Annotated in this window: 44 protein-coding genes and 1 tRNA gene (1 of these 45 running past the window's edge); 35 read left to right on the top strand and 10 right to left on the bottom strand. The window is 29.5% G+C overall.

Translation table 11 applies throughout. From position 1 onward, the window contains the following. From JK634_RS00765 to JK634_RS20360, 7 genes are all read left to right on the top strand, one after another. On the top strand, positions 1–2,251 hold the 3' end of the coding sequence (locus JK634_RS00765; protein ID WP_202765726.1) for a S8 family peptidase. Its footprint begins 3,050 nt before the window's first position; 2,251 of the gene's 5,301 nt are visible here — the last part of the coding sequence; the start codon falls outside the window, past its left edge; its stop codon occupies positions 2,249–2,251. Positions 2,252–2,362: 111 nt separating this feature from the next. Then, complete coding sequence (locus JK634_RS00760; protein WP_202765725.1) at positions 2,363–4,177, top strand: S8 family serine peptidase; 1,815 nt, start codon at positions 2,363–2,365, stop codon at positions 4,175–4,177. Positions 4,178–4,223: 46 nt separating this feature from the next. Further along, a complete protein-coding gene (locus tag JK634_RS00755; RefSeq protein WP_338031201.1) occupies positions 4,224–11,528 on the top strand; it encodes a S8 family serine peptidase in 7,305 nt (2,434 codons plus the stop codon). Between the two features lie 953 nt (positions 11,529–12,481). Continuing rightward, positions 12,482–13,969 (top strand): putative bifunctional diguanylate cyclase/phosphodiesterase, encoded by a 1,488-nt coding sequence (locus JK634_RS00750; protein WP_202765723.1) that lies wholly within the window; start codon positions 12,482–12,484, stop codon positions 13,967–13,969. 137 nt (positions 13,970–14,106) lie between these two features. After that, entirely contained in the window at positions 14,107–15,648 is a 1,542-nt protein-coding gene (locus JK634_RS00745; protein WP_202765722.1) for a hypothetical protein, read from the top strand. Positions 15,649–15,905: 257 nt separating this feature from the next. Continuing rightward, positions 15,906–17,900 carry a PAS domain-containing sensor histidine kinase gene (locus JK634_RS00740; RefSeq protein ID WP_202765721.1) on the top strand — a complete coding sequence of 665 codons (1,995 nt, stop codon included), beginning with the start codon at positions 15,906–15,908 and terminating at the stop codon, positions 17,898–17,900. Positions 17,901–17,951: 51 nt separating this feature from the next. After that, positions 17,952–19,340, top strand: a complete 1,389-nt coding sequence (locus JK634_RS20360; protein WP_243425530.1) for a sensor histidine kinase — start codon at positions 17,952–17,954, stop codon at positions 19,338–19,340. A gap of 71 nt (positions 19,341–19,411) precedes the next feature. Here the strand turns inward: JK634_RS20360 and JK634_RS00730 are convergent, their stop codons facing one another. Beyond that, positions 19,412–19,579: a hypothetical protein gene (locus JK634_RS00730; protein ID WP_202765720.1), complete on the bottom strand. Its 168-nt coding sequence runs from the start codon at positions 19,577–19,579 to the stop codon at positions 19,412–19,414. A gap of 15 nt (positions 19,580–19,594) precedes the next feature. Further along, complete coding sequence (locus JK634_RS00725) at positions 19,595–19,753, bottom strand: hypothetical protein (RefSeq protein ID WP_202765719.1); 159 nt, start codon at positions 19,751–19,753, stop codon at positions 19,595–19,597. A 255-nt stretch (positions 19,754–20,008) separates the two neighbouring features. On the opposite strand from JK634_RS00725, the gene JK634_RS00720 reads away from it, so the two are divergent. The 3 genes from JK634_RS00720 to JK634_RS00710 all read left to right on the top strand — a co-directional run bounded on the left by JK634_RS00720 (position 20,009) and on the right by JK634_RS00710 (position 22,705). Then, positions 20,009–21,196 carry an anaerobic nitric oxide reductase flavorubredoxin gene (locus JK634_RS00720; RefSeq protein ID WP_202765718.1) on the top strand — a complete coding sequence of 396 codons (1,188 nt, stop codon included), beginning with the start codon at positions 20,009–20,011 and terminating at the stop codon, positions 21,194–21,196. A 94-nt stretch (positions 21,197–21,290) separates the two neighbouring features. After that, positions 21,291–21,479 carry a ferredoxin gene (locus JK634_RS00715; protein WP_202765717.1) on the top strand — a complete coding sequence of 63 codons (189 nt, stop codon included), beginning with the start codon at positions 21,291–21,293 and terminating at the stop codon, positions 21,477–21,479. 224 nt (positions 21,480–21,703) lie between these two features. Next, a complete protein-coding gene (locus JK634_RS00710) occupies positions 21,704–22,705 on the top strand; it encodes an acyltransferase family protein (protein WP_202765716.1) in 1,002 nt (333 codons plus the stop codon). A gap of 197 nt (positions 22,706–22,902) precedes the next feature. Here the strand turns inward: JK634_RS00710 and JK634_RS00705 are convergent, their stop codons facing one another. Further along, positions 22,903–24,222, bottom strand: coding sequence for an aspartate kinase (locus JK634_RS00705; protein WP_202765715.1), 1,320 nt, complete (start codon positions 24,220–24,222; stop codon positions 22,903–22,905). A gap of 425 nt (positions 24,223–24,647) precedes the next feature. Here JK634_RS00705 and JK634_RS00700 point away from each other — a divergent pair, with 425 nt between their 5' ends. From JK634_RS00700 to JK634_RS00690, 3 genes are all read left to right on the top strand, one after another. Then, positions 24,648–25,220: a hypothetical protein gene (locus tag JK634_RS00700; protein ID WP_202765714.1), complete on the top strand. Its 573-nt coding sequence runs from the start codon at positions 24,648–24,650 to the stop codon at positions 25,218–25,220. Between the two features lie 128 nt (positions 25,221–25,348). Beyond that, on the top strand, positions 25,349–25,726 hold the full coding sequence (locus tag JK634_RS00695; RefSeq protein ID WP_202765713.1) for a GntR family transcriptional regulator: 378 nt from the start codon (positions 25,349–25,351) through the stop codon (positions 25,724–25,726). Between the two features lie 20 nt (positions 25,727–25,746). Then, complete coding sequence (locus JK634_RS00690; protein ID WP_202765712.1) at positions 25,747–26,877, top strand: DUF1648 domain-containing protein; 1,131 nt, start codon at positions 25,747–25,749, stop codon at positions 26,875–26,877. 34 nt (positions 26,878–26,911) lie between these two features. Here JK634_RS00690 and JK634_RS00685 read toward each other — a convergent pair whose 3' ends face one another. After that, entirely contained in the window at positions 26,912–27,433 is a 522-nt protein-coding gene (locus JK634_RS00685; protein ID WP_202765711.1) for a hypothetical protein, read from the bottom strand. A 105-nt stretch (positions 27,434–27,538) separates the two neighbouring features. Between JK634_RS00685 and JK634_RS00680 the strand changes: the two genes are divergently transcribed. From JK634_RS00680 to JK634_RS00665, 4 genes are all read left to right on the top strand, one after another. Further along, complete coding sequence (locus tag JK634_RS00680) at positions 27,539–28,861, top strand: aspartate aminotransferase family protein (protein ID WP_202765710.1); 1,323 nt, start codon at positions 27,539–27,541, stop codon at positions 28,859–28,861. Between the two features lie 292 nt (positions 28,862–29,153). After that, a complete protein-coding gene (locus JK634_RS00675; RefSeq protein WP_202765709.1) occupies positions 29,154–30,833 on the top strand; it encodes a methyl-accepting chemotaxis protein in 1,680 nt (559 codons plus the stop codon). Positions 30,834–30,920: 87 nt separating this feature from the next. Continuing rightward, positions 30,921–32,096: an extracellular solute-binding protein gene (locus JK634_RS00670; RefSeq protein WP_202765708.1), complete on the top strand. Its 1,176-nt coding sequence runs from the start codon at positions 30,921–30,923 to the stop codon at positions 32,094–32,096. A gap of 116 nt (positions 32,097–32,212) precedes the next feature. After that, positions 32,213–32,371 carry a DUF1540 domain-containing protein gene (locus JK634_RS00665; RefSeq protein ID WP_202765707.1) on the top strand — a complete coding sequence of 53 codons (159 nt, stop codon included), beginning with the start codon at positions 32,213–32,215 and terminating at the stop codon, positions 32,369–32,371. A 49-nt stretch (positions 32,372–32,420) separates the two neighbouring features. Here JK634_RS00665 and JK634_RS00660 read toward each other — a convergent pair whose 3' ends face one another. Next, the gene (locus JK634_RS00660; protein ID WP_202765706.1) at positions 32,421–33,446 is read right to left on the bottom strand and encodes a threonine aldolase family protein; all 1,026 of its coding nucleotides are present in this window, start codon (positions 33,444–33,446) and stop codon (positions 32,421–32,423) included. A gap of 228 nt (positions 33,447–33,674) precedes the next feature. On the opposite strand from JK634_RS00660, the gene JK634_RS00655 reads away from it, so the two are divergent. The 4 genes from JK634_RS00655 (at position 33,675) to JK634_RS00640 (ending at position 37,999) form a co-directional block, all read left to right on the top strand. Then, a complete protein-coding gene (locus JK634_RS00655) occupies positions 33,675–34,223 on the top strand; it encodes an RNA polymerase sigma factor (protein ID WP_202765789.1) in 549 nt (182 codons plus the stop codon). Next, positions 34,216–35,589: a DUF4179 domain-containing protein gene (locus tag JK634_RS00650; RefSeq protein WP_202765705.1), complete on the top strand. Its 1,374-nt coding sequence runs from the start codon at positions 34,216–34,218 to the stop codon at positions 35,587–35,589. The genes JK634_RS00655 and JK634_RS00650 overlap by 8 nt, the downstream gene beginning before the upstream one ends. A 165-nt stretch (positions 35,590–35,754) precedes the next feature. Continuing rightward, a complete protein-coding gene (locus JK634_RS00645) occupies positions 35,755–37,011 on the top strand; it encodes a 4Fe-4S dicluster domain-containing protein (RefSeq protein ID WP_202765704.1) in 1,257 nt (418 codons plus the stop codon). Between the two features lie 10 nt (positions 37,012–37,021). Further along, positions 37,022–37,999 (top strand): EFR1 family ferrodoxin, encoded by a 978-nt coding sequence (locus JK634_RS00640; RefSeq protein ID WP_202765703.1) that lies wholly within the window; start codon positions 37,022–37,024, stop codon positions 37,997–37,999. Between the two features lie 38 nt (positions 38,000–38,037). On the opposite strand, the gene JK634_RS00635 is transcribed toward JK634_RS00640, so the two are convergent. Next, the gene (locus JK634_RS00635; RefSeq protein WP_202765702.1) at positions 38,038–39,264 is read right to left on the bottom strand and encodes an aminopeptidase; all 1,227 of its coding nucleotides are present in this window, start codon (positions 39,262–39,264) and stop codon (positions 38,038–38,040) included. Between the two features lie 147 nt (positions 39,265–39,411). On the opposite strand from JK634_RS00635, the gene polA reads away from it, so the two are divergent. The 10 genes from polA to JK634_RS00585 all read left to right on the top strand — a co-directional run bounded on the left by polA (position 39,412) and on the right by JK634_RS00585 (position 50,958). Next, entirely contained in the window at positions 39,412–42,018 is a 2,607-nt protein-coding gene (gene polA / locus JK634_RS00630) for a DNA polymerase I (protein WP_202765701.1), read from the top strand. An 11-nt stretch (positions 42,019–42,029) separates the two neighbouring features. Next, positions 42,030–42,629, top strand: coding sequence for a dephospho-CoA kinase (coaE, locus tag JK634_RS00625; protein WP_202765700.1), 600 nt, complete (start codon positions 42,030–42,032; stop codon positions 42,627–42,629). Between the two features lie 17 nt (positions 42,630–42,646). Next, on the top strand, positions 42,647–43,192 hold the full coding sequence (locus tag JK634_RS00620) for a lytic transglycosylase domain-containing protein (protein WP_202765699.1): 546 nt from the start codon (positions 42,647–42,649) through the stop codon (positions 43,190–43,192). Between the two features lie 143 nt (positions 43,193–43,335). Next, entirely contained in the window at positions 43,336–45,459 is a 2,124-nt protein-coding gene (locus JK634_RS00615) for a family 2 glycosyl transferase (protein ID WP_202765698.1), read from the top strand. After that, positions 45,460–46,728 carry a response regulator gene (locus JK634_RS00610; protein ID WP_202765697.1) on the top strand — a complete coding sequence of 423 codons (1,269 nt, stop codon included), beginning with the start codon at positions 45,460–45,462 and terminating at the stop codon, positions 46,726–46,728. A gap of 1 nt (position 46,729) precedes the next feature. Then, entirely contained in the window at positions 46,730–47,878 is a 1,149-nt protein-coding gene (locus JK634_RS00605) for a HEAT repeat domain-containing protein (RefSeq protein WP_202765696.1), read from the top strand. A 7-nt stretch (positions 47,879–47,885) separates the two neighbouring features. Beyond that, positions 47,886–49,292: a glycosyltransferase family 2 protein gene (locus tag JK634_RS00600; protein WP_202765695.1), complete on the top strand. Its 1,407-nt coding sequence runs from the start codon at positions 47,886–47,888 to the stop codon at positions 49,290–49,292. A gap of 13 nt (positions 49,293–49,305) precedes the next feature. Next, entirely contained in the window at positions 49,306–50,436 is a 1,131-nt protein-coding gene (locus JK634_RS00595; RefSeq protein WP_202765694.1) for a glycosyl hydrolase family 8, read from the top strand. Positions 50,437–50,493: 57 nt separating this feature from the next. Beyond that, a tRNA-Leu gene (locus JK634_RS00590) sits at positions 50,494–50,579 on the top strand. A gap of 172 nt (positions 50,580–50,751) precedes the next feature. Next, on the top strand, positions 50,752–50,958 hold the full coding sequence (locus tag JK634_RS00585; RefSeq protein ID WP_202765693.1) for an alpha/beta-type small acid-soluble spore protein: 207 nt from the start codon (positions 50,752–50,754) through the stop codon (positions 50,956–50,958). A gap of 61 nt (positions 50,959–51,019) precedes the next feature. Here JK634_RS00585 and JK634_RS00580 read toward each other — a convergent pair whose 3' ends face one another. Beyond that, a complete protein-coding gene (locus JK634_RS00580) occupies positions 51,020–51,574 on the bottom strand; it encodes a manganese efflux pump (protein ID WP_202765692.1) in 555 nt (184 codons plus the stop codon). A gap of 192 nt (positions 51,575–51,766) precedes the next feature. Here JK634_RS00580 and JK634_RS00575 point away from each other — a divergent pair, with 192 nt between their 5' ends. Continuing rightward, on the top strand, positions 51,767–52,204 hold the full coding sequence (locus JK634_RS00575; RefSeq protein ID WP_202765691.1) for an SRPBCC family protein: 438 nt from the start codon (positions 51,767–51,769) through the stop codon (positions 52,202–52,204). Between the two features lie 90 nt (positions 52,205–52,294). Here JK634_RS00575 and JK634_RS00570 read toward each other — a convergent pair whose 3' ends face one another. The 3 genes from JK634_RS00570 to JK634_RS00560 form a co-directional block, all read right to left on the bottom strand. After that, positions 52,295–52,495, bottom strand: coding sequence for a hypothetical protein (locus tag JK634_RS00570; RefSeq protein WP_202765690.1), 201 nt, complete (start codon positions 52,493–52,495; stop codon positions 52,295–52,297). A 137-nt stretch (positions 52,496–52,632) separates the two neighbouring features. Then, complete coding sequence (locus JK634_RS00565; protein WP_202765689.1) at positions 52,633–53,046, bottom strand: hypothetical protein; 414 nt, start codon at positions 53,044–53,046, stop codon at positions 52,633–52,635. Between the two features lie 162 nt (positions 53,047–53,208). Beyond that, a complete protein-coding gene (locus JK634_RS00560; RefSeq protein ID WP_202765688.1) occupies positions 53,209–54,450 on the bottom strand; it encodes a clostripain-related cysteine peptidase in 1,242 nt (413 codons plus the stop codon). A 130-nt stretch (positions 54,451–54,580) separates the two neighbouring features. Between JK634_RS00560 and JK634_RS00555 the strand changes: the two genes are divergently transcribed. From JK634_RS00555 to JK634_RS00545, 3 genes are all read left to right on the top strand, one after another. Beyond that, positions 54,581–55,264: a YjgB family protein gene (locus tag JK634_RS00555; RefSeq protein ID WP_202765687.1), complete on the top strand. Its 684-nt coding sequence runs from the start codon at positions 54,581–54,583 to the stop codon at positions 55,262–55,264. A gap of 103 nt (positions 55,265–55,367) precedes the next feature. Then, entirely contained in the window at positions 55,368–55,706 is a 339-nt protein-coding gene (locus JK634_RS00550; protein WP_202765686.1) for an ArsC/Spx/MgsR family protein, read from the top strand. 110 nt (positions 55,707–55,816) lie between these two features. Next, positions 55,817–57,529 carry a methyl-accepting chemotaxis protein gene (locus JK634_RS00545; protein ID WP_202765685.1) on the top strand — a complete coding sequence of 571 codons (1,713 nt, stop codon included), beginning with the start codon at positions 55,817–55,819 and terminating at the stop codon, positions 57,527–57,529. Positions 57,530–57,671: the final 142 nt, after the last annotated feature.

Here is a 57,671-nt window from a genome sequence, read left to right as displayed (position 1 = left end):
TACAAGATTTATTAAACCAAGCCCGTATACAACGTTAACAATACCTTCTACATCTGAGCAAGCCATAAGTGTAGCCTATTATAACCAAAACAATAATTCAGTGGTAGTTGATTCTGGAAGAGGTTATACAAGAAATATTATGATTAAACCAGATATTGCAGCAGGCGGAATTAGGCAATTAACAACAACGGCCACCGGAAGAGTAGAATATGTATCTGGTTCTAGTGTTGCAGCGGCAGTAGTAGCAGCTTGTGTAGCATTAATATTTCAATGGGGAATTATAGATGAGAATGACACATCCATGTATGCATCAAAGGTAAAAACTTATCTACTTAGAGGAACAAAAAAAAGACCTGGAGATGATTATCCTAATCCTAATTGGGGTTATGGAATGTTAAATATAAATGGAACTTTTGAAAATATTCGAAGTATAAGAGATGATTTGAAAAGAGAATTGCCTCCAAAGAAGACAAAAAAGACTAACTATTTCGTGAATCCTAATAATAGAGGAATATTGATTGAATATAAAGGAAATATTGTTGAAGCAATAAGTAAATATCCTAATACAGACGTGTATATAATAGATGAAAAGCGAGCAGCAATTACAGTTCCAATAGATCAAATAGATAAAGTGATAAAAGAAACAAAGGAAATAGTATATGCAGATTCTTTAGCTGCATATACTCTCTCAGAAATATCTCCTAAAGATTCAGCAAATACAAATGTATTCCATAAAAATTTATATTTCAATTTAAATGGTAAAGGAGTAATTATTGGAATAGTTGACACTGGAATTGACTATCTAAATGATGAATTTATTAATGAAGACGGCACCTCTAAAATACTAGCCCTTTGGGACCAAACAATAAATTCTGATGAACCATCTGATTTAATTTTAGGAGTAGAGTATACACGAGAAGATATAAATAAAGCAATACAAGCTAAGAAAAATGGACAAGATCCATATTTAATTGTTCCTTCAAAGGATGATATAGGACATGGAACTAATATGGCAGGAATTGTGTCAGCTAAAGGGATAAATCCTACGCTTAAAGGGGTAGCGCCAGAGAGTGAATTATTAATAGTGAAGGTAAGACCTATTCCTGATGAAGGAAGAAGCAGTTATGGTATATATGGCAATGTACCAGCATATAGAAGTGTTGCTGTATTTATGGCCATAAGATACTTGTATAATTACGCTAAGAAAAATGATAAGCCTATAGTGATTTTTGTTCCATTGGGTACTAATAATGGTGCCCATGATGGAGAATCTTACATTGAAAGATATGTACAAGAAATATCTAAATATGCTGGGGTTGTGGTTGTATTTCCAACTGGTAATCAAGGAAATAGCTCCACACATGTATCGGGAAAAATTAAAAACACTGGAGATATTTCAACTTTTCAATTAAAAATAGATAAGAATCAAAAAAATATTAGATTTGAGATATGGGTTGTTAAACCAGATAAAGTTTCTTTAAGTATAACGTCACCTACGGGAGAAGTAATAAAAAAAATAGTCCCTAAAATTAAAGAAAAGGTTAATATTAATTTTATATATGAGAGAACCTCAATGGCTATTGATTATATAATTCCAGAAGAGATAACTGGAAATGAGAAGATTATAATATTTGCAAAGAATATTGTTGAAGGAATATGGCAATTTACATTGACAGGGGACTTAATTACTGTAGGTATATATGATGCTTGGTTATTGCAAAAAGAACTAAATGCACCAGGAACTGTGTTTCTTGATCCAGATTTTAACACAACATTAACGGTGCCAGGAACTTCAGATAAAAGTATCACAGTAGGGTACTATAATCAAAATAATAATACAATTGTTCCATCGTCTGGTAAGGGATATACAAGGAAAAATACAATTAAGCCAGATATAGTAGCAGGAGGAATCAATCAGGCTACAACAGGAATTGGAGGAATTACACAAGTGGTTTCAGGTTCAAGTGTTGCAGCAGCTATTACAGCAGGTTGTTGTGCATTGTTATTTCAATGGGGGATTGTGAATAAAAATGATACAACTATGTATGCAATAAAGATAAAGACATATTTAATAAGAGGTGCAAGCAAGAGAGAAGGAGATATTTATCCAAATCCTAATTGGGGATATGGAATGCTTGATTTAAAAGGAATATTTGATAACGTAAGGTCATTAGAAATGAGAAATATTAAAAAAAGAGATAATGAGTACTATATAGGAAATCTATTTATCAGAATACCTATGAAGTTTTGAATAAAAGATAGTTAAGAGAAAATACGATAAGTGATGAGATAAATAATCAAAATAATTGTATTTAGGTAAAGAATATTTGAATATCCTATAATAATATTGTGAGTATAAGAGGTGTTTAATATAGAACGTAGAGAGAAGATAATTAAACCAGGGAGTTTTGATGAGAAATTTCCTTGGCAGGAAGCATCATCTTTTGTAGTTGAATACCAAGGAGATATAGAAAATAGGGTTAAAGGTATCCCAAATGCAAGAGTAATTATTATGGATGACAGAAGGGCAATATTATTTTCATCAGGAGATATAAACGAAGTTATAAATAAACTTTCAGGAGTGATAGTAAGTGTAAGTTTAAATGCACTTTATACTCTTTGTGATATATCTCCATTAAACGCATCACAAGCAGACTTATTTCATACTAGTCCCTATCTACAGTTAGATGGGACAGGAGTTATAATAGGTATTATAGATACTGGAATTGATTATTTAAATGAAGAATTTATGAATGAGGATGGTACCACTCGAATAATAGGAATTTTTGATGAAATCGTTGGGGCAGAGTATACAAGTGATGAAATAAATGGAGCTATCAATGCAAAAAGACAAGGGAAAGACCCTTATGGAATAGTTCCAAGTAGAGATCTTATAGGTCATGGAACCAGCATAGCCGGAATTGCAGCAGCAAGAGGAAAGAATCCCAATGTAATAGGTGTTGCTCCAAAAGCAATGATAGCTATGGTAACTCTTGCACAGGCGAACAAAAGTTTAAGAGAAGAGCAAGGAGTATATGGAAATGCTCCAGCATACTCAAGTGTAGGATTATTTCTAGGAATAAAATATCTAAATGATCTATCGGTGCAACTTAATAGACCAATAGTAATACTAATACCTTTAGGGGCAAACATAGGTCCAAGAAATGGATTAACTACAACTGAAAGGTATTTAGACGAATTATCTTCAAGAAAAGGAGTTACATTTGTAGTACCAACTGGAAACCAAGGAATTGGTGATAATCATACTTCAGGTGTAATAGGAAGCACTGGAGAAAGTGCTAATATTGAACTTAAAATTGATCCAAACCAAAAAGATATAAGATTTGAAATTTGGGGATCTAAACCAGACAAGTTATCACTTTCAATAGTTTCTCCGTCAGGAGAAGTAATCGATAGAATTCCACCAGCATCAAATAAAGTAACTGAAATTTCATTTTTATATGAAGGAACAAAAATGTCAATCTTATACTTACTTCCAGAAACTCAAACTGGAGATGAGAGAATTCTTATCAATGCAAAAGACATAAAAGAAGGAATTTGGATAATTAAGCTCACAGGAGATTTAGTTGTAGTAGGAAGATACGATTCATATTTGAATTCGAAAGAGTTACTGGCGCCAGAAACAAAATTCTTGAAACCAGATCCATTTATAACACTAACCACACCCTCTTCTTCAAGAGCTGCAATTTCAGTGGCATACTATGACCAAAATGATAATTCTAATGTGGCGGAATCGGGAAAAGGATATACTAGAGATAATAGAATAAAGCCAGAAATTGCAGCAGGAGGAATTAATGCATTAGCTACTGCTGTAGGTGGAGGCACTAGGGTAATTAGTGGATCTAGTGTAGCATCAGCTGTAGTTGCAGGATGTGCTGCTCTTATAACTCAGTGGGGACAAGTTGAAGGAAACGATCCAGCTATGTATTCTACAAAAATTAAAACTTATTTAATTCGTGGAGCAGGTAAGCGAGAAGGAGATACATATCCAAATCAAGACTGGGGATATGGAACTACAGATATGAAAGGTGTTTTTGATAATATTAGAAGTTTGGTTAATGAAAATAGAGGCTTAATAAAAGAAGGTAATGCGTATGTGGAATTTTATAAAGGAAATTTATTTGTTCGTATACCAAATAGTAGTATTCAAAACTAAAAATTTAGAATAATTATAGGTATATAGAGATTATTCGGGGTGTTGTATTATAGATAGTAATAAGCTTGATACTAAAATTAACCTATTAAATAAATTACCAGATCAACTTATATATAAGATTGCATCATTAGCAGAGAATGAAAAGATAAACAAAGGAAATATAGAGGTAGTAGTTTTATATGGTAATAACATAAGGGAATTTTCCGAATCAGTTAATAAGATAGGTGGTACCTTAGAGGATTTGGGTTTTGGATTTGGAATTGTAACGATTAAGGCTTCAGATATTCGTAGAATATCTGAACTTCAAGGAGCTCAGTACATTGAATTACCAAAGGTACTATTTACTTCAGATTTTAATAGTAATAAAGCAGCATGTGTTACAGATGCATGGAGTCAATATGGACTTTCAGGTCAAGGAGTTTTAGTAGGATTTATTGATACAGGAATTGATTATACTCATCCGGCATTTAAAGATGAAGCAGGAAATACTAGAATTGAATTTATATATGATTTAGGAGAAGATAGAAAAGTATATACTAAGGCGCAAATTGATGAGGCATTAAAATCTCCAGATCCCTTATCTATAGTTAATGTAACAGATCCTCTTGAACATGGAACACACGTAGCAGGGATTGCTTGTGCAGGAGGAAGACTTCCAAGACAAAATTGGGGTGTAGCATATAAAAGTTCAATAGCTATGGTAAAGACAACAAGAGGTGGAAATTTAAACTATGCACTAAGCACTCAGATAATGAGAGGAATAAAGTTTTTAATTGATAGAGCGAGTGAATTAAATAGACCACTTGTAATAAACATAAGCCTAAGCAGTAATGATGGAGCACATAATGGAACAAGCCTTTTAGAGCAATATATAGAAACAATATGTAGACTTGAGAGGGTTGCAATGGTTATAGCAGCAGGAAATGAAGGAGATGCTGCTCACCATGTAGGAGGAGAATTAAGTGAAGTAAATAATATTTCATTAAGTGTTTCTGGATTAGAGCCAGCACTAACATTACAGTTATATAAGCCATTATTAACTGATTTATCAATAGAAATAGCAAATCCATTAGGGCAGAGAACTGGCCAAATAAGCTTAAATGAAGGATATAAAGATTTAACTATTGGAGTAGATAGATGTATTATTTATAATACAGGGCCAAAACCATTCGACATAAATGGAGAAATAACAATAAGTTTTTTACCTAATGCAGAAGTATTACCGGGTGGAAACTGGACAATAATTTTAAGAGTGTTAAACAAAAGTTTTGGAATTTTTGATATGTGGCTTCCTATAACTGAAGCAATAAATCCTAGTACTAAATTTTTAAATCCTGATGTGTATAATACCTTAGGGATTCCAGCTACAGTACAAAGTGCTATATCAGTTGGAAGCTATAACTATTTAACAAATGCATTTTCCTCATTTTCAGGAAGAGGGAAAAGATTCAGAATTTCTTTTGATAAGCCAGATATAGTTGCTCCTGGTGAGGGAATAAGATCCACAGTGCCTGGAGGAAATTTTGATCTTAAATCAGGGACGTCAATGGCATCTCCACACGTTGCGGGGATATGTGCACTTCTTTTGGAGTGGGGAATAGTACAAGGAAAAGATCCGTTTTTATATGGAGATAGAATAAAGTACTATCTTTGCAAAGGAGCAAGGAGAGAGCGTACAGAAATTACTTATCCAGATCCAAGTTGGGGATATGGAACAGTTTGTCTTTATAATTCATTAGAGCTTTTAAAGGTAGCTAATGTAAGAATTAATAGTTCAGAAGATGACAATAATGAATTTAATAAAGAAATTCGTCAAAACATAAATATAAATCTACCTAAGAACATAGTACAAGTTCCTCAGGAAAATCAAACCCCTAGTATTCAACAAAGCATACCTCAAGTTCAAGTGCCACAAGCAGGACAAAGTTTACCGCCTAAAACTCAAATATCTAAATCACAACAAAATGCACCTCAAAATCAAGTGTCTAGCAATCAACCAAATGTTCCACAAAATATAGCTCCAATTCTACAAAAGATACCTTCAAAAGCAATACAACCAGTAAATCCTAATTCCAATGATTTTGATTTTAATTATGTACAATATACTGGAGATATAGCAAGTGCAGTAAGTAAAATACCTGATGCAAGAGTTGCTGTTATAGATAGATATAGGGCTATAATAGTCTCCTATGGAAAAAGTGTTAATGAAATATTGGATCAATTGGGTGATATCATAGTTTATAGAAGTCCGGGAGGCATGTTTTCGTTAATGGAAATCTCCCCAAGTGAAGCAGCGGGAGTAGGAAGATTTAGTAGTAATGAATTCTTATCACTTGACGGAGAGGGAGTAGTCGTAGGAATTGTTGATACTGGAATTGATTATTTGAATCAGGAATTTATGAATAAGGATGGTAGTACAAGAATTATTTCTATTTTTGATCAGACAAGTAATAGTGGTAGAAGGGTAGAGAATCAACCAGTTGGAAGTGAATTTACAAGAGATCAGATAAATATGGCCATCAATGAGAAAAGGGCAGGTAGAGACCCATATTCTATAGTTCCGTCCAGAGATGAAGTTGGTCATGGAACAAATATGGCAGGAATTATAGGTGCAAGAGGGATTAGCCCTCAAATAGATGTAATAGCGCCGAAGTGCGATTTTGCTATTGTTAAACTAATTAATATTAGTGAAAGGATAAGAAGAAGATATTGTGTTTATGGAAGTGAACCAACATATCATACGGCATCCTTACTTTTAGCTATAAATTATTTGGTTAGTTTAAGTGAAAGGTTAGGAAGACCAATGGTCATTTACGTACCATTAGGTACCAATATGACAGGCCATAATGGACTTGCACCAGTTGAAAGATATATTGATGAGGTATCTAGAATAAGAGGAGTAATTGTAGTCGCACCTACTGGAAATGAAGGGGAAGGAGATACTCATACTTATGGATTAATAGCAAATAAAGGGGATACTAGTAGTATAGAACTTAATATAGATGCAAAACAAAAGGATATTAGATTTGATATTTGGATACCTAAACCAGATATATACTCCTTGTCAATTATATCTCCTTCTGGTGAAATTGTTGACAGAATACCTCCTAAACTCAATGAATCAACTCAAATTAATTTTATATATGAACAGACTAGAATGTTTGTGCAATATTTTATTCCAGAAGTTATTAGTGGAGATCAGCAAGTAACAATAGTTGCTAGAAATATAAGAGAAGGTATTTGGATTTTTAGACTTACTGGTGAAAATGTATCTATTGGCAAATATGATTCTTGGCTACCTCAAAGAAAAATTATAGCACCTGAAACAAGATTTATTAGGCCGAATCCATATATGACCTTAACAAGTCCATCAACCTCGAGAGAAGCAATTTCAGTAGCTTATTATAACCAAAATTTTGATTCTATAGAGGAAAAGTCAGGTCGAGGATATCCAACTAGTGGAGAAATAAAACCTGATTTAGCTGCAGGAGGAATAAATGCAGTTACAACGTCAGTGGGTGGTGGTTTAGCGACAGTAAGTGGATCAAGTGTAGCTGGAGCTGTAGTTGCAGGGTGTGTAGCACTATTGTTACAGTGGGGGATTTTGAAAGGTAATGATCCCGAGATGTATTCAACCAAGATCAGAACATATTTAACAAGGGGTACTTCAAAAAGAGAAGGAGATATTTATCCAAATCAAGAGTGGGGATATGGCACTATAAATATGAAGTCTGTTTTTGATAATATAAGGGGGTTGGAAGCTAGAGATACAAGGGAAAGTAATGAGGCTAAAAAAATTAATTATCTTACGCTTCCCCAAAATAGAAATTTTGTAATAGAGTATCAAGGAGATATTGTAAATGCATTAAAAAAGTTTCCTAATACAGGTATATATTTAATTGATGATAAAAGAGCAATTGTTTCTGTTCCAGCAGGGCATATTGATGAGGTTGCTAGAGGGACTCCAGAAATAATATATGTTGATACAGGTGGGATGTACACACTATGTGATATATTCCCGGCTGATGCATCTCAAGCTACACAATTTTACAATAATGTATACTTGCCGTTAAATGGATCAGGAGTGATTATAGGTATTATAGACACTGGAATAGATTATTTAAATCCAGAATTTATAAACGAAAATGGTACTTCAAAAGTGCTAGAAATTTGGGACCAGACAATAGATGGTACTACTGAATCACCAGAGGTAGCCCTTGGAACCATATATAGGAATGAAGATATCAATAGAGCAATACAAACACGAAATAACGGGGGAGATCCCTACTCGATTGTACCTTCTAAAGACACCGTAGGACATGGCACAAGTATGGCAAGTATAATTTCAGCAAGAGGAGTAAATCCAGATTTAAGAGGAATAGCCCCCAATAGTAGCTTGTTGGTTGTAAAAATACGTGAAGCTACTCAGGCAGTGAGAGATGATTTTGGGGTTTATGGAAATGTTATAGGATTTAGAAGTACAACTATTTTTTTGGCATTAAGACATATGTATGAATTTTCTTATAAAATTAATAAGCCCATTGTAATTTTTCTTCCATTAGGGAGTAATAATGGAGCTCATAATGGTGAATCAACAATAGAACGGTATATTGATGAAATATCAACATTTAATGGAATAACAGTTGTAGTTCCAACTGGAAATCAAGGGAATAGTAATACGCATACTTCTGGGACAATAAAAAAAACTGGTGATGTTGGAATTATAGAACTTAGAATAGGAAAAGAACAGAATAATATATATCTTGAAATATGGATATCAAAGCCTGATAAGGTGGCACTTTCTATAACTTCTCCTTCAGGAGAAGTTATAAGAAGAATACCGCCTAAGTTAAATGAAATCTTACAAGTTAATTTTGTGTTTGAAGAAACTAAAATGAGTATAGAATACTTAATTCCGGAGGAAGTAACTGGTGAGGAAAAGATAATTATCATCGCAAATAATATGAAAGAAGGTATATGGCGTTTTAGGCTAATAGGAGATTTGATTTTAATAGGAAAATATGATGCGTGGATACTTCCCAAGGAATTCCTTGCACCAGATACAAGATTCCTTAGTCCAGATCCCAATATTACATTAACAATTCCATCAACAGCAACCGCTGCTATAGGTGTAGGATTTTATAATCAAAACAATAACTCAATTGTGGTTGATTCAGGAAGAGGTTATACAAGAAGTGGGGAAATTCAGCCATGTATTGCAGCAGGAGGAATAAATCAAATAACAACAGCAGTTGGAGGTGGAATTAGATATGTTACTGGTTCAAGTGTGGCTGGTGCAGTAGTTGCAGGGTGTTGTGCGTTGTTATTTGAATGGGGGATAATTCATGGAAATGACCCAACAATGTATTCATCTAAAATAAAAACTTATTTAGTAAGGGGAACTGATAAACGACCAGGAGATATATACCCAAATCCAGAGTGGGGATATGGAATGGTTAATCTAAAAGGGGTTTTTGATAATATTAGAGGAATATTTAAAATAAATACTAGAGAAACACCAGCTCCTAAAAAGATTAATTATTTTATACAAGAAGGCAATGAAAATAGAATAGTTGAATATAAAGGCGATATTGTATCAGCAATCTCTAAATATCCTGGGACAGGGGTATTTGTTTTGGACTTTAAACGGGCAGTTATATCCTTGCCATATAATAAAGCTGATGAGATTATTAGGAATACACCTGAAATAGTATATGCTGATGTTGGATCACTTTACACTCTGTGTGATATATCAGCTATAGATGCATCTGCTGCACCAACTTTTCATAATAGCCCATATCTTCAACTTGATGGATCTGGTGTAATTATTGGAATAATCAGCAGTGGGATAGATTATTTAAATGAAGAATTTATAAATGAGGATGGAACATCTAGAATTGTAGATTTATGGGATCAGACAATACAAAGTGATATACCAAATCCAAATCTTATAGCAGGAACCGAATATACAAATGAAGAGATTAATAAGGCTATTCAAGCAAAGAGAAATGGACAGGATCCATATACAATAGTTCCATCAAAGGATACTATAGGGAATGGCACAAATATGGCTGGAATAATTGCAGCAAAAGGAGTAAATCCAGATCTTACAGGAGTGGCTCCATTAAGTAGTCTAGCTATTATAAAGCTAAATCCTGTTACTAAGGCAGGAAGAGAAGCATTTGGAGTTTATGGAGATACTATCGCATATAGAACTTCCGCAGTTTTTCCAGCTATTAGGTATCTATACCAACTATCTAGTAAACTTAAAAAACCCATAGTAATATATGCTCCATTATGTACAAATGTTGGAGCTCATAATGGAGAATCAACTACGGAAAGGTATATAAATGAAATTTCTAAATATAATGGGGTAGTAGTTGTGACTCCAGTAGGAAATCAGGGGAATAGTAGTACTCATACTTCTGGTATAATACAAAATACTGGGGATACATCTTTAATTGAATTAAGAGCAGGGCCTAACCAAAAAAATATTCGCTTTGAAATATGGATATCTAGACCAGATAAGGTTTCACTTTCAATAACATCTCCAACTGGAGAGATCATTCAAAGAATTGTGCCTAAAATTAAAGAAAAGACAGAGATTAATTTTATATATGAAAGAACTAAGATGACGGTAGAATATTCTATACCTGAAGAAATTACAGGAGATGAGAGAATTACTATTTCTGCAACTAATTTAAAAGAGGGTATATGGCAATTTAAGCTTATTGGAGATTTAATAGTGGTAGGAAAATATAATTCGTGGTTATTACAGAGAGAATTACTTGCACCTAATACTAGTTTTTTAAATCCCAAGACTAGTATAACTCTAACGAGCCCTTCCACAGCTGAGGAGACTATTTCAGTTGGATATTATAATCAAAATAATAGAAGTATAGTAGCTGATTCAGGCAAGGGATATACAACAGCCAATGTTATTAAACCAGAAATTGTAGCAGGAGGAATTAATCAGATTACAACGGCGGTAGGTGGAGGGACAAAGACAGTATCAGGGTCCTGTGTAGCAGGGGCTATTATAGCTGGCTGTTCTGCACTTATTTTGCAGTGGGGAATAATTGAAAAAAATGACCCATCTATGTATGCATCTAAAGTTAAGACTTATTTAATTAGAGGAACAGATAAACGCCCAGGAGATGTATATCCTAATCCTAATTGGGGATACGGAATGGTAAACCTAAGAAAAAGTTTTGATAACATTAGGGCATTAGAAGGTATGATGGCAATTCCAGTTATGTCATCAGTCTATATGGGAAAGCAAAAGATATTTAAGGAAGAAGTTGAATATAATTTAGGAAATTTATTTGTAAGAATACCCAAAATGGTTTAATAAAAAAGAAGTCTTTTATAAAAAGACTTCTTTTTATACTATTATAGCTTATCTTTATATCTTTTTAAGTTGATTTTATATTCTTTAAATAGACAGAAAGTTGCGTATGAAATAGCAGATATCATCCCAATAGCTAGAGAAAGTACCAATAGTTGCATCTTTTTCACCTACCTTTATTTTCTAACAAAAATGTATGAATAAAAAAATACTAAAAAATAAGTTTTTTAGTATTGAAGCATCATGTGATTAGTATTTTTATAAATTTGGATAATTAATATTATATTAAAAAATTCTAATTGTGTTACAGGAAACAAATAAGATTAAACTAGCACTATTATAAATAATTTATTATACATATATAATCTTTCGACTATATACAAATAAGTCACTACTCATAATAATGGTTCATTCTACCATATAAGATATTTACACAACCCTATATAACCTCACGGCTATATAACATCATTTCAACACCATATATGATATTCGCTAAACCCTATATGATAAGTTGGAATATTATTATAATAAGAAGTTTTAGTTTCCGACTATAATAACACTTTTCCTAACCATATAGAATTCACGCAATTATAAATAATAATTTATAATTACACTAAACTTAAATAATTATAAATATATTTAAGTCTTGGCTTAATCTTTATTTGTTCCTTGATATTAAGTTATCCAAAAACATAATAAATATTCTGGAAAATAAATACATATTGACAGGCTAAAAATGATAACTTTAATGAAATATCATATACAAATTAATATATATAAGTAATTATGGAAGAAGTATGTAGAAAATGCAAATTATATGTAGTTTTATGTTGTAAAATAAAAACTTATGTGGTAAAATTTATCTCGTAAAACAATAATTTTTACAAATGAATTTGTTTTTTTCATACAATAAAGTGAGAAAGTAACAATAATATTTAGTTATAGGATGGCATGTTATGAATTTATCAACTGATTTATTTAAAGGTTATTTTATTTTTTTGCATTTTTTAGTACTAGTTGTATTTCTAATACTTTTAGGTGTAATAAAAAGAGATAAAAAATCTGGAGTTAAAGTAGAGGATACCAAGAACGAATTAATAGCAACTAAAAAAGAATTAAAAAAACAATATGATGAACTACTAGAAAGAGATGAGAAAATAAAATATTTAGCTAATCATGATAGCTTAACGAAGCTTTGTAATAAATCCTATTTAATAAAAAGGTTATATGAAATAGTAGATTTTGAGAATAAAAACAGAAAATTTGCATTATTATTTTTAGATATTGGAGATTTCAAAAATACTAATGACATTCTAGGTCATCATTATGGAGATCAATTACTTATTTTAATAGCGAAGCAATTGCGTAAAGTAATAGATGATAAATGTAGTATTTATAGATGGGGTGGAGATGATTTTATAGTTCTATTTGATAATTATAAAGAAAAAACTGAGGTAATAGTCTTAGCTGATTCCATAATAAACAATATAAATGATGAATTTAAAATTGAAGAGAAGAAAGTATATGTATCTCTAAATATAGGAATAGCCATATACCCATATGATGGGACTGATATAAATAATATTATTAAAAATTCAGAAGTTGCTATGTACGAGGCTAAAAAGCTTGGAAAAAATAAATATCGTTTTTATGATAAAATGCTTTTCGAAAAAATATACCGAAAGGATATTCTAGAAAAACATTTAAGAAATTCAATTAAAAATAATGAATTATCAATAAAGTATCAACCACAATATAATGTTGAAACTAAAAAGATAATTGGTTATGAAGCTTTGCTTAGATGGAATAGTAAAGAACTAGGTGAAATTTCTCCAGCCGAATTTATTAGTGTAGCAGAGGATTCTGGGCTAATAATATCATTAGGAGAATGGATTCTAAGAGAGGCGTGTATACAAAATAGTAAATGGATAGAAAAAGGAATTAAAAACATTATTGCAATAAATATATCACCAATACAGTTTGAACAAAGTGACTTTATTGAAATTGTTAGTAATGTTTTGGAAGAAAATAACTTGGAACCTGAACAATTAGAATTAGAGATTACAGAAACTGCATTAATTAAGTCCTTAGATAGAAGTATAAAAACCCTAGAGAAACTAAAAAAGTTAGGGGTAAAGGTTTCATTGGATGATTTTGGGACAGGATATTCATCCTTAAATTACTTGAAAAACCTTCCTATAGATAACTTGAAAATAGACAAAAGCTTTATAAATGATATCGCGGTTTCTGATAATAGCAAACATATATTAACAGGTATAATTCAATTAGCCCATACGCTGAACTTAAAAGTAATAGCAGAGGGTATTGAAACAAATGAGCAATACGAGATTTTAAAGAAAATTAATTGTGATATAGCTCAAGGATTTCTTTTTAGTAAGCCAATATCGAATAATGAGATTGAAAAAATATTAATGATTAGTTAGCTAATAAATAAAACACCAACTATGCTTAGTTGGTGTTTTTGTTTATACAGATATTGTATAATATTCATATAGATGGATTTGTATAAATATTGTATAGGGTTTTAAGTTCAACTAATAACTTATTAGGGGGAGTAATTATGAAGAAAGTAGCATTATTCCTAGGTGCAGGAGCTGAATGCTCATATGGTCTGCCTTCTGGTGGAAAATTTGCATTGGATATTTTTAGAATGAACACATCAAAGGATAAAGATAGCTTAAAGAATCAACTAAAAAATGTAGATAAGCAATCACCTTATTCAAGTTGGCTACCTGATGATTTTGAGAACAAAAAGTTAACAGCCTTTACCAAAGGTCAATACGATTCAATAGTAAAAGGAAGCTTGGAAAATAAAAGAGGACTTATAATAAATTACTTAAGACACTTTGATGAAAATGTTAATGTTATAGTAGAAGGATTGTATAAAGAGGGATTAGATATTGATAAGATTTTTGAAGAAGTACTTGGTGTTGAGATAGGTAAGTTTAACTATGGGCAAGAAATAAAGTTAAATCATATGCTGGGCGCAGATATGAACGAAATCTTTAGAACTAATTATTTTTCAGCCTTTTTAAGACTTATACAAATTGATAATGTTAGTAAAGAATTTAATAAAAATATAAAAAATATAACAAGAACAATTTTAGAATTACTAATAGGTTCATTGGGAGAGGAACTTATACATAGGCTAAATGATGGAGTTTTTGAAAAAAGCCCTGATACAATTGATTTGTTTGATGACTTAGGGGCAGTATTCTCATTAGATTACAGTAATACTGGAATGAGAGGCTTAGAATTATTAATAGAAAATGAAGAGAAGAATATATTTGAGATAACAAATAATGAGGAAGTTATCTTACAGTTTGGAATGTTGATTTTAGAAGATATTTTTTCTAGGGCGTTGGATTATCAAACACTGATTGATAGTAATTGGAGATATATATATAATCCTAAAACTGATTGGGGTAAATTCAGTAAGATAATAATATTTCTTTATACAGTTAGAAGATATATAAATTTTCAAGCAGATAAAAATAAAGAGAAAATTGCTCAAGGAAATGGATATTATCATGACATTTTAAAGCTTGAGGATGATTATGAATTGGTTGCGGTTGGTACTACCAATTATAATTCTTTTATAGAAGATATAATTGGAAAAGAAGTTTTTTACCTTAATGGTTCAGTAAAGGATTACTATGATCCTTATCTTAACAAAATAGTTACTGAGAAAGAAAATGAAATGAAAAAACATGTAATTGTACCGTTTCTTTTTACACAAAGTGGAATAAAGCCATTAACCTCAGTAAAAATGTCCGCTAGATACGTAAATTTATTTAATAGACTTATGGAGGCAGATATTATTTGTATAGTCGGATTTGGCTTTAATTCAGACGATGGACATATTAATGGGATGTTCAGAGAATTAATAGAAGATTATAATAAAACAATAGTGATATTACATTATACAGAAGAGAACAATAACAGCATAAGAAATATAAAGAAAGAATATCAAAAAAAGTTAAGACTAGATTCTATAAAAGGTCTAAATATTATTCTAGTTGATAGAAATAGAAATGATGTAATAAGAAATAATATCTGGTATAGATCATTAGAAAATGAAGAAGCGATTGATTTAGAGTAATAATTGGCTTTTGCGAAATGAAAGATGTCTTAAGTTTTGAAAAAGTTATAAATAATTATATTGAAGATAACAATAAAACTGCAGTAAACTAATCGTTTGAAAGAACTAAAATAATCATAAAATTATATTTAGTTCTTTTTTTGTTACAAGTAATTATTAATAAAAATTTAATATAAGAGGAGGATTTTGTAAATATTAGTTGAAATTATAAAATGAGGTAACAAAAATAATCAAACATTTATGAAGGTGGTATATACATGGATTTTGAAGATATGAGTAAGTACTTGAATTCAAATTTAATATTAGAAAATATGTTTAGAAACTCAAATGAAATTATGTTACTTATTTGTCCTTCAACAGGTGAAATTCTTAAAGCAAATGAAGTGGCATTAAGAAGATATGGATATACCAGTGAACAAATTGCTAACTTTTCAATTTATGACATAAGTAAAAAGATTAAGAAAAATGGTGAAGATCAAATACTAAGATTATTAGAAGAAGGAAAGCTTTTTAAAGATATCCATTGCTGTAAGAATGGTGACGAATTTCAAGTTGAAGTCTTCTCTGTAAATATTGGGAGTGAGGAGAATAATATAGTATTAAGTATAATTAAGGAAATAAGTAATGAAAAAAAGAAAGAAGAAAATATAAGAAATGAGTATATAACAAGGGATGCATTAAATAGAAGTATATTTAATGAGATTCAAATAGGTATATTTGTTACTAATCATAATTTGATAGAGGCCCTAAATAAAAAAGCATCAGAATTATTAGGCGAAGTAGATATAAATAACGTTATGAAGAGAAAAATTAGCGAATTTATATCCTTGGATTATCGAGATGAATTTATCAGAAGAGTGGAAAATTTTGAAGTAGATAAGAAACCTTGTTTTTTTGAAACCAATATATTAAGTGAAGGAAATAAAGGAATACAAGTTGAATGCTCCATTAATTCTCTAGGAGAAGATAAAAAAATAGTTGTATTTAAGGATATAACTATAAGAAAAAATATTGAGCAAAAATTAAATGAGAGTGAAAAAAAATATGAAACATTATTAAAAACCTTACCTGACTATATTGGAGTTCACTGTGATGGTAAAATCATATTCGCAAATGAAAACTTAGCAAAATTAAGTGGATTTAAGAGTCCAAAGGATATGATAGGAAGTGAGTTTAAAAAGATAATTGACTCCAAATGGTATGATACTATTGATGCTAGGTTGAAGGATTTAATAACTTATAATAATGTTCTTTCACCTCAAATATATTCTTATTACTATAATGAAGCTGAAATTTTTTTAGAGGTGAATTCAAGAAAGATAATATATGATAATGAAGAATGCGTTATTTCAGTATTAAGAGATGTGACTGATAAGATTAAATTAGAAGAATTAAAGTTAAAGATGCTTGAGGAAAAACTATTACTTGAGAAAACTTTGGAATATGACAAGATAAAAACAGACTTTTTATCAAATATATCACATGAATTAAGGACACCTTTAAATATAATTCTAAGTTCTGTACAGGTTTTAGGGATGTATACTGATGATGAAGGAAAAATAAATATAGCCAAGATAAAAAATTATTTGAAATTGATGAAACAAAATTGCTACAGATTATTAAGATTAGTAAATAATTTTTTAGATATAACAAAAATAGATGCAGGATTCTATAAATTAAATAGAAAAAATAGCGATATTATAAATATAGTGGAAGAAATTTCATCTTCTGTAGTAGAGTACCTTAAAGGTAAGAATATAGAATTAATTTTTGATACTGAAGTCGAAGAAAAAATCATTAGTTGTGATGAGGAGAAAATTGAAAGAATAATCTTAAATTTGCTTTCTAATGCTATAAAATTCACTGAAGCTGATGGTTGTATTAAGGTAAATATATACGATAGAATTTCAGAAATAATTATATCTATAAAGGATACTGGTTGTGGTATACCAGAAGATAAGCTTCAAACTATATTTGATAGGTTTACACAAGTAGAAAGTTCTCTAGCAAGGAAAAAAGAAGGGAGTGGTATTGGATTAAACCTTGTAAAGAGTCTTGTAGAAATGCATGGTGGCACTATTGAAGTAAAAAGTAAGCTCACCAAAGGTACAGAATTCTTAGTTCATTTACCTGTATTAATAGATGGAGGTTTTCATCAAGTTAATGTAGTGAATACTAAAGATTATGAATTTAAGAAAGAAAAAAATATAGAAAAAATGAATATTGAGTTTTCTGATATTTACTCTCTTTAAGACATGGTTGGATTTATTCTGAATGGGTTTTAATATGAAAGAAGGGTTATTATGAGATGTTCTGATGTAAAAGCTAGCATACATGAAAAACCAATTACATTGACTATTACTTCAAATAAAAGACCAGAGATATCTGACTCAATTATGAGCAAATGGCAAGAAATAGTTGATATTATGGCCATAACACTCAACATACCTATAGCACTTATTAAGCATATTAAAGATGAAAAGGTGGAAGTATTTATTACCAATAAAAATGGCGGAAATCCTTATGAAAAAGGAGATGGTAATAGGTTTCTATCAGAGCTTTATTGCAAAACTATTGTTAAGAATAAACAAAGGTTTATAACTCAAGATTTGGAATTTGAGGAATTTAATTTTGAGGTTCCAATCAAGTGGCCAGATGGTGAAATATTCGGAATAATTTGCGCCATTGGAAATAAAGATAGTTTTACAAATGAAAATAATTATAAGCTTATTAAGATACTTAGTGAAAGGTTAGAAGTTGATTTAGAAGTATTAGTGGCAAAAGAAACTCTTCAAAAAGAAATGCAAGAAAGAAGAAATATTGAGGAGGATTTGATAAATCTAAAGAATACCATAGAGGAAAATAATAAGCTAATTTGTGAGAATATGGAATACGAAAATATTAGAAAAGAGTTTTTTTCAAATATTTCACATGAGTTAAGGACTCCTATTAACGTTATTTTATCTGCAATTCAGCTTATTGAAGTAACAAATATACCTGGCAAATCTCAAAACAAATTTGTTGGGAAATATTTAGACACAATGAAAAGGAACTGTTATAGGCTTATGAGAACATTTAATAATATAATTGAAGTTACTAAGGTCGATACAGATTATTATGATATAAATTTTCAAAACATAGATATTGTAGACATAGTAAGAGAGGTCACTGAAGAAGTTGAGGAATATATTAAAGATATAGAGGTTAAAGTGATTTTTAACTCTAAATTAAAAGAAAAGATTATTGCCGCAGATCCAGAAAAAATTGAAAATATTATATTAAATATTCTTTCAAATGCTGTTAAATTCACTAAGTCTGGGGGAGGAGGAAAGATAATAGTTAATGTATTTGAGAAAGAAGAATCTATATTCATTTCAATAGAGGATACAGGTATAGGTATACCAGAAGATAAGCTGGATATGATTTTTGAGAAATTTACGCAGGTAAATAAGTCGTTGACGAGAAATCATGAAGGCAGTGGAATGGGTTTAGCACTTGTTAAATCTTTAGTTGATAAACACAATGGAAGAATTACAGTGAAAAGCAGCTTGGGAGTTGGTAGCGAATTTATTATTGAATTGCCTATTAGAAATATTTCTGATGAAGTAGCAGTTGAAGCTATAAATTACAATACATACAGTAATTTATATGAAAAGATTAAAATAGAATTCTCAGATATATATGGAATATAAGAATGTACAATTAGTATAACATGGTAAAGGATTACTAATAAGATATTTAGTAATCCTTTACCATGTTATATTTATAGCTTAGGAGCTTTATTTTCTGGATAATATTTTTTGAAAGCATCATTATAATCTTCAGGTGTATCAAAATACTGAACTTCACTTACATAAGGTCCTCTTTCACCCATAGCTATTTCTTTTTTAGTTACTTTGTTTAAATCTTTAGATTTTTTAGCTTCACTCATTTAATTCACCACCTTTTACTCAAAGCCCCTTTTTTGAGCTTCAATTGCACTTTCATTTAAAGCAGGTTTTTCTAAAGTAGTGTTTTCACGATTTTTGGACCATTGATCTTGAGTTTTTGAACCATTTCTTAAAAATTCTTTTTTCTCAAAAGTTCTTCTATTATCGTTTTTCATATAAGTACCTCCTTTAATATAGAGCACAAGGACAAAATTTTCATTTAAATATGTATATGCAATTTAATAAATTTAAAGCTCTATAGTTAGTATTTACAATTTAATTCATTATAATTTAGTAGTTTTTTGTTAAAAACTCCTTATTTTCTAAAGTAGGGAAATTAAAGTTATAAATTGATTTGAATCACAGAAAACAAATTTAAAAAATTATATTATAAACTCATAGAAAATAAAATCTCGATTGGAGGAATATAAATGAGTTTTAAGTTAAATGAAAAAGTTACTTGGGTTGGAAAGATTGATTGGGAGCTTAAAAAATTCCATGGTGAAGAATATTCTACACATAAGGGTTCTTCATATAATTCTTATTTAATAAAGGATGAAAAAACAGTACTAATAGATACAGTTTGGAGTCCATTTTCTAAGGAATTTGTTGCAAACTTAAAGAAAGAAGTAGATTTAAAGAAAATAGATTATATAATAGCAAATCACTCAGAGCCAGATCATAGTGGCGGATTACTAGATTTAATGGAGGAGATTCCAGATACTCCAATTTATTGTACAAAAAATGGAGCTAAAATATTGAAGGGGCATTATCACAAGGATTGGAATTTTGTAACTGTTAAAACTGGAGATACATTAGATATTGGAGAAAACAAATTAATATTTATTGAAGCTAAAATGTTACACTGGCCTGACAGTATGTTTACATACATGACTGGCGACAATATATTGTTTAGTAATGATGCATTTGGACAACATTATGCTTCAGAATATATGTACAATGATACTGTAGACCAATTTGAACTATATCAAGAAGCAATTAAATATTATGCTAATATATTAACACCTTTTAGTAAATTTGTAGTTAAGAAGGTTGATGAAATATTAGGATTTAATTTACCTGTAGATATGATATGTCCAAGTCATGGAATAATATGGAGAGATAAACCACTTCAAATTGTAGAAAAATATGTTGAATGGGCAAAAGATTACTCTGAAAATCAAATTACATTAGTTTATGATACAATGTGGGGTGGAACTTCAAAGATGGCAGAGGCTATAGTAGAAGGAATAAAGAGTGTAAATACAAATGTTACAATAAAACAATTAAATTCATCAAAGCTAGATAAGAACGATATAATTACAGAAGTATTTAAGTCAAAAATCGTTTTAGTAGGATCATCCACAATTAATAAGGGTATTTTATCATCAACTGCTTCAATATTAGAAATGATAAAAGGATTAGAATTTAAAGGTAAAAAAGCAGCTGGCTTTGGAAGCTATGGATGGAGTGGTGAATCGGTTAAGATAATAACAGAGGAGTTAACAAAAGCTGGCTTTGAAATGATAAATGATGGTATAAAGGAACTTTGGAATCCTGATGATGAAGCTATGGATAGATGTAAAGAATTTGGAAAAATGATAGCTGAAAAAATATAGATAACTTTCATTAACATGGTAACTAAAGTTACGTATTTTATATAAATATTTTGGTAAAATTTGCTCATAAACTTATATAAAGGAGATGATTAGAATGAAAGCCTGTGTAGATAAAGATACATGTATAGGATGCGGATTGTGTGCTGCCATAAGTCCGGAAGTATTTGATATGGATGATGATGGAAAGGCAAAAGCAATCGAAAATGAACTAGGAGAAGATTTGTTAGCAAGCGCAAATGAGGCTTGTGAACAATGTCCGGTATCTGCCATAACAGTAGAATAGAGAAGAAGCTTAGCATTTATATTTAATATATGCTTAATAAGATTTAATTAATAGGAAACTATTATCGTGAGGGATTGCGATAATAGTTTTTTTGTTGAAATTATTTTTTCTCATATAAGTGTCAGAAAACAGAAAATAGTTTTCGTAAATATGGTATAGAAGGATTTGTATTTTAAAAAATAAATAAAATATTAAAGTGATTTTTTAAGGAGAGTGGCTGTATCATGGAAACAAATAATAAGAGTTACTATGGAATGATTGATGTTTTACGATTGCTATTTGCTGTTGCAGTTGTATCAATTCACACAATGGCTTTTCACTCAATAAATGAAAATTTATGGATTGCAACGAGCATGGGAATTAGTAGACTTGCAGTACCATTTTTTTTTATGGTTTCAGGTTATTTTTTATTTGACCGAATTCAATTAAAAAAAGAGCCTAAAGCAACATTGAAAAGATTACTAATTCTTTATCTTTCTTGGGTAACTATAGAGATTATAGCATTATTTCCGATAGTCTTAAGTAGTTTAGGAGCACCTCCTATAATTCTAATTGAGAGATTATTACTAGTTGGAATAACAGGAAGCCTCTGGTATATATCCTCATTAATCATTACTATTTTTATAATATCACCATTACTAAAAAAAGATAAAATATTTATTTTACTTTTGATTGGATTTGTATTATATCTATTTGGGACAACCGGTGATACTTATTATGGATTATTTCAAGCAACATTGATAAATCCATTGATTAAAGGGTACACATCAATATTTATGATGCCACAAATAGGCGTTACAGAATCAATTCTTTTTGTATCTTTAGGTGCAATTATTAATAAATATAAACTGAATAAAAAGATAAAAAAAGCAGGATTGCTAAGTATAATTTCAATTATACTTTTATTGGTTGAAGCATTTATATTAAATAAAACTGGTGTTGCTAAAGATGCTAATATGTATCTGTCAGCAATAATTGCAGCACCTTTAATATTAATTTGGGCAATTAATTACAGTAAGAATATTTCAACTAAAATTTCTAAAGCTTGTAGAGAGTACAGTATAGGAATCTATTGTTCACATCAAATTATAATGATATGGCTTTCAGTGCTTGCTCCAATATTATTTGCAAATACAATGATTAGATTTATTTGTTCTTTATTAATCTCCGCAGCACTAATTACAGTTTTAAGAAAGACTAGAGTTAAAAAAATACTTTTAAAGTAAGTTAATAGGTGATGTTATAAAAGGATTAACAAATCTTACAGTATAAATATTTCAAATGAACCAAATGTAAAAATTACAAAGAGGCTGAATATAAATAATTTTAGTATATAAACAAGAGAGCAGAAATCGGTGATTTCTGCTCTTCATTTCTTTCAATTTTAGAAACTTAGATCTATAAGCGTTGAACTTTTTGTTAATTACTTTTCAAATGCAGCATATATAGCATTTACGGCCTTTTCAAAATCTGAAGTAGCAACGCCTACTAATATATTCATCTCACTTGATCCTTGGTCAATCATTCTTACGTTTATATTTGCTTTTGCAAGAGCTGAGAATAATACTGCAGCTACTCCAGTAGCCTTGGCCATTCCGCGCCCAACTGTAGCTATAACAGCCATATTTGGATAAACATCAATAGAATCAGGTGAACATTGTCTCTTAATTTCTTCAACTACTTTGTCCTTTTTATTCTTTAACTGAGAATCAGCAATTACTAAAGAAACAGTATCTATCCCTGAAGGCATATTTTCATAGGAAATTCCGTAAGACTCAAGAATTGATAAAATTCTTCTTGTAAAACCAAGCTCAGAATTCATAAGAGCTTTTTCTATAGCAATTACAGTAAAGTCTTTTCTTCCAGCAACTCCAGTAATTTTTCCATGATTTTTTACATCTTGTATATCATCAACTATTAATGTACCAGGATCCTCAGGTCTATTTGTATTTTTTATATTTATATATATTCCAGCCTCTCTAACTGGGAAAATAGCTTCTTCATGTAAAACAGAAGCACCCATGTAAGAAAGCTCTCTTAGTTCTTTATAAGTAATCTTTTCTATTGCCTTAGGATTATCTACTATTCTAGGATCAGCCATTAGAAATCCTGAGACATCAGTCCAGTTTTCGTATAAACTAGCGTTAATGCTGGCAGCGATAATTGAGCCAGTTACATCTGACCCACCTCTAGAAAATGCAACAATTTCACCTTCTTCATTAGCTCCGTAAAATCCAGGAATTACTGCATTTTTAACCTTGGATAATCTTTCTTCAACCTTAATTTTTGTTTTTTCTTGATCATAAGTGCCACCTTCGTTAAATACAATTATTTCAGCAGCATCAATAAACTCATATTCTAAATATTTAGCCAAAATAAGTCCATTTAAATATTCTCCTCTACTGGCAGCATAATCAGCTGAAGCACCATTCTTAATATCTTCTTTAATTTTTTCAAGAGGAATATTGATATCAATATCTATAGATAAGTCTCTAACAATGCTGCAGTATCTTTCTTCTATTAGTTTAAATACATCATCAAAAGGAATAGAAGTTTTAACATGAGCATTACATAGATAAAGTAAATCTGTAATTTTATAGTCCTTGCTATCTCTTTTACCAGGAGCAGATGGAACTACAAATCTTCTATCTTTATTAGAAGTTACAATGGATTTAACTTTTCTAAATTGCTCTGAACTTGCAAGCGAACTCCCCCCAAATTTTGTTACTATTGTGTTTTTCATATGTATAGCCCCCCAATTTTATAATAAAAAATAACAATATTATGATAACAATTTTAAAGCAAATATGCAATTCCAAAGAATAGAAAGATAATTATTTTAGATTCAAAAAATGGGCAAAATTTAAGAGAGGCTTTCACACGGGTAAAATGTGGGCCTCTCTTTTGATGAAGGGTAAAAATCTATACTAAAGCATTGTGTACTACTGTGTGCTGCAATAGTACTGCTTAGTAAGTAAACTGATGTTCCCTAAGGGATTAATTAAAGTTCTTAAGAAATCATTCTCCTTTAGTATATTATATTCTTAGAAAATAATCCACATATTTTTGCGTATGAATAAAAATGAAATAATATTGTAAATATTATGATATTTTTAAAAGTATATAAATAAACATATTATAGAGAAAATAATATTGGAGGATAGTTTCTTGGATATGAAAAAATATTATCATTGTAATATCAATAAAGATATTACTGTTTCCAATGATAAACTAAGATATTTAAGAGCAGATTTATTTAAAGGTAAGATGCATCCCTATAGTATTATAAATTATTTTAAAATAAAAAAATTTAAAAAGTTACTTCAAAGTGGATTTCCTGAACCTGCAATTGTTGTATCATTGAATCCTTTATTAATAGCAGCATATTCAGAGGATTTAGATTGTGTGACAATACTGTCCTATCCTAAAAGTTTAATTAAGGAATATAAACTAACGATAAGTTCAAGATTGTTAACATTAAACACATACAAAACTGGAAATAAGTATGATGAAGACATAATTCCTGGTGAAAATCCAATGGGATTATGGGTAGGATTTACTCCTAATATTGCAGAATTCTTATCAGATGATACGGAGGCTATTGATAAAAAGAAAAAGTCTATTCCAGAAGATTATTGGGGGAGAGTTTTTGAACTTGGTTTAAAATATGTAGACAGATATCCATCTGTAAATAGGGTAGGAGCACCACTATTATCTGAAAAAATTAATATTAAAATATAGAGGGTTTCAAGATCAAATAAAATATAATTTATTTGATCTTTTTTCTTTACAAGTAGTTATATTTGTTATATATTATATATAACAAATATAACTAATATAACTAATAGGATATTAAAAGGAGGGTTAGAATGTTGCTTAGAATTGATTTTCAAAGTGAAACACCTATTTATCTTCAACTTAAAAACCAAATTATTAGTGGTATTGCATGTGGTGAACTTCAGCCAGAGGAAAGTCTTCCATCAGTAAGGCAGATGGCGGAGGATATTGGAATAAATCTTCATACAGTAAACAAAGGATATAATTTATTAAAAGATGAGGGCTTTGTTACAATAGACAGGCGAAAAGGTGCTATCATAAATCCAATTCCAATAAGAAAAAATGATAGATCTCTTAGCATATTAAATGATGAACTAAGCAATATTATTGCGGAAGCCTATTGTTTTGGAATATCTAAGGAAGAATTTATTGGGACATGCAAAAAGTTATATGAAAAATATGAAAAATAAGATTTAAGGAGATAATTGTTATGAGTGAGTTATTAACTGCAAATATAATAAATATTATTATTTTTGGTGTATTATATATTACCTTCATCCTTACCCCAAAATTAACAAGAAAAGATTTAATATTTGGTGTGTTTATTCCATTAGATAGAGCTAAAGATAAAGAAATAGAAAGGATAACTAAACAATATACTATAGAGTTAACTGTCTTCACTATAATAGTATTAGCGGCATACTTTTGTCTATTAAATACTATTAATATGATTCCACGTATTTTTATAATCACTATCTTTCTTTTTATAATTGGATATTTCTTAATATTTTTAAGAGCAAATCATAAAGTTAAAAAATATAAGGGTGAAAATAACTTAATGGAAAATAAGAAGCAAGTGGTTTATGTAAATACTACAATGTCAAAAAAATTAAGAAGTGATGCAGTTTTACCATTTTACTGGTTTTTGATTCCTCTAGGTGTAGCACTTTTGAACTTAATCATACCACTTATGAAATTTGATGAATTGCCAGCTAAAATTGCAATTCATTGGGGGATAGACGGAACAGCAAACAATTTTGTTGAGAAGTCTGTAGGAGCTGTTGTAACAAATGGTTTAGTAATGATGGGGGTTGTGGTTTTGCTTATTTTTACTAACTATTCAATAGCAATTAGTAAAAATAGAATAGATACAGCTAAACCAGTTTCATCATCACAGAAATTATATAAATTTAAAAAGATTAATTCTTTATTTATATATAGTTTAGCAATAATAGTTACCACTTTAATTACTTTACTAAATTTTAATTCATTAAATATAATTTCAGTGAACTTTAAACAATTAACACCAATTCTTATCATACTATTTTTAGTTATAATAATAGCCCCAATTGCCTTAGATATTAAATATGGTCAAGGTGGTAGCAATTTAAAGGATACTACAGAGGAAAAGTCGGAGGATGATGTTACTAATATAGATGATGATGCTTACTGGAAGTTAGGATCAATTTATTATAATCCTAATGATCCTTCTATATTTGTAGAGAAAAGATTTGGAGTAGGCTGGACTTTAAATTTTGGAAATAAAATAGCTATAATTATTTCAATTATTCTTTTAATATTTATAATATCTGTTTTTGTATTTCCTAAGTTTTTTTCATAGGATTTTAATAAAAGAAGTCTAGTAACTCTCTGTACTAGACTTCTTCTATTGGATAAACATCAAATTTTTTTAATTTAAAAATTAAAGTATAAAAATAATCACCAAATGAAGAGGTACAACCGTAATCAATTAATACCATTTTATTACCAATAATGCCCCATGAATCAGTATGGTATAGATCTTCTTCAAAGAGAAAAAACTTGGTTTTCAATTCGTATAGGGGAGTGTTTATCCAATTAAGTCCGTCTAACTTGGGAACATCTATTGAATTTTGACGACGAAATTTTGTAAGAGGAATAGCTCTTTTCATTATAAGATATCTAGGAGAGTAATATAAAATAGGGCATAATATGGTTTTAGTTAAAGACGATGCTTTTGAGAATACATAGTACTCAACAGCATTTTGGTAAAATCCATCTTCTCCTTTAGATACTTTAAGGACGGTATCTTCATCAATGGCAAAGACTTTACGTGCAATACCCTCGCCTAAAAACTCAAAATTATCTTTTATATCTTTTCTTGACATGTTTTCTAAATCATTAATTAGCTTTTCCAATTTTTTAACCTCGTAAAAGTCAATCTAGTCTATATTACTCATAATTTTTAATATTTGACACACTATAAGGATATATTTATATCAATAAAAATGGTGGTGGATTTTATGAGCTATATTAATTTAAATGAAGTAAATAAAATTTCAGAGGAGGAACTAAAAGAAATATTTAAAGAACATTATAATAAAGGGCTTTATAAAGTTATGAAATCGATAGGTATAGATAAGATATTTCATAAAGCAAAAGGAGCTCTAGTTTATGATGAAAATGGTAAGGGATATTTGGACTTCATAGCAGGCTTCGGATCATTAAATATAGGACATAATGATGAAAGAATTCTAAATACTATAATTGAACATTCTAATACTCCGAATTTTATTGAACAAAGTGTAAATATCTACGATGGAATTCTAGCAAATAATATCAATTATCTTACTAAAGGAGAATTAGGAAATTGTCATTTCACAAACTCAGGAACAGAAGCTGTTGAAGAAGCTATAAAATTATCAATGATGAAAAATAAGAAAGGTAAGATAATTTATTTCAAGAATGCCTACCATGGTAAAACTTTAGGTTCGATAGCAGCCATGGGAAATAAACTAAAGAAAAATTATAATTATGTAAAGGGAACTTTTTTAGAAGCTCCATTTGGAGATATTAAGAAAGTTAAGAGTTTAGTAGATTCATATGATGTAACATCAATATTAATAGAGCCAATACAAGCTGAAGCAGGAATCATATTGCCACCAGAAGGATTTTTAGAAGAACTAAGAGAGCTTTGCAACAAGGAAGATATATTGTTAATCTTTGATGAAATTCAAACAGGAATAGGAAGATGTGGAAGTATGTTTATGTATGAACAAGTGGGAGTAGTACCAGATGTACTATTGCTTGCAAAATCATTAAGTGGAGGATACATACCAATTGGATGCATTGCTATGAAAAAGAAGATATGGGATTCGGTTTATGGTAGTGCAAAAAATTCAACTCTTCTAGAAACCACTTTTGGAGGAAATAGTATGGCGTGTATAAGTGCCCTCAAAACATTGGAGATTATAAGAGATGATAAGTTAAGTGAGAATGCAAAAGAAATAGGTACTTATACTGTCTTAAAATTAAGAGAACTTATGATGGAATATCATCAAATATCAGCAGTAAGAGGGCAAGGTTTATTAATAGGGGTTGAATTTGAGTTTTTAAAGAAGCTTAAAAGTAAAACAACTATGGAATTTTTTGTGGGAAAAATAATTGGAAGATTATTTAAGGAGCACGCTATATTAATTTCTATTGCAAGCAATAATCCAGCTGTCCTAAAAGTGGAGCCACCTTTAACAATTACTAAAGATGAAATAGATTATTTCATAAATGCCTTGAGAGAAACATTAAGTGATGATAAGTTATTTAGTACAATTCATGCGATTTTGGAGTAATTAAGATAGATCTTTTCTTAATACTATATGATATTATTATGTCGTTAATATATTAACAATATAATGGGGATTCGAGTTGTTTTAATTGTAATTAAATGGAAAGGTGGAGAGCTCAAAATTCAAAAAGTAAAAATTGTACTTGAGATAATATTTGAAGATATAATGTTTTGGAACGTTTAGTTTAAAATATATAAACTAAACGTTTTTCCATAAATTACATTGTATACTCTTGTCAAGTTTGTAGAAAAAATATCGAGAATATGAGTATTACTGTATAAGGGAGGAAAAATATATGCTGAAAAATATTAAAGTAATTAACAGTATTATCTTAATGGTTATTTTATCTACAATTGTATCACTATCTATAGCAATAGTTGGATACAGTAATATGAAAACGATTAACAAGAATTCCACACAAATGTATGAGGGGGCATTAGTGAGGATAGTAAAGACAGAAGAAATTAGACAAACATTCGCTAAAATAAGGCTAAATGTTAATAGAATATCTATTGCAGATTTTAATAATGATGATGTTGCTGCAGTTGATACTGATTATGATGCCATGAATAAAATGGTTGTGGAATATGAAAAGTTTTCCTTAAGTACCATAGAGAAAAACAATTTAGAAGAATTTAAAAAAGATTATACTCAATATTATGCTCAGGTAAAAGAGCTTGAAAAAGGGAATAAGCTTTATGGAATTGACTTAGAGAAGTTCAATCAATTAGGAAATGAGATACAGCTTTTCCTTGATAACTTAGTTAAATATAGTTCAAATATGGCAAACACCTTAAATACTGATAATTCTAATTTATATGCAAGAAGTACTGTGATTTTCTTTGCAACTTTTGTAATTGGCTTCATTTTGATGATGGGTGTTTCTTATCAAATAATTAAGGTAATTAGAAAGTCTATGAAGGAAATAATACAGGAATTAAATAAGGTTGCACAAGGTGATTTTAGTATAAAAATTGATTCTGATATGAAGAATGAATTTGGCATGATGAAGGCATCACTTAGTAAGACAATTTTAAATACTTCACAAATGCTTGAAACTGTAAAGAACTCAACTAATGTTGTAAATATACAAGCTGGTAATTTGCTAGAGGCATCTGATGAAATGGCATCTTCAGCAGAAGAAATAAATGCAGCGGTTCAAGAGGTAGCTACGGCTGCTAATGACCAATCTAGTGATTTAATGAAAGTTAAAGATTCTTTAGATAATTTCGCAGACTCATTAAATGAAATGATTTCATCAATTAATGAAGTTAATACTAATATCCTTAATATAAGTACAATGTCTGAAGAAAGTAATTCAAAGTTAAAATTTCTATCTGATTCGATTGGTACAGTAAATGCTTCCTTTGATACAGTAAGAAATAAAGTAGTAGAGCTAGATGACCGAATTGGACAAGTAAGTGAAATTACAAACATGATTAATTCTATTGCGGAACAAACTGATTTATTAGCATTAAATGCTGCAATTGAATCTGCGCGTGCAGGAGAGGTCGGAAAAGGATTCTCAGTAGTTGCTGAAGAAATAAGAAAATTAGCGGAACAATCTAAAGAATCAGCAAAAAGCATAAGTGGGTTAATTTCTAGCATTAATAGTGAAGCACAGGTAGCAGTTAAATCTACTGATTTAGGTAAAGACAACTTAGTAAAACAATCAGCACTTATAGAAGAATCAATAAAATCCTTTGCTTTAATTTTTAAAGCAATTAATACCATATTGCCTAGAGTTGAAAACATTAAAAGTTCTATTGATAGTATTAATATTGAAAAAGATAATATTATCTCAAAGACATTAAATGTTTCAGGAATATCAGAAGAAAATGCAGCTTCAGCAGAGGAAATAGCAGCTTCTGTAGAGCAAATACATGCATCCTTTAGTGAAGTGGCATCTTCAGCTCAGACTTTATCAGAGTTAACAAACTCTATGATGAATGAAGTAAGTAGATTTAAATTGTAATATTTACAAAGTTTGCAATTTAATTAAGGTATTTAATTGTTTGAATGATTTTAGTAGTAAAAACTATGATTAAAACGGAGGATGATTATGAAAAAATTTAAAATTTTAAATATTGTGATTGTAATAGCATTTGTGGTTACACTTTTTACTGGTTGTGGTGTTAAAAATACTACAAAAACTAAAAAACCAATTACTTTAAATATAATTGATATATCTGGAAGTATGCAGTTAGTTGGTGATGCTATCGATCAATTTAAAGCAGCGAACCCAGGCTTGATAGGAGACGTTGTTGTAAAAAAATCAACAGCATTAGAGGCACCATCTTTATTAAAGGCACAGCTGTTAGCTGAAGATATGCAGACAGATTTAATTTTTACAGGTATTGATGGACTTGCATCATGTATTGATAGAGATGTTATAGAACAGCTTATGCCAAAATATAATAACAATTTTCCTAATTTAGAAAGCAATTATCAAAGTGGAGCAAAAGCTGCATATGACTTAGTAAAAGGATATGGAATACCATATGTTTATTCTCCTAGTGGACCTATGTTCACTTATAATCCAGATGCTGTGTCCAATGTGCCAAAAACTCCAGAAGAGTTAATCGCGTATGCAAAAGCAAATCCAGGAAAATTTACGTATGCAAGACCTGCTAGTTCAGGGCCAGGAAGAAATTTTCTACAAGGCTTACCATATATCTTAGGAGACTCAAATCCTAAGGATCCAAAGACTTGGGATAAAACTTGGGCATTTTTAAGTGAGCTAAATAATTACATAGATTATTATCCATCTAAAACTGGAACTACTTTTGCAGAATTAAAAAATGGAAAAAGATCGATTGTATCAAGTCAGCTCGGATGGGATATGAATCAAAGAATTACTGATGGAATTCCGAAAAGTTATCAAGGATTTATGTTAAATAATACGACCTTAGTTGGAGATACTCAATATATGGTTCTTCCAAAAGGATTAAGTGATGAACAAAAGGAAGTTACATTAAAGCTTATGCAATGGTTAATGACGCCAAAGATGCAAGCTATAACATATGATAGTGGATATTTTTATCCAGGTCCTTCTATAAAAGATGTTCCACTTTCTATGGCGCCTCAGGCAAGTCAAGATAAAATAAAGCCAGCTATTAGAGAGTCATATGAAGATTCCATAAAAACTCTGCCAAGTACGACTCAATTAGATACTACTAATTTTAATGAAGCACTTGCAATGTGGGATAAGTTATTTGGAACAAAAGTAAAAAGATAAAATTAAGAACACTTTATTTACCATGTACGGTAAATGAAGTGTTCTTTTAAGATAGAATAAATTTTACTTTATGGTTTAAACTATATATGAAAATAAACTTTGAGGAGGAAATTGTCATGAATCAAAATAGAAGCATAGGCTGTATAGTTACTGAATGCAAATTTCACAGTGAAGAGGAACAATTTTGTTCATTAGACAAGATTCAAATTGTAAAACACAATAATAAAGCAAATAATATTCAACAAACAGATTGCGGAAGTTTTAAAGTAAAATAATATATAGAAAAAGTGCAGCTTAATAGGATTAGGCTGCACTTACTATTTGTTATGATAAAGTTTTTAAATCATGTATAAAGTCCTTAACGGCCTGTTCATTAGTAGCCCAAGAAGTTACAAGTCTAATAGAAGAAAAGTTGTCATCTACTTTTGACCATACTATGAAAGAGTAGTTTCCTTTAAGCTTTTCAATAACTGAGTTAGGGAATATAGGGAATATTTGATTCGATGGTGAAGCAATCAGATACTTATAGCCCATAGAATCTATTCCTTCTTTTAATAAATCAGCCATTTTATTAGCATGGCTTGCTAATTCAAAGTATAAATCATCTTTAAATAACTCAAGGAATTGTATTCCTAAGACTTTGCCTTTAGCAAGCATAGCCCCTTTTTGTTTAATATGAAATCTAAAATCCTCCTTTAAAGAGTCATTACATATAACTAATGCTTCTCCTAAAAGTGCTCCATTTTTTGTGCCGCCAATGTAAAAAGCATCTGTTAATCTAGCTAAATCAGATAAACTTAAATCATTATCTGTTGAACATAAAGCTGAGCCAAGTCTAGCGCCATCTAAAAATAAAATTAGTTTCTTCTCTTTACAAAAATTACTTAAGTCTTCAAGTTCTGTTTTAGAATATATGGTACCTATTTCTGTTGAATTTGATATATAAACAAGTTTAGGTTTTACCATATGTTCGTCCGTATGTTCATCTAAGGCTAATTGAACGTCGCAAGGCCTTAGCTTCCCATCTGGTACAGTTACAGAAATTGCCTTATGACCAGTAGCTTCAATTGCACCAGTTTCATGAACAAGGATGTGGCCAGTATTTGCTGCTATTGCTGCTTCATGAGGTCTTAGAAATGCGGAAATAGCAGTTAAGTTAGTTTGAGTACCACCTACAAAAAAGTGGATATCTATATTATCATTTTGAATCTTACTTTTCAATATCTCTATGGCTTTTAGCGAATATTTATCCTCACCATAACCCTCTGTTTGTTCAAGATTAGATTCTAAAAGAGTATTTAATATTCTTGGATGAGCTCCTTCGCTATAATCATTTTTAAAACTATACATTTATTTGCCCCCTTATTATGTGATTAAGAAAATTTCTTATTATAACTATAAATAACATTTTAGACTATTTTTTAGTAAATTCAAGTAATTTTCAGTTAAACATAATGAAGAGTACTAATTTTACAAATATAATGATTTTTTGTATGCTAAATAATATATTTAATGGAACATGGAACCTTTTAGTGTGCTTATTTATCTAAATAGTGTAGGAGGTGAAGAGATGTGGGAATGACAGAAGGTATTATTAACATATATAATACGAATTTTAAAAGAGAACGAGTTAAAGAGATAACTAGAGAGGTATTCGTTGAATTAGTTTTTGAGCAAAAAATTTCTTTATATAGAGTAGCAAAAGGAATACTAAAACATGAGCAGGATGTAGAAGATGTAGTAAGTGAAACGATATTTAAGGCATTTAAAAACTTAAGCAAACTACAAGATAAAAAGAATTTTAAAGCTTGGATTATGAGAATCCTTATAAATGAATGCTATAGAACTTACAATAAGAGTAAGAGAGTAGAACTACAAGAGAATATGGAGAAATATAACCTATCCTATGAAGATGCGTATGAAGGTTATATGATAAATTATATAAATAAGTTGGACAAGGATTCCCAAATAATATTGACACTATTTTACTATGAAGATATGAGTATAAGTGAAATAAGTAAAATTCTGAATGTTTCTGAAGGTACGGTAAAATCACGGCTTAGTAGATCAAAAAAGAAGTTGAAAATTATATTGGAAGATTCTGATTGGAGTGATTTAAATGAGTGATTTTGACGAGATAATTAAGAAGAATATAAACAATGAAAAGTGGGCAGTTCCTAAAAATTTCGATAATAAGATATGTACATTAATGCAAAATTTACCTGATGGTTCTGTGAAAATGAAGAGAAAAGTAAATACACAAAAGTTTATAGCAGTAGCGTGTGTTTTATTAATTTTCATAATAGGTATTTCGTTTAATTCACCTAGCGTAAAAGCTGCAGTTAATAATGTTATAGGATATTTCAAGGGAAATAATGATTCGAAGTTTTCTGGAGATGAAGTAAGGTTTGAAGCATTGAACAATCCTATAGGAATAGCAGTTAAAGATAAAGGAATTAAGTTTACTGTTGATAATATAGCTGTAGATGATAATTTTATATATGTTTTTTATACAGTGGAAAGTGATAAGGAGATTGAAAAAAAAGATTCTACAGATGAGTTGTCAGCATTTTTCAATCAAGCAAATATAAAATATAAAGTAGATGGTAGAGCTTTAGAGTTTGGTGCAAATGATGATTGTGAAGCATATTTTGAATCTGATAGAGTTCTTAAAGGAATGGAAAAAGTAAATATATCTTCCGTGAACTTAAAGGATAAATTTAAGCTTGAGATATTAGCTGAGAGTATATTAGGTACAAAAGGGACCTGGAAGATAGAGACAGATGTAGATAAAAGTAAAGTGGCTATAGATAGTAAAATAATTAAACCAAATATTAAGACTAGTATTAATTTAGGAGATAATATAAATAGAGAAATAACAATAGACAAGGTAATTATATCTCCTTTAGGAAATCAAATAGTAATAACAAGTGACTCAAATATTAAAGATTATTTATTATATTATTTTGCAATAACTGATGATAAAGGAAATTATTCTACAATATTTAATCGTAATATAAATGAAACCTCGAATGGAAAGACTATTATTACTTTTGAGTTTTTGGGTATTAATAAGAATAGTGAATATTTTAATATTGTACCTATTCATTTTAAGTTCAATTCAAAAGACACTCAAAGTGAACATTTAAATATAAGCAAGTTACCTGAGACAATAAAATTAAGTGAACATGGTAGTTTGACTATAGAAAATGTTAAATTTTATAAAACACAAATTAAAATCAGTTATCGCAAAAATGGGGTAGTAACACCATATAATTTCTTTAAGTTCTTTGATAAAAATGATAAGGAATTAGAGAAACCTTCGGGGTATAATGAAGAACATCTAGATAGAAGCACAGGTATATATACTTCAACTTTTTATTTAAACAAAGATGATAATAATGACTATTCAGATTATGTTAAGCTTTATAGAGCTAAGGATACAGATTTAAATGTTTTTAAAGATCAAGCAATAAAGATAAATTTAAGATAGAAGATAAAAAATAGTAGCATTATAAAAATAGAATGCTACTATTTTTACGTTTATTACTCAAGTCTATAGACAACACTAATCAGGTAATTTATAGTAATATTTATAAAGAACTACAAAATTTTAGAAGTAATTAGGCAGAAAGTTGAATAGAAAGGGTGTAAGTTAATGTCTCATATTTCGAATAAAAATGCCTATAAAAGGCTAGAGGAAAGGCTTAATAGATTCCCTCAGGGGGCACCACCATCTCAAACGTTATATAAAATACTTAGTATGCTTTTTACAGAAAAAGAAGCAGAATTAGTTGCAATGCTACCTATTAAACCTTTTACAGTTAAAACAGCAAGTTATATTTGGAAAATGAATGAAGTTCAGACTGAAAATATTCTTCAAAAATTAGCTTCAAAAGCTATTATTTTAGATATTGATTATGATGGGAAAAAAGAGTATTGTCTTCCTCCTCCAATGTTAGGTTTTTTTGAATTCTCGCTTATGAGAACTAGAGGTGATATTGATCAGAAGACATTATCAGAACTTTACTATCAGTATTTAAATGTGGAAGAGGATTTTATTAAAGATTTATTTCTTGGAACAGAAACAAAGTTTGGAAAAGCATTTGTGCAAGAAGGAGTTCTTTCCAGAGAAAATGAACTTGAAATAATGGATTATGATAGAGCTAGTAATGTGATAAAAAATGCAAGATTCATTACTGTAAGTATGTGTTTTTGCAGACATAAAATGCAGCACTTAGGAAAAGAGTGTGATGCTCCCATGGAAACTTGTATCACCCTTGGCAATCCAGCTTATTCATTGAGTAAAAACGGCTATGGAAGAGCTATAGATGCTGCAGAAGGACTGGACATATTAAATATGGCGTACGAGCATAATTTAGTTCAGTGTGGTGAAAACGTGAGAGAGGGCTCCTTATTTATGTGTAATTGCTGTGGTTGCTGCTGTGAGGGGATGTTAGCTGTTAAAAAGTTTGGTTATGCAAATCCAATTCAAACAACAGCCTTTTTGCCTAAAGTTGATGACGAAAGCTGTGTAGGTTGTGGAAAGTGTTCAAAGGTTTGCCCTATTGAAGCTATAAAGGTAGATTCTATATCTAAGAAGGCAAAAGTGGATGAGAATATATGCCTTGGCTGCGGAGTTTGTGTAAGGAACTGTCCTAAAAAGAGTATTAGTTTAAAAAGTAGAGAAAAAAAGATAATAACACCAGTAAATACAACTCATAGAATAGTATTACAAGCTATTGAAAAAGGTCAGCTTCAAGAGCTTCTTTTTGATAATAAAGCATTAGCAAGTCATAGAGCGATGGCAGCAGTTTTTTCTTCTATCTTAAAGCTTCCACCAATTAATAGAGCTATGGCGAGTAAACAATTAAAATCAGTATATTTAGATAAATTATTAAGCAATCAAAAATAGGAGAATAGTTATGGATAAATGTGCTATTCATTATTTTTCAGGAACTGGTAACACGCATAATATGATTATGTTATTAGCTGATGAGTTAGGTAGAAACGGATATGAAGTTCATATAATTAATATTGAAAAAGAAAATGATAGGAAATTAGATAATTATAAATTGCATATATTTTGTTATCCTATATATGGATTCGGAACTCCTGAAATAATGCTTAAATACATTTCAAAAGTAAGAACACCTAGTAATAGTAATGCAGCAATTGTGTGTACATCGGCGGGATTCGAAGGACAATCTTTATTCCATATAAAAAGAGTTTTAGCTAAAAAAGGTTTCGAAGTAATATTAACTGATATGGTTACTTATAATTATAATTGGACTCAAATATTCAATCCTAAAACAAAAGAAAAGCAAAAAGAGATATTTAGAGAAGCTGAAGTAGAGTCACGGAAAATTGCAAAAAAGCTTATAAATAATGTAACTGGATTTAAGAATAGAAATATCATGATATTAGCTATCTCATGGATTATCTTTATTATATTTAATAAGCTTGGACGTAAATTTTTAGGGAGAACATATATTGCAGATGATTCATGCATTAACTGCTCAAAATGTAAAAATATTTGTCCAGCAGAAGTTATTGAAATATATAAAGGTAAACCAAAATGGAATTGGAAATGTGAGAGTTGTCAAAGATGTATTAATATGTGTCCTAAGAAATCAATTCAATTATCAATTATAAAATTAACTATATATGCTCTTTTTCAATTAATTCCACTCTTTATAATTTTTAATATGGATAAAAAATACGGTTTATCATGGATATTAAATATATTTCTTTTCTGCGCCATGTTCGGAATAAATAGCATTCTAGCAAATTTGTTAATAAATATTATGGAAAGGTTCAGCCTAACTAGAAAAATCCTTCAGATAAGTTATACTAAAAGTTATAGAAGAAATGTAGCGAAAGATTTTTATATAAGTTTATAGTAGCTGTAAATAAAAGAAGAGGCAATGCCTCTTCTTTTTTAGAAAGCCCAGTTTCCGTTTTTAAATATTTGAATTTTTTCTCCTGAATTCGTTATACCAACGATATCTAAGTCTTTAGTTCCAACCATAAAATCTACGTGAGCTAAAGAATCATTTGCCCCTTTCATCATTAGGTCATCTTTTGATAATCCATCAGAATCTTTTAGACAGAATGGATATGCCTTACCTATAGCAAGATGGCAAGAAGCATTTTCATCATATAGTGTATTGAAGAATATTACACCAGAATTTGATATTGGAGAATCATATGGTACTAGAGCAACCTCCCCTAAGTAATGGGAGCCTTCATCTGTTTCTATTAAGTGCTTTAATGTTTCATAGCCTTCCTTAGCTTCAAAATCAACAATTCTTCCATCCTTAAAGGTTAGAGAGAAGTTATTAATTAAGTTTCCACTATAGTTTAATGGCATTGAGGAAACGACTTTACCATTTATTCCAGTCTTTAATGGAAGAGTAAAGACTTCTTCTGTAGGCATGTTTGCAACAAAGCTTCTTCCATCAGACATTTTATCTGCACCACCACACCATAAATGATCTTTAGGAAGTTCAATTTTTAAATCAGTTCCTAAAGAATTTGTATAGTGTAGTAGCTTAAAATTCTTTTCATTGAGATAATTCATCTTTTCATCTAGATTAGCTAAATGTTCGTCCCAAGCTTTATCAGGATCATCTTTATCTATGCGGACAATTTTAAAAATTTGTTCCCATAGCTTGGAAACAGCTTCTTCTTCAGATACATTTGAAAAAACTTTTTTAGCCCATGCTGTAGTTGGGATTGAAACTATGCTCCAAGGACACTTATTGCTCATAAGCAAGTCAGAGTATTCCCTTAAAGCTATTTGTCTTGCTTTCATTGAAGCAGAAATCTTATTTGCATCTATCCCTTTTAAGTTTTCAGGGTCAGAAGCAGAAATGCTTAGGAATGCAGCCCCCTTTTTTGCATAGGATAGATACGAATCAACTATCCAATTTGGTATATCCTCTAGTGTTTCTATTGAGGCATAGGTATAGTTTATTCTTGCGAATTTTTCATCATTCCAATGTATTATTACTTGCTTTGCACCTAACTTATACGCTTCTTCAGCTATTTGTCTTGCAAAGAAAGCACATTCAATTGGAGAATTGATTACTAAGTACTGATCTTTCTTAATATTTACTCCGGTCTTTACAGCTAACAAAGCATATTTTTTTAATAAATTTTCCATGTTTATACTCCTTAAATGTAAAATATATTTTTCTATATGGTTATATTATAATCTATATGTGTTAAAATTAATAATACTAAGGTGAAGTTTTCCAAGAAAAATAGTATAATTATAATGAAAAAGTGTTTATATAATATGGAGGAAGTTATGGAAAGAGTATTACTTATAGATTCTAATTCAATCATGAATAGAGCTTTTTATGCACTACCACCACTAACTAATAGTGAAGGGCTACATACTAATGCGATCTATGGATTTGCAAATATGATTTTTAAGATAGAAGATGAAATTCAGCCTGATTACATAATAGCGACTTTTGATAGAAAAGCGCCTACATTTAGACATGAAGAATACACTGATTATAAAGCAGGTAGAAAAAGAATGCCAGATGAATTAGCAGAGCAATTTCCAGTTGTGAAGGACATGTTGGCTCTTCTTGGCATACCTGTTTTTGAATTAGATGGTTTTGAAGCAGATGACCTGCTTGGAACTATTTCAAAACTAGGAGAAGAAAGTGATAAGGAAGTTTATATTTTGACAGGAGATAGAGATGCACTGCAACTAGCTTCTGATTCAACAAAGATAATTATCACTAAAAAGGGTGTTTCAGAAAAAGAAATATATGATTATAAAAAAATGATAGAGGATTTTGGAGTAACTCCAACTCAATTTATTGATGTAAAAGGATTAATGGGAGATAAATCAGATAACATTCCAGGGGTTCCAGGTATAGGTGAAAAGACTGCTTATAAATTGATTCAAACCTATGGAACTTTAGAAAATGTTTTAGATAATATAGAAGAAATTAGTGGTAAGAAGATTAAAGAAAACCTAGAAAATCATAGAGAAGATGCAGTGTTTAGCAAGAGACTTGCCACAATTATAAGAAATGTTCCAGTTGAATTCACTTGGGAAGATAAAAAATATAAAGAGCATATTAATAATGTTGAAGTAAGAAACTTATTCCTAAGACTTGGCATGAAATCCTTATTGGGAAGATTTGAACTTGCTGAAGAAAAAGAGGAAGTTGAGAAAATTCCAGTTAAAAATATAGATAGTTTAAAAGGCTTTAAGGAACTTGTTTCAAGTATCAAAAAAGAAGTATATATAGTATCTCAACTTGTAGATTCAGAATTATATTCAAAAATTAATATAGAGAAATTATTTATAAGTACAGAGCTTGGAGATTATGAAGTAAAAGCATTAGATATTGAAAAAGAAAATAGAGATGATTATATTAAACTACTTAAGGAAATATTTGAAAATGATACTATAATTAAATACTCATATGGAATAAAGAATACACTAACTGTCTTAAGAAAGTTTAATATAGAACCTAAATCAATAGAATTTGACGTGGAATTAGCAGCATATATAATAGATTCCTCAAAAGGAAAGTATCCATTAGAAGTTTTAATTGGGGAATATTTAGGTAAGGAACTAAAAGGTTCACAAGAAGAAATAAAAGCTGATGGAGTTCATTATCTAAAAGAACTTTCTAATATATTTATAGAAAGGTTAAAGGCTGATGATATGGAGGAACTTTACTATAAGGTAGAGCTTCCATTAGCAGATGTTCTATCAGCTATGGAATGTGAGGGCTTTAAAGTAAATAAAAATATGTTAGAAGAGCTTTCAGTCACATTTAAAAAGGAGATAGAAGAGACAGGAGCTAAGATATATGAATTAGCTGGTGAAGAATTTAATATAAATTCACCTAAGCAGCTAGGTAAAATATTATTTGAAAAATTAGATTTACCGCCAGTTAAAAAGACTAAAACTGGTTACTCAACTAATGCTGAGGTGTTAGAGAAACTAGTAGATAAACACCCTATAATTAAGGAAATTACTTATTTTAGACAAATATCTAAAATATATTCAACATATATTGAAGGGTTAAAGAATGTTATAGATGCAGATGGACATATACATTCAAGTTTTAACCAAACAGTTACAACAACTGGTAGATTAAGTTCAACAGAGCCTAATCTTCAGAATATACCTATAAAGTATGAAATGGGTAGAGCAATAAGAAAAGTATTCATACCAAATAATGATGATGATTTAATTCTATCTGCAGATTATTCTCAAATTGAGTTAAGAGTGCTAGCTCATATGTCTGGAGATGATAATATGATAAATGCCTTTAAAGAGGATATAGATATCCATACAAAAACTGCATCAGAAGTCTTTAAAGTACCATTAGAAGAAGTAACTTCTTTAATGAGAGGGAGAGCAAAGGCAGTTAATTTTGGAATAGTATATGGTATTTCTGATTTTTCGCTTGCACAAGATTTAGGTATTACCAAAAAAGAAGCAGGCGAATATATGAGTATATACTTTGATAGATACCCTAAAATAAAAGGATATTTAAATGGAGTGATAGAAAAAGCAAACGAAGATGGGTATGTTCATACAATATTAAATCGTAGAAGATTTATACCTGAAATAAAAGCTTCAAATAAGATATTGAAGGCGTTAGGGGAAAGATTAGCTATGAATGCACCTATTCAAGGAAGTGCTGCAGATATTATAAAAATAGCTATGATAAAAGTTTATGACAAACTTAGAGAAAAGAATTTAAAGAGTACATTAATATTACAAGTTCATGATGAACTTATATTAAACGTTAAGCCTAATGAGCTAGAGGAAGTTAAAAAACTAGTAAAAACAGAAATGGAAAATGTTTTAGAGTTAAGTGTTCCTTTAGAAGTTGACTTGAATGTTGGTCACAATTGGTATGACGCAAAATAGGAGTGAGTAAAATGTTAAAGGTCGGACTAACTGGAGGAATTGCATCAGGAAAAAGTACAGTTTCAGGATTCTTAAGAGAATCAGGATTTAAGATAATAGATGCAGATACAATAGCTAAGGATGTACTTAAAAAATATCCCGAAATATTAAAAAGAGTAAGAGTAGAATTTGGGGAAGGTTTTTTTGACTGGAGAGGAGAATTTAGAAGAAAAGAATTTGGTAATCATATTTTTAGGTTTCCAAGACTAAGAATAAAGTATGAAGAGATAATTCTACCATATATATTAAAAGAAATTGATTTAGCATTTCTTGAAAAAGAAAAAAAAGGTGAGAAAATAGTTATTTTGGATGCTCCAACATTAATAGAAAATAAACTTCATGAGTCAATGGACCTAGTAATTCTAGTATGGGTAGACCATAATACTCAAATTGCAAGGCTTAAGGAGAGAGATAAGCTAAATCAAAGTGAAGCTCTTCAAAGAATAAATTCACAGATGAATTTAGACAAGAAAAAGGATTTTTCAAACATAATTGTTGATAATTCAAAAGATATAGCATCAACTGCAGTACAGGTAAAAGATTTAGTTGAAATATTAAATAGTTATAAATAATTCTATGGGAGACAATAATGAAAGTAAAGAGAGTATTTATAGTAGTTTTGACTCTAATAGCTATTGTATTGATTTCAAGAGAAATTATATATAATACTTTATATCCACTTAAATATAAGGATTATATTTTGAAATATTCAAAAGAAAATGGCTTAGATCCATATTTAGTGATGTCTGTAATTAATACTGAAAGTAAGTTTAACAAAGACGTTGCTTCTAAGAAACAGGCCATTGGGTTAATGCAATTGACTGAACCAACAGCTGAATGGATTGCAAAGTCAATGAATGATATTAACTTTAAAAGTGAAGATTTATTTGATCCAGAAAAGAATATACAAATGGGTTGCTGGTATTTAAAGAACTTACAAGAGGAGTTTGGTACAACTGAATTAGTTTTGGCAGCATATAATGCAGGAAGAGGTAATGTAAGTAAATGGCTAAATAACTCCGACATATCAAAGGATGGGAAGAATCTGCATAACATTCCCTATGGTGAAACAGATAAATATATTAAGAAGGTTAAGGTAAATTATAATATATATAAACTTTTATATAAAACATAGTTTATAATTAATTAAAAGTAATATAAGTAAGTATGACAGAAGGGAAGTTATAATGACTTCCCTTTTTATATTGCTTAAAAGGATAAACTTTTTGTAACATGGGAAACTATATATTAATTCTTCAATAGCATTTGGAGGTTTATATGAAAAAGTATTTTTTAACGGTTACACTAATCATAGTTTTTATTGTTATAGGAATAAAAATAGCGCCAGTAATTAGAGATAAGACTTCTCTATTCAAAAATGATGTTGCTTATATTGCAAAAGCAGATAATAAGAGTTTTTATATCTATAAATATGGAAGATGGAAAAAAGAATTTATTAAAGGGGTAAATCTTGGACTTGGAAAGCCAGGACACTTCCCAGGTGAACTAGCATTAACAAAAGAAGAATACCTTGATTGGTTTAAGGAAATAAGTAACATGAATTCAAATACTATAAGAGTCTATACAACTCTTAAACCTGAATTTTATGAGGCCTTATATGAATATAACAAGAAAAATTTTAATCCTATATATGTTATGCAGGGAGTTTGGGTTAATGAAGAAGATATGGCCTCAATTGGAGATGCCTTTGATAAAAAAATATTAGATACGGTTAAGGAAGACACTAAAAATTTAATTGATATAATTCATGGAAATGCTGAACTTAAAGAACAAAGAGGTTTTGCCAGCGGAAAGTACACACACGATGTCTCAAATTATATCTCTGCTTGGATACTTGGTATAGAGTGGGATCCCGCGTTTGTAATTAGTACAAATGAAAAGAATGCTGCTAAGAAATCTTATGATGGTAATTATATTTATACAAAGGGCGCTTCACCTTTTGAAAATTGGCTAGCAGAAATTCAGGATTATGCAATTAAATATGAAACAGATAAATATAAAATGCAAAGACCTACGAGCTTTACCAATTGGGTAACTACAGATTTGTTAAGTCATCCCAATGAACCTTTACCCAAAGAGGACTTGGTTCCAGTAAATCCAATGCATATTTTAAGTAAAGAAAATTTTAAGCCGGGGCTTTTTGCATCTTATCACATTTATCCCTATTACCCAGACTTTATGAATTATCAAAAAGAATATATACAAAATAAAAGTGGAGAAGTTAATACCTACAAAGCTTATTTGGAGGATTTAATAAAGGAACATAGCATTCCGGTATTAGTAGCTGAGTTCGGAATTCCAGCATCAAGAGGAAAGGCACATGAGAATATTCATACAGGCTTTAATCAAGGAGAGATTGACGAAAAATCTCAAGGAGAGATGGAAGTATCAATGCTACAAGATATTTATAATACTGGTTATGCAGGTGGACTCATTTTTACATGGCAAGATGAATGGTTTAAGAGAACCTGGAATACCATGGATTTAGATATACCTGATAGAAGACCCTTTTGGTCAAATCCTCAAACAAATGAACAGGAGTTTGGAGTATTGGCTTTTGATCCAGGAGAAAAGGAAAGCATTTGTTATGTTGATGGAAATACTAAAGAGTGGATTAATAGTAATAATGTTTCTAAAACTAATAGTGCAGAACTTTATGTAAAGTCTGATGAAAAATATATATATTTTTGGATAAAGAAAAAAGATTTACAGCTATTTAAGGATAAAATTATTATTTCAATAGATACTCTAAAAAATAGTGGTAATAGTTACTATAAAGATTTTAATTTAAACTTAAATATGGGATCAGAATTCTTGCTTTTTATAAATGGAAAAGATAATTCTAGAGTACTTGTAGATAGCTATTATGACTCATTTTATTATATATATTCAAAACTTGGAATGATTGATATAAATCCAAACTTTGATGCTAAAAACAGTGGAACATTTAATCCAATTTATCTGTGTTTAAATAGACAACTTAAGTTGCCACAGGATAAGAGAGTTATTCCATTTACCAAATATGAAACAGGCAAATTATTTTACGGAAATGGGAACCCTAAAAATAAGGATTTTAATTCCTTAAGTGATTTTTACACTAACGGAGATAATATAGAAATAAGAATCCCTTGGCAATTATTTAATGTGATGGACCCATCTGAGAAGATGATTATGAATGACTTACATATAGAAGGTATAAAGCCTATAAAAGCACAAAATTTTCAAATTGGTTTAAGTATTTTTAATGCAGATGGAACAATAGAGAGTGGAAATATAGGAACATTTAATTGGGATGAGTGGGAAATGCCCAAATATCATGAAAGATTAAAACCATCTTACTATATTTTAAAAGATGCATTTAAAAGAATTGGAGCGAGTTAAATGTTGGTAAATGTTAATGAAGCTAAAGGAAGCATACTATTTTTTACTCATAATGAAAAAAAACTTCCTAACTGGGTTGTAGAATGCAATACCTATGGATTTGGGGTTCTCATAGAAAGTATTAAAGACTTTATGGAGGAAAAAGAAGACGTTTTTTTAGATTTATTAGAAGAAAGTATTAGCTTAATAATTATTGAAGATGACCTTGAAAGAATATCCTTTGAATTATATAAAAACCTAAGGAAAGAAGATAAATTTAAAAAGATGCCAATATTATTTCTTGGGGAATTTTATAATGAAGTTAAATTAGAAGCAATGGAAATGGGAGCAATAGATTACCTCAAGGAAACAATAAATTCAAAAGAGCTAGTCTTAAAACTAAAGAACATTATAAGTATTTATAATGAATATGTTAATTCCTTAATATATGATTCTCTAACAGGCACGTATACAGCTACTTACGGAGAGAAATTGCTTAAAAAAGAGATAGATATATCTAAGAAAGATAAATCAAAGTTATCAATTTTGATAGTAGATATAGATGATTTATCCGCTATTAATAAGAACATTGGGAAATTAGCAGGAAATGAAGTTATTAGAAAAATAACAAGTATACTAAAAGATAAATTAGAACTAAGAGATTTCATATTCAGAGTAGCTGGAGGAAAGTTTTTAATGGTATTTCCCAATAAAACCTCATTATATGTGCTTAAGCTTGGTGAGGAAATTGCAAATGAAATTAGTAAGTTATCTAATGAATTTAAAGTGGAAATAAGTATAACTGGAAATGTTAGAGAATTTCAAGAAGAGGAAGATATTTTAAAGATAGCATTAATTGAATTATTGAAATTTAAGAGAAAGGAAAGAGGAAAAGTATATTTAAGTGATAAGAATATTGAAATAAATTCAAAGAGCATTCTTATTATAAACGAAGACAAAGAATTTTTAAAGATAATTAAAAAAAGATATAAGAATAAAGATTTTAAGGTATACACAGCTAATGAAGTGGAGACTTTAAGTAAAATTTTATCATTATATTTAATAGATATTGTCATAACAGAATTTATACTCCCTGGAATGACAGGCGTTGAAATAATAAGAGAAGTTAAAAAAGCAAATAAAGATACTAAAATCATAGTATTTACATTGCAAAAAAGTGAAACATTAATTGAGAGAGCATTTAACGAAGGAGCAGATGATTTTTTAAGCAGACCTGCCTCACCAATTGAATTAGATGCAAGGATTAATAAGTTATTACAGAAGAGGTAATATGGAGAGATTAGTTTATTATTCAATTGTATTTTTTATAGGATTTATACTTATTTTATACATTTACCTAGTTTATCAAAAATTTTTGGAAAAATATATTCATAAAAAGTCAAAAAGCTATTATAAGGATATAGTGGATTTTTTTGATGAATTTATGATTAATTTAGAGAAAAGAGAGGGTACTTTTGAAGAAATTCAAAAACTAAGTAAGCTAGCAAAAAATAAGCTTAAACGCAGAATTATAATTGATAGAATTGCATTTTATAGTAATATTTACACTGGAATAGTATCAAAAAGAATGAGTGAAGTATGCTATAATATAGGACTTCTAGAATATGAATTTAAAAATTTAAAAAGCAGAGATTATTTTAAAGTGGCCCATTCATGTAAAAACCTCGGAATATTTAAAAATGAAGCTGCCACAGAATATCTATTAAAAGTCCTTAGAATAAGGTCCATTGATATAAGATATAACGTATTAATGGCATTAACAAAAATAGGCAATAAAGAAGCTTTAATAGAGGCATTTAATATTTTAGGCAATAAATTTAACTTAAGTGAGAGAGCATTAACTGAAATAATAGATAGCTTTGAAGGTGATAAGCTAGGATTATTTAATAAAATGCTGGATTTCCCTAATGTATTTGTATCTACTGTATTTATAAAAACCACAGGAGGATATATGGTACCTACATTAAATGAGAATATAGCAAGATTTATTAATAATGAAAACAAGGAAAAAAGAATAGCAGCAATAAAAGCAATTGGTAAAACTGGTGATACTAGATTTTTAGATCAAATATTAAATAAATTAAAAGATAGAAATTGGGAGGTGAGGTCTGCAGCTGCAAAAGCTCTTGGAGCAATGCAAGATGAAAGAGCACTGGATTCTTTAATTAATGCACTTTCTGATAGTGAATGGTGGGTTAGATATAATTCTGCTAATTCAATTATAAATATAAAAGCAGGGATTAATAAGCTTAGAGAAATATTTATGAGTGATGATGAATTTGCAAAAGATAGTATTGTTTCAGCACTTGAAGGAAGCGGTTTGACTCAAGATATATTTGTATTCCAATATTCAAGGGAACCAAATAAGAAAGAACTATACGAGTTATTTTCAGATTATTTATCAATGAAAGAAAGTTAGGTGGAATATGAGCTGGAATGTTATTGGAAGAATTATTTACAATTTTAATAATTTTATTTTATATTATGTTTTATTAATTAATTCTATATATTTCATTCAATTAATACTATCTGCCTTTAGTTTATCGGATTATATTAAAAAGATAATATATTCTGACTATAAAAAATACAGTTCATCGGAAAATATGCTTCCTATCTCCGTGTTAGTTCCTGCATATAATGAAGAAGAAACCATTGTGGACAATATTAAGTCCTTGTTATCCCTTAACTATTCTAATTTTGAAATTATAGTAATAAATGACGGTTCAAAAGATGAAACCTTAAAAAAAGTAATTGAGGCATTTGATTTAGTTATGCTAAAACAACCAATACGATATAGAGTTAAAACTCAAAACATAAAAGGAATTTACAAAAATATAGATATACCCAACTTAGTTTTGGTTGATAAAGAAAATGGAGGGAAAGCTGATGCGCTAAATGCAGGGATAAATGTATCAAAGTATCCTATTTTCGCTGCAATAGATGCTGACTCTATAATTGAAAGTGACTCTTTGATAAGAGTTACAATGCCATTTATCGAAAATAAAGCAACTATTGCAGTTGGAGGAATTGTTAGAATTGCAAATGGAAGTTCTATAAGAGATGGAATTATAAAGAAAATAGATCTTCCTAAAAATAGAATAGCAATGTTTCAGATTATTGAATATTTAAGAGCCTTTCTAACTGGAAGAATGGGATGGGATGCCATGGGATCTCTGCTTATAATATCTGGAGCCTTTGGTGCATTTAGCAAGGCGGAAGTTATAGAAGTAGGGGGGTATAGTGTAGGAACTATAGGAGAAGATATGGAGCTTGTAATGAAAATACATGAATATATGCTTGCCAACAAGAGGGAATATAAGGTAAAATTTATACCAGATCCTGTATGTTGGACACAAGCACCGGAAAGGATAAAAGATTTGAAAAGTCAGAGAGTAAGGTGGCAAATAGGACTTATGGACAGCTTGTTTAGGCACAAGAAAGTTTTATTTAATCCTAAATATGGTTCAATAGGGCTTATTGCAGCTCCATATTTTTGGATTTTTGAAATGACAGGTCCATTAATTGAGGTCATTGGTTATTTCTTAATTCCTCTTTCTTTTATTTTTGGATTTTTAGACTTAAGGTTTTTTATTCTTTTTCTTACTTCATCAATACTTTATGGAATCATTTTGTCAATAGGAGCAATTTTGCTTGAAGAATACACATTTAATAAATATCCAAGTTTAAGGCAATTACTTCGTTTAAGTTTTTTTGGAGTTTTAGAGAACTTTGGATATAGACAGCTTACAGTATTATTTAGATTAGAAGGAATTATTAAATTTAGAAAGAAAAGAAATAGTTGGGGGAAGATTAAGAGAAAAGCATTTTCTTAATTGGTGAGGGTATATGAAGAAACATAAAATTATAAAAATTATATTAATCATCATGATAATTATATTATCAGTGACTTTTGTTATTGTTAAGCCATATATTTTTAAGCAGAATTTAAATGTATCATGGAAAACAGAAGAAAAGTCAAAAGAGGAAGTTTTAAATTATAACTTTTTAATTAGTAAAATGTATAAGGATGGGTATGGAGTATATACTAATTATCTAGATGGACCTAATGAGGGAGACATAACAAAAGGGCATACGGTTTTATCTGAATCAGAAGGTTTATTGATGTTGTATTTAGTTAACTCAGGAGAAAAAGTTGAGTTTGATAGCAATTATGACATAATTAAGAATAAAATGAGATTAAAGAATGGATTGCTTGCATGGAGATACAATAATAGTGAAACCAATAAAAGTTCATCTACTATTGATGATTTAAGAATAGTAAGAAGCTTGCTTTATGCATATGATAGATGGGGGGACTTTAAATATAAGTATCTTGCAATTAGCATATCACAAGATACTTTGAAGAAGGTGTCAAAAGAAGGTTATCTATATGATTCTAATGATGGTACGACATCAAGTAATTTAGTTGTTTTGTGCTATTTAGACCTTAAAACCATGGAGTTATTAGAAAAATCAAATTCCAAGTGGAAAAAGATTTATAGTAATTCCTTAGATATCTTGAAAAATGGACAACCTATAAAAGGAGTGCCCTTATTTAAGAAGAGTTATTTACCAAAAGAAAATAAGTATTCAGATGAAAAAGACGTAGAGATAGTATACTCACTTAATGTATTAAAAAATCTTCAATTAGCAGGTGTTGATATTTCAAAAGAACTTGATTGGTTATGGAAAGAATTCAGTAAAGAAAATAAGTTATATATAAAATATGATTTTAACGGAAACAGGACAAGCGAATTTGAGTCTACTTCAGTGTATGCAATATGTGGAGAGATATTCGAAAATGCAAATAGGCAAACTGAGGCTGATGCGCTAAAGAAAAGAATGTTAGAATTCCAAGCTAAAAATAAAGATAGTGAAATCTACGGTTCTTTTGGAAATGAGCAAACTAAAGTTGTGTATTCCTATGACAATTTAAACGCACTAATTTTTTTAGCTAAAAAGAATGCAGATTTATAGTATCACAATTGACAAAAGCTTATAATAAATTTATTATATATAAGTAACAGTGTATAAGCAGGTGTGCTGGAACTGGCAGACAGGCACGTTTGAGGGGCGTGTGTTCTACGAACGTACGGGTTCAAGTCCCGTCACCTGCACCATAAGTAATTAAACACATGATGTACTAATAAGAGTACCTCATGTGTTTATTTTTTATTATAAAAATTTGAGGTGAGTCATGGTTCTATTTCCACAAATAAAGAGGTGTAGTTAATTAATATATACAAATAATAGTAATGATTAATTTTATGACTATATTAAGGAGGAACTGAAATGGCTCGTAGAAGTAATAAAATATTAGTACCTGAAGCAAAAGAAGGGTTACATAAGGTTAAAGTAGAAACATCAAAAGAAGTAGGAGTGGATTTAAATAAAGAATATAGTGGAGATATAACAACTAAGGAAGCTGGGAAAATTGGAGGACCATTAGGTGGGCAGATGGTTAAAAAAATGATTGAAGATTTTGAGAAAAAACTATAAAAATACTTTTCAAGTAGAGGCAATATTTTTAAATACTGCCCCTATTAGGTATAAAGAAAATTCAATCTAAAATTTGAGATATTCCCATTGCAATCATTAATAAGCCAGCTAGAACAGTAGCAATTCTTTTGTCGATTTTAAATTTGCTTAAAAGTTCTATAGCATAATTACCAGAGAAAAATATAAGAAAACTTACAAAGAAGAAAGTTAAGCCTACTGCAAGCGGATGATAACCAGCTAAACCAACTCCTACCGAACCACCAATGTCGTCAAGTGCTAAAGCAAGTCCAATAGAAATAGATTCTTTATAGCTTAATGTTTTTACTTGCTCAGTAATATCTTTCTTTTTTAGGAATGGCTCAAGCATAATTTTGATACCAGTTCCTGAGATTAGAAGCATGCTAAGGAATGAGGCTACATTATCGCTTAAGAAATTAGATATTAAGCTGCCAGAAAGAGAGGAAGTAAACGCAACAGTAAATGCCATTAATGATATAAGAAAATTTTTCTTGAGCTGAACCTTAATTCCTCCAATGCTATAGGCAATTCTTATTCCAATATTATCAAAACTATTAATAAGGGCTATTAATAGTAAATAAAGAGTAGTTTGCAGCATAGTCTTCACCACCTTATATTTAAGTACCGACTTATTATATAGAGTTATAAAATTTAATGGTGGTAAGTTATTCTTGAATATATGATATGTAAAATATACAGAATTGTGTTATATTTTAGAAAAAAGAATTTTATTTGGTCTGTTTTTGAAGTATTATAAAAGAAATAAATATTTAAAAAGGAGAGGAATAGAATGGAGACAGATAAAAAACCTACAATAACAGTTGAAACTACCATTAATGAACAAGTAGAAAAAGTATGGGAGTACTGGACAGAGCCAGAACATATAAAAAAATGGAATAGTGCTTCTGAGGATTGGCATACTCCTTTTGCAGAAAATGATTTAAGAGTAGGAGGGAAATTCCTTTCTAGAATGGAAGCAAAAGACGGAAGTTTTGGATTTGATTTTGGTGGAGTATATGATGAAGTAAAATTAAACGAATTAATATCTTATACAATGGGAGATGGTAGAAAAGTAAGAATATCATTTGCAAACAATTCAAATAAGACTATAGTTATGGAAAACTTTGAAGCTGAAGACACTAATTCAATTGAGCTCCAACAAAGAGGATGGCAGTCAATCTTAGATAACTTTAAAAAGTATGTAGAAGAAAATAATAACACTCAGTAAAAATAATAAAGGAAAGCTCTGCTTGTAGAATATAACAAAGGGAGCTTTCCTTTAATTTATTTTTCATAAACTTCATTTTGTTTCATTACATTATATATAAGTTTTTATTTCTCTAGATTGAGTAATATTTTTGATTTCTTTACTATAATTTTTATCATTGAGCTGAGTATTATTAAGTATATCATTAGCTTCATTTAAATTAATATTATTCATATTAATAAATTCTTTTATAACCTTGGTACTAGAATTAAGCTCATTCTTAAGTAAATTTTCAGTGCTATCTTGTACCATCGAAATAGCCTCCTTAATAAAAATTATTTCTTTATTAGTATGTCATAATTTATAAAAATAAATCTGGTAAGGTTTTCTTCTAACGAAAAACCTTCTTATTTAAGAATAAGAAGGTCTTCAATGAATTTTATTTTAATTTATTTATATAAGCCAAATCCTGTTATGATTAATTTATCCCAATCAGTTCCTTCATCATGGATCCAATTATATTCGATACTTAGTTCTTTTAACCAAGCATTGAGACCGCTACTTTTCTTACTTACATTTGGTGATTGTCTACCAAACTTTTCTTTTATCATCTCTAGCAATTGAGCCTGTTCTTCTTTTCCTAAAGCTTTCTCCAACATTGATTCTATAACTGCGCGACATTCGAAATAACACTTATGATCTTCAGCATATATTTCATTAGCTAATAATTGTCTTTTAGTGTTTAAGGTTTCAACTACCTGATGTATTTCTTCTACATTTGATAAGTACTTTTTAGCTGTATTCATAGCAGCAATATCACTATCTATTCTATTTATTGCTCTTTCTAATTTTTCATTTTTCATTTTATAATCTCACTTTACTTTTTTTATTTGTCATTACTTTTCGACAATAAATAATTATATCATTAAAGTATACATCATACAAAAGTTTAAGAAATAAATATTAAGTAATGAACATAATATTATTAAATGCCATACTATAGTGAGATAGTATGGCATTATTATTTATTTAAGATTAGTCCATTTTTTATAAGAACATAATCTTTTGAGTATTAATTCTTTTTCTTCTTCATTATAAGAAGGATTTACAGCAGTAATAATTTTAAGCAGTTCATATCTATCTAATTTAAAAGGATTTAATGTCGATTCTTCTAAACTGGATTCATATTTATAGTCTATAGGTTTATCAAATAATAAATTGAACCAATAATTATCCTTTGCAAAGGCTAATTTATAGTAACAGTCCTCATATTTACTTAAAACTTCTTTATTTACATTATGCTTAGTGGTTAAATCTATAACATTTAAAGTATTATTTTTGTCATTTAGAAATTTATTATTATAGATAGTTATATCATTAAGCTTTTCTTCAAATTCTATTTTATACATATGCCAGAATGATTTTTTAGTTATTGTATAATTTAATGATGTATTTATACTATTACAATTATTATTTTTAAGATAAAAGTAAGCCATTGAACTAACTAATTCCTTTAATTTTGTAAGTTTATCATAATCAATATCAAGTGCAACTAGATTTGAATTTAAGTCATCAATAAGATTTTTTAGGAATAATTTATTGTTTAATTCATTATGATTTTCATCAAAAAACTTAACTAGTTTATAATAATTTAAGCCCTCTAACGGACCCGTTTTAATATAAGTCAAAACTGATTTTACTGTATTTATTTTTTCTTTTCCAAGTTCATATATTATCTCAAGTGTATTCATAAAACACATATCAAACATAAGAATATCAATCTGAACACCAATATCTTGATATATCAGATTAATTGCTTTACAAAGATCATATATTCCCATCATATAAGGCCTATCTTGACTTAAGTCTGGCATAGCAGCAATAAATCCACCACCATGATCAGATAAAATTAGTGCATAGTGATTTGAAGGATAATTCTCTATACCCCATTTTATAAATTCATATAAGTTATTAGGATCTGCCATACAGATATTTCCTAAGTCTGATAATAATTTTGAATTAGGATTTTGAATGTAATACCTTCTAACTCCAGTCCAGTATTCATTAATATTATCTACTAAGGTTGCAGGTTTAAGAATACTTAATAACTCCGAGCTTTCTCTAGAAATTTGCATTACTACGTTAACACTTTTTGTAGATCCTATTTTTTCTGCTGATATTTTTGACTTTAACATTATAGAAGATAAGTCATTATTTCCATTTGCATATATAAGAATTGTCCAATCCTTTGTTTCTATCTTGTTCATCGTAAACACCACTTTTGGGCTTTTATTTCATTATATGAATATTAAATTAATAAGTAACTAAAAGAGCTAAATTAGGGTAAAATATAAGTGAAATAATTTATGTACAAATATAAGAAAGAGGAGAATTTTTATGAATAAATCTAAAAGATCTTATATTGCATTATGTATCAGTACTATACTAACTTTTTCATTAATTTCAATGTTTGGTTGTTCAAATTCAAATAAAACTGCTAATAATAATCAAGATAATAACACAAGTCAAAATTCAACAAATGATGAAAAAGAGGATGAAGGAAATACAGCAAATAATAATACTAATAATTCAGAGCAACAAGGGAAGAATACTCAAAATTCATTACTTGAAAGTATAAAAAATTTAGCCAAACAAGGAAAAATAATAAACAGTGATTTTAAGGCTAAGACAACAAATCTTCAAGATGTAGAAAAAGCTTGGGGAAAAGCAGATAAATCTGAGTGGGTTTCTGCAGCAAAAGGCATGTATACCACATATTCAAAGCATAATGTTGTCTTTGGCTCTAATAAAGGAGATCAAGTATTTGAAGTTAGATCCTATGATAAAAAATTAAATGGAGTTACACTTCAAATGGTAAAAAAATATTTTGGAAATCCTGCCTATAATGTCAAGTCGAATGGAGAAGAGATATTAGGTTATGTAGCAAGTACGGATTTTAAAATTTTATTTGTATTTTCAGGTACCTCGGGCAGCGATGATACTAAATTAGATCATTATTCAGTTTTATATCCTAAGGGGACAGTTAATAATATGGCAGATGATCCTGGTAGGGAGTGGTAAAAGAAAAGTTTAAGAGAAGCTTTCATTAGCTTCTCTCATTTTTATTTTAAGGTTTTTATGATAATATATTTGATATTAGAAAAAGCGGTATGGAGGTAATGAAGTGAATATACAGATATTTGGAGTAAAGAAATGTTTTGATACACAAAAGGCAGAAAGATATTTTAAAGAGAGAAAAATAAAATACCAGTTTATTGATTTAAATCAAAAGGCTATAAGTAAAAGAGAGCTAGAAACAATTAAGGCAGCTGTAGGACTTGATAAACTTATAAACGAAAAAGCAAAGGAATATAAAACTTTAAATTTAGATAAGATTAGAGGAGAAGGAGTAAGAGAAGAGCTGCTATTAAATAATCCTAAATTATATAAAACTCCAATAGTTAGAAATGGTAAAAATGCAACTGTAGGATTTGAACCTAGCATATGGAAAGAGTGGGAGTAGTTAAAGCAATAGGAAATATATAATCTCCAGAATTAAATTGATAATATTAGCATCGTGATATATAATATTAATAAATAATCATTATCTATTGATAAATGGAGGATAAACTTATGAAATGGTATAAAAATATGAGAATAAAACAAAAACTAGTTCTTTCCTTTTCTATATTAACGTTTTTTATTGTGGTAGTTGGTGGATTTGGTGTTTATGGACTTAAAAGTATTAATGCTAATGTAGATACTCTTTATAATGATAATTTTATTACACTAAAGAATATTGAAAAAATCAACTCCAATATATTAGTTTCAAGATTAGATATAATTAATTTAGTGGAAAGTAGAGATTCTAATAATGTTCAAAAGACGGTAGACAGTATTAGTCAAATTAGAACTGAAGATAATAGTATTTTAGCTGACTATGAAAAAACAAATCTTTCAGAAAACGAAAAGAGACTGTTATCAAGTCTAAAAGATGGATTAAATAAATATAGAGTAGCTGTTGATGACACAATTAATTTAATGAAAGATAAAAAGTATGATGAAGCAATGGAATTAAGCAAGAATACAGGTTCTATTAGATCAGATATAACATCTTCTGTTGATAAGTTAATATTAGAAATAAATAATCAAGCGGCTACAAATAAAGAGACAAGTAATGGAATTTTTAAGGCAACTCTATATATCATGTTAATACTAGCAGTTGTTGCAACTTTAGCAGGAATAGTTATGGCATTTGCTATATCTCAATCTATTGCTAAAAGTATAAAGAAGGTGTTAAACCTTGCAACGTCTCTTGAAGAAGGGGATTTATCCCATAAAATAGAGGTAGATTCTAAGGATGAATTAGGAGTGTTATCACAAGCTTTAAATAATGCAGCAGAAAATGTAAGAACATTGGTATCTCAAATCTCAGATAGTGCATATAGCATAAGTTCTAGTAGTGAAGAATTATCTGCAACTTCAGAAGAGGTTTCTTCAAGGATGGAAATAGTAAATGAATCTACTGAACAAATAGCTAAGGGATCCCAAGACTTAAGTGCAACAACTGAAGAAGTTAGTGCTTCTACACAAGAGATTAATTCAACAACAAATGAACTTGAACATAAAGCAAATGATTCTTATAAGTCTGTTATTGAAATCAAAAATAGGGCAGTAGATTTAAAAACTAGGGCTACAAAGAATATTGAAGCAAATGAGATTATATACAGAGAAAAGAGTCAGCATATTATAAATGCTATTAAAGAAGGCAAGATTGTAGATGAAGTTAGAATTATGGCAGATTCTATTGGTGAGATAGCATCGCAAACTAATTTATTAGCATTAAATGCAGCTATTGAGGCAGCAAGAGCTGGAGAGCAGGGAAAAGGCTTTGCAGTTGTTGCAGATGAAATAAGAAAACTAGCTGAGCAATCAGCTGAAGCTGTAGCACAAATTCAAAACATGGTGGTACAAGTTCGAAATGCATTTACTAACCTTTCATCAGGTGGTCAGGATATATTAGAGTATTTAGCTAATGATGTTAGACCAAGTTTTGAATTGCTTATGAGTACTGGTATTCAATATGAAAAAGATGCTGAGCTTGTAAATGGCATAATAGAGGATATTGCAAAATCTTCAAAACAAATAAATGAAGTAGTTGGACAAGTTGCGGATGCCATTGAAAATGTTACTGCAACTGCTGAAGAATCAGCTGCTGGTTCAGATGAGATTTTAAGAAGTATTAATGAAATTACTGCCTCAATAAATGATGTTTCAGAGGCATCACAGAGTCAAGCAGAGCTTGCTATGAATCTTAATGAAATGGTTAAGAGGTTTAAAATCTAATAATACATAATTAAAGGAGCTAATATGAAGTGCACCCCAAATGTTAGACAAAAATAATATTTGGAGGTGTATTTTTTATGGCAAAACATTCATTAGAAGTTAAAATCAAAGCAGTGAATGATGTGCTAGAGTTAGGTATGTC

This window comes from Clostridium paridis, assembly GCF_016765615.1.
In the GTDB taxonomy this organism is placed as follows: Bacteria; Bacillota; Clostridia; order Clostridiales; family Clostridiaceae; genus Clostridium_T; species Clostridium_T paridis.
Note: the sequence above shows the minus strand (reverse complement) of the source record. Positions and strands in the feature narration are given on the sequence as shown.

Bases quoted from the DNA above. Each gene is read 5' to 3' on its own strand.
- JK634_RS00750 (WP_202765723.1), top strand. From the start codon at position 12,482: ATGAATTTATCAACTGATTTATTTAAAGGTTATTTTATTTTTTTGCAT.
- JK634_RS00745 (WP_202765722.1), top strand. From the start codon at position 14,107: ATGAAGAAAGTAGCATTATTCCTAGGTGCAGGAGCTGAATGCTCATAT.
- JK634_RS00740 (WP_202765721.1), top strand. From the start codon at position 15,906: ATGGATTTTGAAGATATGAGTAAGTACTTGAATTCAAATTTAATATTA.
- JK634_RS20360 (WP_243425530.1), top strand. From the start codon at position 17,952: ATGAGATGTTCTGATGTAAAAGCTAGCATACATGAAAAACCAATTACA.
- JK634_RS00730 (WP_202765720.1), bottom strand. From the start codon at position 19,579: ATGAGTGAAGCTAAAAAATCTAAAGATTTAAACAAAGTAACTAAAAAA.
- JK634_RS00725 (WP_202765719.1), bottom strand. From the start codon at position 19,753: ATGAAAAACGATAATAGAAGAACTTTTGAGAAAAAAGAATTTTTAAGA.
- JK634_RS00720 (WP_202765718.1), top strand. From the start codon at position 20,009: ATGAGTTTTAAGTTAAATGAAAAAGTTACTTGGGTTGGAAAGATTGAT.
- JK634_RS00715 (WP_202765717.1), top strand. From the start codon at position 21,291: ATGAAAGCCTGTGTAGATAAAGATACATGTATAGGATGCGGATTGTGT.
- JK634_RS00710 (WP_202765716.1), top strand. From the start codon at position 21,704: ATGGAAACAAATAATAAGAGTTACTATGGAATGATTGATGTTTTACGA.
- JK634_RS00705 (WP_202765715.1), bottom strand. From the start codon at position 24,222: ATGAAAAACACAATAGTAACAAAATTTGGGGGGAGTTCGCTTGCAAGT.
- JK634_RS00695 (WP_202765713.1), top strand. From the start codon at position 25,349: ATGTTGCTTAGAATTGATTTTCAAAGTGAAACACCTATTTATCTTCAA.
- JK634_RS00690 (WP_202765712.1), top strand. From the start codon at position 25,747: ATGAGTGAGTTATTAACTGCAAATATAATAAATATTATTATTTTTGGT.
- JK634_RS00680 (WP_202765710.1), top strand. From the start codon at position 27,539: ATGAGCTATATTAATTTAAATGAAGTAAATAAAATTTCAGAGGAGGAA.
- JK634_RS00675 (WP_202765709.1), top strand. From the start codon at position 29,154: ATGCTGAAAAATATTAAAGTAATTAACAGTATTATCTTAATGGTTATT.
- JK634_RS00670 (WP_202765708.1), top strand. From the start codon at position 30,921: ATGAAAAAATTTAAAATTTTAAATATTGTGATTGTAATAGCATTTGTG.
- JK634_RS00665 (WP_202765707.1), top strand. From the start codon at position 32,213: ATGAATCAAAATAGAAGCATAGGCTGTATAGTTACTGAATGCAAATTT.
- JK634_RS00660 (WP_202765706.1), bottom strand. From the start codon at position 33,446: ATGTATAGTTTTAAAAATGATTATAGCGAAGGAGCTCATCCAAGAATA.
- JK634_RS00655 (WP_202765789.1), top strand. From the start codon at position 33,675: ATGACAGAAGGTATTATTAACATATATAATACGAATTTTAAAAGAGAA.
- JK634_RS00650 (WP_202765705.1), top strand. From the start codon at position 34,216: ATGAGTGATTTTGACGAGATAATTAAGAAGAATATAAACAATGAAAAG.
- JK634_RS00645 (WP_202765704.1), top strand. From the start codon at position 35,755: ATGTCTCATATTTCGAATAAAAATGCCTATAAAAGGCTAGAGGAAAGG.
- JK634_RS00640 (WP_202765703.1), top strand. From the start codon at position 37,022: ATGGATAAATGTGCTATTCATTATTTTTCAGGAACTGGTAACACGCAT.
- JK634_RS00635 (WP_202765702.1), bottom strand. From the start codon at position 39,264: ATGGAAAATTTATTAAAAAAATATGCTTTGTTAGCTGTAAAGACCGGA.
- polA (WP_202765701.1), top strand. From the start codon at position 39,412: ATGGAAAGAGTATTACTTATAGATTCTAATTCAATCATGAATAGAGCT.
- coaE (WP_202765700.1), top strand. From the start codon at position 42,030: ATGTTAAAGGTCGGACTAACTGGAGGAATTGCATCAGGAAAAAGTACA.
- JK634_RS00620 (WP_202765699.1), top strand. From the start codon at position 42,647: ATGAAAGTAAAGAGAGTATTTATAGTAGTTTTGACTCTAATAGCTATT.
- JK634_RS00615 (WP_202765698.1), top strand. From the start codon at position 43,336: ATGAAAAAGTATTTTTTAACGGTTACACTAATCATAGTTTTTATTGTT.
- JK634_RS00610 (WP_202765697.1), top strand. From the start codon at position 45,460: ATGTTGGTAAATGTTAATGAAGCTAAAGGAAGCATACTATTTTTTACT.
- JK634_RS00605 (WP_202765696.1), top strand. From the start codon at position 46,730: ATGGAGAGATTAGTTTATTATTCAATTGTATTTTTTATAGGATTTATA.
- JK634_RS00600 (WP_202765695.1), top strand. From the start codon at position 47,886: ATGAGCTGGAATGTTATTGGAAGAATTATTTACAATTTTAATAATTTT.
- JK634_RS00595 (WP_202765694.1), top strand. From the start codon at position 49,306: ATGAAGAAACATAAAATTATAAAAATTATATTAATCATCATGATAATT.
- JK634_RS00585 (WP_202765693.1), top strand. From the start codon at position 50,752: ATGGCTCGTAGAAGTAATAAAATATTAGTACCTGAAGCAAAAGAAGGG.
- JK634_RS00580 (WP_202765692.1), bottom strand. From the start codon at position 51,574: ATGCTGCAAACTACTCTTTATTTACTATTAATAGCCCTTATTAATAGT.
- JK634_RS00575 (WP_202765691.1), top strand. From the start codon at position 51,767: ATGGAGACAGATAAAAAACCTACAATAACAGTTGAAACTACCATTAAT.
- JK634_RS00570 (WP_202765690.1), bottom strand. From the start codon at position 52,495: ATGGTACAAGATAGCACTGAAAATTTACTTAAGAATGAGCTTAATTCT.
- JK634_RS00565 (WP_202765689.1), bottom strand. From the start codon at position 53,046: ATGAAAAATGAAAAATTAGAAAGAGCAATAAATAGAATAGATAGTGAT.
- JK634_RS00560 (WP_202765688.1), bottom strand. From the start codon at position 54,450: ATGAACAAGATAGAAACAAAGGATTGGACAATTCTTATATATGCAAAT.
- JK634_RS00555 (WP_202765687.1), top strand. From the start codon at position 54,581: ATGAATAAATCTAAAAGATCTTATATTGCATTATGTATCAGTACTATA.
- JK634_RS00545 (WP_202765685.1), top strand. From the start codon at position 55,817: ATGAAATGGTATAAAAATATGAGAATAAAACAAAAACTAGTTCTTTCC.